The sequence below is a fragment of the Aureimonas sp. CAS genome, from assembly GCF_059838215.1.
In genome coordinates, this window is record NZ_CM187563.1 from 3021943 (window position 1) to 3074888 (window position 52946).

61 protein-coding genes and 1 pseudogene (2 of these 62 only partly in view) are annotated in these 52946 nt (G+C 69.9%); 23 read left to right on the plus strand and 39 right to left on the minus strand.

Annotation, left to right across the window (positions count from 1 at the left end):
- The 4 genes and pseudogenes from AC6R2M_RS14490 to AC6R2M_RS14505 form a co-directional block, all read left to right on the plus strand.
- A pseudogene (locus tag AC6R2M_RS14490) lies at positions 1-12 on the plus strand (SEC-C metal-binding domain-containing protein); its annotated part reaches 108 nt to the left of the window's first position; the annotation flags it as partial.
- A gap of 240 nt (positions 13-252) precedes the next feature.
- Positions 253-1128, plus strand: coding sequence for a putative selenate ABC transporter substrate-binding protein (locus AC6R2M_RS14495; RefSeq protein ID WP_500483314.1), 876 nt, complete (start codon positions 253-255; stop codon positions 1126-1128).
- Between the two features lie 8 nt (positions 1129-1136).
- Positions 1137-1835, plus strand: coding sequence for an ATP-binding cassette domain-containing protein (locus AC6R2M_RS14500; RefSeq protein WP_500483316.1), 699 nt, complete (start codon positions 1137-1139; stop codon positions 1833-1835).
- Complete coding sequence (locus AC6R2M_RS14505; protein WP_500483318.1) at positions 1828-3429, plus strand: PhnE/PtxC family ABC transporter permease; 1602 nt, start codon at positions 1828-1830, stop codon at positions 3427-3429. The genes AC6R2M_RS14500 and AC6R2M_RS14505 overlap by 8 nt, the downstream gene beginning before the upstream one ends.
- 13 nt (positions 3430-3442) lie before the next feature.
- Here AC6R2M_RS14505 and AC6R2M_RS14510 read toward each other — a convergent pair whose 3' ends face one another.
- The 4 genes from AC6R2M_RS14510 to AC6R2M_RS14525 form a co-directional block, all read right to left on the minus strand.
- Positions 3443-4444, minus strand: a complete 1002-nt coding sequence (locus tag AC6R2M_RS14510; RefSeq protein WP_500483320.1) for a L,D-transpeptidase family protein — start codon at positions 4442-4444, stop codon at positions 3443-3445.
- Positions 4445-4753: 309 nt separating this feature from the next.
- Positions 4754-5713, minus strand: a complete 960-nt coding sequence (locus tag AC6R2M_RS14515) for an acetyl-CoA carboxylase carboxyltransferase subunit alpha (protein ID WP_500483322.1) — start codon at positions 5711-5713, stop codon at positions 4754-4756.
- 95 nt (positions 5714-5808) lie between these two features.
- The gene (locus AC6R2M_RS14520; protein ID WP_500483324.1) at positions 5809-6741 is read right to left on the minus strand and encodes a site-specific tyrosine recombinase XerD; all 933 of its coding nucleotides are present in this window, start codon (positions 6739-6741) and stop codon (positions 5809-5811) included.
- Entirely contained in the window at positions 6738-6917 is a 180-nt protein-coding gene (locus AC6R2M_RS14525) for a histidine kinase (RefSeq protein WP_500483326.1), read from the minus strand. The genes AC6R2M_RS14520 and AC6R2M_RS14525 overlap by 4 nt, the downstream gene beginning before the upstream one ends.
- A 198-nt stretch (positions 6918-7115) precedes the next feature.
- On the opposite strand from AC6R2M_RS14525, the gene AC6R2M_RS14530 reads away from it, so the two are divergent.
- Positions 7116-7709, plus strand: coding sequence for a shikimate kinase (locus AC6R2M_RS14530; RefSeq protein WP_500483328.1), 594 nt, complete (start codon positions 7116-7118; stop codon positions 7707-7709).
- Complete coding sequence (gene aroB / locus AC6R2M_RS14535; protein WP_500483330.1) at positions 7706-8812, plus strand: 3-dehydroquinate synthase; 1107 nt, start codon at positions 7706-7708, stop codon at positions 8810-8812. The genes AC6R2M_RS14530 and aroB overlap by 4 nt, the downstream gene beginning before the upstream one ends.
- On the opposite strand, the gene AC6R2M_RS14540 is transcribed toward aroB, so the two are convergent.
- Positions 8809-9516: a YoaK family protein gene (locus AC6R2M_RS14540; protein ID WP_500483332.1), complete on the minus strand. Its 708-nt coding sequence runs from the start codon at positions 9514-9516 to the stop codon at positions 8809-8811. The genes aroB and AC6R2M_RS14540 overlap by 4 nt on opposite strands.
- Before the next feature lie 5 nt (positions 9517-9521).
- Positions 9522-9821, minus strand: a complete 300-nt coding sequence (locus AC6R2M_RS14545; protein ID WP_500483334.1) for a BolA family protein — start codon at positions 9819-9821, stop codon at positions 9522-9524.
- Between the two features lie 128 nt (positions 9822-9949).
- On the opposite strand from AC6R2M_RS14545, the gene AC6R2M_RS14550 reads away from it, so the two are divergent.
- From AC6R2M_RS14550 to AC6R2M_RS14565, 4 genes are all read left to right on the plus strand, one after another.
- A complete protein-coding gene (locus AC6R2M_RS14550) occupies positions 9950-10564 on the plus strand; it encodes a J domain-containing protein (RefSeq protein WP_500483336.1) in 615 nt (204 codons plus the stop codon).
- A 131-nt stretch (positions 10565-10695) separates the two neighbouring features.
- Positions 10696-11688 carry a cobaltochelatase subunit CobS gene (cobS, locus tag AC6R2M_RS14555; protein WP_500483338.1) on the plus strand — a complete coding sequence of 331 codons (993 nt, stop codon included), beginning with the start codon at positions 10696-10698 and terminating at the stop codon, positions 11686-11688.
- Positions 11689-11695: 7 nt separating this feature from the next.
- The gene (gene cobT / locus AC6R2M_RS14560) at positions 11696-13582 is read left to right on the plus strand and encodes a cobaltochelatase subunit CobT (RefSeq protein ID WP_500483340.1); all 1887 of its coding nucleotides are present in this window, start codon (positions 11696-11698) and stop codon (positions 13580-13582) included.
- The gene (locus AC6R2M_RS14565; protein WP_500483342.1) at positions 13579-14559 is read left to right on the plus strand and encodes an esterase-like activity of phytase family protein; all 981 of its coding nucleotides are present in this window, start codon (positions 13579-13581) and stop codon (positions 14557-14559) included. The genes cobT and AC6R2M_RS14565 overlap by 4 nt, the downstream gene beginning before the upstream one ends.
- 18 nt (positions 14560-14577) lie before the next feature.
- On the opposite strand, the gene AC6R2M_RS14570 is transcribed toward AC6R2M_RS14565, so the two are convergent.
- Both AC6R2M_RS14570 and rpmB read right to left on the minus strand, forming a co-directional pair.
- The gene (locus tag AC6R2M_RS14570; RefSeq protein WP_500483344.1) at positions 14578-15267 is read right to left on the minus strand and encodes a queuosine precursor transporter; all 690 of its coding nucleotides are present in this window, start codon (positions 15265-15267) and stop codon (positions 14578-14580) included.
- A 129-nt stretch (positions 15268-15396) separates the two neighbouring features.
- Positions 15397-15699, minus strand: a complete 303-nt coding sequence (gene rpmB, locus AC6R2M_RS14575; RefSeq protein WP_500487610.1) for a 50S ribosomal protein L28 — start codon at positions 15697-15699, stop codon at positions 15397-15399.
- 253 nt (positions 15700-15952) lie between these two features.
- Here rpmB and yddG point away from each other — a divergent pair, with 253 nt between their 5' ends.
- A complete protein-coding gene (yddG, locus tag AC6R2M_RS14580; RefSeq protein ID WP_500483346.1) occupies positions 15953-16825 on the plus strand; it encodes an aromatic amino acid exporter YddG in 873 nt (290 codons plus the stop codon).
- Here the strand turns inward: yddG and AC6R2M_RS14585 are convergent, their stop codons facing one another.
- Together AC6R2M_RS14585 and gloB are read right to left on the minus strand one after the other, a co-directional pair.
- Complete coding sequence (locus AC6R2M_RS14585) at positions 16826-17272, minus strand: cupin domain-containing protein (RefSeq protein WP_500483348.1); 447 nt, start codon at positions 17270-17272, stop codon at positions 16826-16828.
- A complete protein-coding gene (gene gloB / locus AC6R2M_RS14590; protein WP_500483350.1) occupies positions 17269-18039 on the minus strand; it encodes a hydroxyacylglutathione hydrolase in 771 nt (256 codons plus the stop codon). The genes AC6R2M_RS14585 and gloB overlap by 4 nt, the downstream gene beginning before the upstream one ends.
- Positions 18040-18150: 111 nt before the next feature.
- Between gloB and AC6R2M_RS14595 the strand changes: the two genes are divergently transcribed.
- Positions 18151-18915 carry a class I SAM-dependent methyltransferase gene (locus tag AC6R2M_RS14595; RefSeq protein WP_500483352.1) on the plus strand — a complete coding sequence of 255 codons (765 nt, stop codon included), beginning with the start codon at positions 18151-18153 and terminating at the stop codon, positions 18913-18915.
- Between the two features lie 78 nt (positions 18916-18993).
- Positions 18994-19974 (plus strand): Bug family tripartite tricarboxylate transporter substrate binding protein, encoded by a 981-nt coding sequence (locus tag AC6R2M_RS14600; protein ID WP_500483354.1) that lies wholly within the window; start codon positions 18994-18996, stop codon positions 19972-19974.
- A 1-nt stretch (position 19975) separates the two neighbouring features.
- On the opposite strand, the gene AC6R2M_RS14605 is transcribed toward AC6R2M_RS14600, so the two are convergent.
- The 3 genes from AC6R2M_RS14605 to metX are packed head-to-tail and all read right to left on the minus strand — an operon-like array spanning position 19976 to position 22142.
- Positions 19976-20239 (minus strand): BrnA antitoxin family protein, encoded by a 264-nt coding sequence (locus AC6R2M_RS14605; protein ID WP_500483356.1) that lies wholly within the window; start codon positions 20237-20239, stop codon positions 19976-19978.
- Positions 20240-20254: 15 nt separating this feature from the next.
- Positions 20255-20923 (minus strand): methionine biosynthesis protein MetW, encoded by a 669-nt coding sequence (metW, locus tag AC6R2M_RS14610; protein ID WP_500483358.1) that lies wholly within the window; start codon positions 20921-20923, stop codon positions 20255-20257.
- A gap of 34 nt (positions 20924-20957) precedes the next feature.
- Entirely contained in the window at positions 20958-22142 is a 1185-nt protein-coding gene (metX, locus tag AC6R2M_RS14615; protein ID WP_500483360.1) for a homoserine O-acetyltransferase MetX, read from the minus strand.
- Between the two features lie 160 nt (positions 22143-22302).
- Between metX and pheA the strand changes: the two genes are divergently transcribed.
- The 3 genes from pheA to AC6R2M_RS14630 are packed head-to-tail and all read left to right on the plus strand — an operon-like array spanning position 22303 to position 25221.
- On the plus strand, positions 22303-23079 hold the full coding sequence (gene pheA / locus AC6R2M_RS14620) for a chorismate mutase (RefSeq protein ID WP_500483362.1): 777 nt from the start codon (positions 22303-22305) through the stop codon (positions 23077-23079).
- Positions 23080-23113: 34 nt separating this feature from the next.
- Positions 23114-24217 carry a histidinol-phosphate transaminase gene (gene hisC / locus AC6R2M_RS14625; RefSeq protein ID WP_500483364.1) on the plus strand — a complete coding sequence of 368 codons (1104 nt, stop codon included), beginning with the start codon at positions 23114-23116 and terminating at the stop codon, positions 24215-24217.
- The gene (locus tag AC6R2M_RS14630; RefSeq protein ID WP_500483366.1) at positions 24214-25221 is read left to right on the plus strand and encodes a prephenate/arogenate dehydrogenase family protein; all 1008 of its coding nucleotides are present in this window, start codon (positions 24214-24216) and stop codon (positions 25219-25221) included. The genes hisC and AC6R2M_RS14630 overlap by 4 nt, the downstream gene beginning before the upstream one ends.
- A 25-nt stretch (positions 25222-25246) precedes the next feature.
- Here the strand turns inward: AC6R2M_RS14630 and AC6R2M_RS14635 are convergent, their stop codons facing one another.
- Entirely contained in the window at positions 25247-26260 is a 1014-nt protein-coding gene (locus AC6R2M_RS14635; RefSeq protein ID WP_500483368.1) for a DUF2125 domain-containing protein, read from the minus strand.
- A 76-nt stretch (positions 26261-26336) separates the two neighbouring features.
- On the opposite strand from AC6R2M_RS14635, the gene AC6R2M_RS14640 reads away from it, so the two are divergent.
- A complete protein-coding gene (locus tag AC6R2M_RS14640) occupies positions 26337-26849 on the plus strand; it encodes a gamma-glutamylcyclotransferase (RefSeq protein WP_500483370.1) in 513 nt (170 codons plus the stop codon).
- Here AC6R2M_RS14640 and AC6R2M_RS14645 read toward each other — a convergent pair.
- The 4 genes from AC6R2M_RS14645 to ftsE all read right to left on the minus strand — a co-directional run bounded on the left by AC6R2M_RS14645 (position 26844) and on the right by ftsE (position 30184).
- Positions 26844-27677 carry a lysophospholipid acyltransferase family protein gene (locus AC6R2M_RS14645; RefSeq protein ID WP_500483371.1) on the minus strand — a complete coding sequence of 278 codons (834 nt, stop codon included), beginning with the start codon at positions 27675-27677 and terminating at the stop codon, positions 26844-26846. The genes AC6R2M_RS14640 and AC6R2M_RS14645 overlap by 6 nt on opposite strands.
- A gap of 71 nt (positions 27678-27748) precedes the next feature.
- Positions 27749-28468, minus strand: a complete 720-nt coding sequence (locus AC6R2M_RS14650) for a YdcF family protein (RefSeq protein WP_500483373.1) — start codon at positions 28466-28468, stop codon at positions 27749-27751.
- Positions 28469-28521: 53 nt separating this feature from the next.
- On the minus strand, positions 28522-29532 hold the full coding sequence (locus tag AC6R2M_RS14655) for a cell division protein FtsX (protein ID WP_500483375.1): 1011 nt from the start codon (positions 29530-29532) through the stop codon (positions 28522-28524).
- Positions 29525-30184, minus strand: coding sequence for a cell division ATP-binding protein FtsE (gene ftsE, locus AC6R2M_RS14660; RefSeq protein WP_500483377.1), 660 nt, complete (start codon positions 30182-30184; stop codon positions 29525-29527). The genes AC6R2M_RS14655 and ftsE overlap by 8 nt, the downstream gene beginning before the upstream one ends.
- A gap of 163 nt (positions 30185-30347) precedes the next feature.
- Between ftsE and AC6R2M_RS14665 the strand changes: the two genes are divergently transcribed.
- From AC6R2M_RS14665 to AC6R2M_RS14675, 3 genes are all read left to right on the plus strand, one after another.
- On the plus strand, positions 30348-30602 hold the full coding sequence (locus tag AC6R2M_RS14665) for a hypothetical protein (RefSeq protein ID WP_500483379.1): 255 nt from the start codon (positions 30348-30350) through the stop codon (positions 30600-30602).
- A 52-nt stretch (positions 30603-30654) separates the two neighbouring features.
- Positions 30655-31191 carry a hypoxanthine phosphoribosyltransferase gene (gene hpt, locus AC6R2M_RS14670; RefSeq protein WP_500483381.1) on the plus strand — a complete coding sequence of 179 codons (537 nt, stop codon included), beginning with the start codon at positions 30655-30657 and terminating at the stop codon, positions 31189-31191.
- Between the two features lie 131 nt (positions 31192-31322).
- Positions 31323-31727, plus strand: a complete 405-nt coding sequence (locus AC6R2M_RS14675) for a response regulator (RefSeq protein ID WP_500483382.1) — start codon at positions 31323-31325, stop codon at positions 31725-31727.
- 10 nt (positions 31728-31737) lie between these two features.
- Here AC6R2M_RS14675 and tam read toward each other — a convergent pair whose 3' ends face one another.
- From tam to argH, 5 genes are all read right to left on the minus strand, one after another.
- The gene (gene tam, locus AC6R2M_RS14680) at positions 31738-32535 is read right to left on the minus strand and encodes a trans-aconitate 2-methyltransferase (protein WP_500483384.1); all 798 of its coding nucleotides are present in this window, start codon (positions 32533-32535) and stop codon (positions 31738-31740) included.
- Between the two features lie 151 nt (positions 32536-32686).
- A complete protein-coding gene (locus AC6R2M_RS14685) occupies positions 32687-35203 on the minus strand; it encodes a TIGR02302 family protein (protein WP_500483386.1) in 2517 nt (838 codons plus the stop codon).
- An 84-nt stretch (positions 35204-35287) separates the two neighbouring features.
- Positions 35288-36553: a diaminopimelate decarboxylase gene (gene lysA, locus AC6R2M_RS14690; protein WP_500483388.1), complete on the minus strand. Its 1266-nt coding sequence runs from the start codon at positions 36551-36553 to the stop codon at positions 35288-35290.
- Between the two features lie 16 nt (positions 36554-36569).
- Positions 36570-36830, minus strand: coding sequence for a hypothetical protein (locus tag AC6R2M_RS14695; RefSeq protein ID WP_500483390.1), 261 nt, complete (start codon positions 36828-36830; stop codon positions 36570-36572).
- Positions 36831-36891: 61 nt separating this feature from the next.
- A complete protein-coding gene (gene argH, locus AC6R2M_RS14700) occupies positions 36892-38292 on the minus strand; it encodes an argininosuccinate lyase (protein WP_500483392.1) in 1401 nt (466 codons plus the stop codon).
- 28 nt (positions 38293-38320) lie between these two features.
- On the opposite strand from argH, the gene tlpA reads away from it, so the two are divergent.
- Positions 38321-38986, plus strand: a complete 666-nt coding sequence (tlpA, locus tag AC6R2M_RS14705) for a thiol:disulfide interchange protein TlpA (RefSeq protein WP_500483394.1) — start codon at positions 38321-38323, stop codon at positions 38984-38986.
- Positions 38987-38990: 4 nt separating this feature from the next.
- On the opposite strand, the gene AC6R2M_RS14710 is transcribed toward tlpA, so the two are convergent.
- The 11 genes from AC6R2M_RS14710 to gluQRS all read right to left on the minus strand — a co-directional run bounded on the left by AC6R2M_RS14710 (position 38991) and on the right by gluQRS (position 48127).
- Positions 38991-40496, minus strand: coding sequence for a putative bifunctional diguanylate cyclase/phosphodiesterase (locus AC6R2M_RS14710; RefSeq protein ID WP_500483396.1), 1506 nt, complete (start codon positions 40494-40496; stop codon positions 38991-38993).
- A gap of 106 nt (positions 40497-40602) precedes the next feature.
- A complete protein-coding gene (locus AC6R2M_RS14715) occupies positions 40603-41307 on the minus strand; it encodes a L,D-transpeptidase (RefSeq protein WP_500487612.1) in 705 nt (234 codons plus the stop codon).
- A 155-nt stretch (positions 41308-41462) separates the two neighbouring features.
- Entirely contained in the window at positions 41463-41771 is a 309-nt protein-coding gene (locus AC6R2M_RS14720; RefSeq protein WP_500483398.1) for a hypothetical protein, read from the minus strand.
- A gap of 102 nt (positions 41772-41873) precedes the next feature.
- Positions 41874-42275 (minus strand): GNAT family N-acetyltransferase, encoded by a 402-nt coding sequence (locus AC6R2M_RS14725; protein WP_500487614.1) that lies wholly within the window; start codon positions 42273-42275, stop codon positions 41874-41876.
- 56 nt (positions 42276-42331) lie between these two features.
- Complete coding sequence (locus tag AC6R2M_RS14730; RefSeq protein WP_500483400.1) at positions 42332-43210, minus strand: 3-hydroxybutyryl-CoA dehydrogenase; 879 nt, start codon at positions 43208-43210, stop codon at positions 42332-42334.
- Positions 43211-43281: 71 nt separating this feature from the next.
- Positions 43282-44211: an electron transfer flavoprotein subunit alpha/FixB family protein gene (locus AC6R2M_RS14735; RefSeq protein WP_500483402.1), complete on the minus strand. Its 930-nt coding sequence runs from the start codon at positions 44209-44211 to the stop codon at positions 43282-43284.
- Between the two features lie 22 nt (positions 44212-44233).
- On the minus strand, positions 44234-44983 hold the full coding sequence (locus AC6R2M_RS14740) for an electron transfer flavoprotein subunit beta/FixA family protein (RefSeq protein WP_500483404.1): 750 nt from the start codon (positions 44981-44983) through the stop codon (positions 44234-44236).
- Positions 44984-45388: 405 nt separating this feature from the next.
- Positions 45389-45955 (minus strand): cob(I)yrinic acid a,c-diamide adenosyltransferase, encoded by a 567-nt coding sequence (locus tag AC6R2M_RS14745; RefSeq protein WP_500483406.1) that lies wholly within the window; start codon positions 45953-45955, stop codon positions 45389-45391.
- Positions 45956-45977: 22 nt separating this feature from the next.
- Positions 45978-46166 (minus strand): twin transmembrane helix small protein, encoded by a 189-nt coding sequence (locus AC6R2M_RS14750; protein ID WP_500483408.1) that lies wholly within the window; start codon positions 46164-46166, stop codon positions 45978-45980.
- A gap of 90 nt (positions 46167-46256) precedes the next feature.
- A complete protein-coding gene (locus tag AC6R2M_RS14755; RefSeq protein WP_500483410.1) occupies positions 46257-47150 on the minus strand; it encodes a DMT family transporter in 894 nt (297 codons plus the stop codon).
- An 80-nt stretch (positions 47151-47230) separates the two neighbouring features.
- Positions 47231-48127: a tRNA glutamyl-Q(34) synthetase GluQRS gene (gene gluQRS, locus AC6R2M_RS14760; protein ID WP_500483412.1), complete on the minus strand. Its 897-nt coding sequence runs from the start codon at positions 48125-48127 to the stop codon at positions 47231-47233.
- A gap of 77 nt (positions 48128-48204) precedes the next feature.
- On the opposite strand from gluQRS, the gene AC6R2M_RS14765 reads away from it, so the two are divergent.
- Positions 48205-48927, plus strand: coding sequence for a DNA-3-methyladenine glycosylase family protein (locus tag AC6R2M_RS14765; protein WP_500483414.1), 723 nt, complete (start codon positions 48205-48207; stop codon positions 48925-48927).
- Positions 48928-49019: 92 nt separating this feature from the next.
- The gene (locus AC6R2M_RS14770) at positions 49020-49580 is read left to right on the plus strand and encodes an HNH endonuclease (RefSeq protein ID WP_500483416.1); all 561 of its coding nucleotides are present in this window, start codon (positions 49020-49022) and stop codon (positions 49578-49580) included.
- A 60-nt stretch (positions 49581-49640) separates the two neighbouring features.
- Here AC6R2M_RS14770 and AC6R2M_RS14775 read toward each other — a convergent pair whose 3' ends face one another.
- From AC6R2M_RS14775 to AC6R2M_RS14795, 5 genes are all read right to left on the minus strand, one after another.
- Positions 49641-50177: a disulfide bond formation protein B gene (locus AC6R2M_RS14775; RefSeq protein ID WP_500483418.1), complete on the minus strand. Its 537-nt coding sequence runs from the start codon at positions 50175-50177 to the stop codon at positions 49641-49643.
- Between the two features lie 91 nt (positions 50178-50268).
- Positions 50269-50988, minus strand: coding sequence for a superoxide dismutase (locus AC6R2M_RS14780; protein ID WP_500483420.1), 720 nt, complete (start codon positions 50986-50988; stop codon positions 50269-50271).
- A 101-nt stretch (positions 50989-51089) separates the two neighbouring features.
- Positions 51090-51695: a recombination mediator RecR gene (gene recR / locus AC6R2M_RS14785; RefSeq protein WP_500483422.1), complete on the minus strand. Its 606-nt coding sequence runs from the start codon at positions 51693-51695 to the stop codon at positions 51090-51092.
- A 132-nt stretch (positions 51696-51827) separates the two neighbouring features.
- On the minus strand, positions 51828-52151 hold the full coding sequence (locus tag AC6R2M_RS14790; RefSeq protein WP_500483424.1) for a YbaB/EbfC family nucleoid-associated protein: 324 nt from the start codon (positions 52149-52151) through the stop codon (positions 51828-51830).
- A protein-coding gene (locus tag AC6R2M_RS14795; RefSeq protein ID WP_500487615.1) for a DNA polymerase III subunit gamma/tau crosses the window boundary here: on the minus strand, positions 52151-52946 show its 3' end. Its footprint extends 1199 nt past the window's final position; the window shows 796 of its 1995 coding nt (coding positions 1200-1995); the start codon falls outside the window, past its right edge; it ends in the stop codon at positions 52151-52153. Before AC6R2M_RS14795 ends, AC6R2M_RS14790 begins: the two co-directional genes overlap by 1 nt.

Consider the following 52946-nt stretch of genomic DNA (forward strand, 5'->3'; position numbering starts at 1 on the left):
GCCGAGGCCTGAGCCGGCCCTCCTCATCCCTTCGAAGACGGCCCGTCGGCATCGCCGGCGGGCCGTCTCTCGTTGGGCGAAGCCTCGGCCGCCCTTGAAGCCTGCGTCAGCCCCCTTTAGGATTCGCAGAGCTTCTCGAAGCCGCCGTCGATGCGCCGTGCGCGCTCACGCTCAAACGGCGATGGACCGCCGGCCTCTCGTGCCGCCGATCCACTTCAGGCGCAGCTCACCTGACTTCGTTGGAGGAACGCCATGCTTCGCCCGATCGGCGTCGCGGCCGCTGCTGTCTTCGCGACAGCCGGCAGCCTTGCGACCGCGCACGCCCAGACCCCGCCCACGCTCTATTTCTCGGCCATTCCGGACGACGACGAGACGCGGCTGATGGAGCGCTTCGGCGCCGTCGCCGACTATCTGTCGGAAGAGCTCGGCGTGCCCGTCGCCTACGTTCCGGTGAACAGCTACGCCGCCTCCGTCACCGCCTTCCGCAACGGGCAGATCCAGCTCGGCTGGTTCGGCGGCCTGTCCGGGGTTCAGGCCCGTCTCGCCGTTCCCGGCTCGCAGGCGATCGCGCAGGGCGACGAGGACATGGCCTTCGTCTCCTACTTCATCGCCCACAAGGACACAGGGCTGGAGCGCAGCGACGCCTTCCCCGAGGAAGCACGGGGGATGACCTTCACCTTCGGCGCGCAGACCTCGACCTCCGGCCGCCTCTTCCCGGACTTCTACATCCGCGAGGAGACGGGCGAGGCACCGGAGGACTTCTTCTCGCGCGTCGGTTTCTCGGGCGACCACGGGCAGACGCTCCGGCTGGTCTCGACCGGTGCGTTCCAGGTCGGCGCGCTGAACTACACCGTCTACGACACGGCCGTGGCCGAAGGCGCGCCCGAGGTCGAGAGCGCCAAGGTGATCTGGCAGACGCCGCCCTATCCCGACTACAACTGGACGATCCGGGGCGACGTGGACGCTCAGTTCGGCGAGGGCTTCGCCGAGCGCGTTCAGGCCGCGCTGATCGGCATGGACGACCCGGACCTTCTCGCCTCCTTTCCGCGCGCGGCCTTCGTCAAAGCCTCCAACGAGGACTACGCGCCGATCGAGGAGACGGCGCGGGCGCTCGGCATCCTGGACTGACACGTACGGTGCTTCGCTTCCGCGACGAGACGCTCGCCTATGGCGGGACGGCCGTTCTCTCCGGCCTCGACTTCCGGATCGAGGCCGGTGAGCGCGTCGTGCTGCTCGGGCGCAGCGGTGCGGGCAAGAGCACGCTGCTCGCCGCCGCCTATCGGCGCCTTGCGGAGACGCGCGACGACGTCGCGCTCGTTCCCCAGGAGCACGGGCTCGTTCCCCAGCTCTCGGTCTTTCACAACGTCTTCATGGGCCGGCTCGACGCGCATGGCGCGGCCTACAACCTCGCCAATCTCGTCTGGCCGTTTCCGTCCGAGCGCCGGCGGGTCGGCGCCGCCATCGAGGCCGTCGGCCTTTCGGGTCTCGACCGCCGGACGGTGGAAAGCCTCTCGGGCGGCCAGAAACAGCGGACCGCGCTCGCCCGCGCCTTCCATCGCGGCGGCGCGCTCCTGATCGCCGACGAGCCGGTCTCGGCGGTGGACGAGCGCCAGGCGGCGCAGCTCACCGAGGCGATCGCCACGCGCTTCGAGACGGCCCTCGTCGCCCTGCACGACGTGGCGCTCGCGCGGTCCTTCGCCACGCGGCTCGTCGGACTTCGCGCCGGGCGCATCCTGTTCGACCGCAAGGCGGACGAGGTCGGGCAGGAGGACATCCGCCGCCTCTACGGCGACGGCTCGATGGGCGGATCCTCGTTCGAAACATCCGATGCGTAGAACCGACGAGGCGGCGCGACCCCCGCAGGCCCGCAAAGACGCATCGCGCGCGTCCGAGCCGGTCCGGCTCGGACGGCTCGGCGCGGCCTGCCTCTTCGTGGCGGCGGCGCTCGCGGTGCTGCCCTTCGCCGATCTGCAGGTCACGGGCCACGACCCGTGGAGCCAGCTCGCCCGCATGGGCGTCGGCCTCCTCTCGCCGGACTTCTCGGCCGTCTCCGCCCTTGCGAGCGCGGCCCTGCTCACGATCGCCTTCGCCGTCTGCGGGGTGGCCGCCGGGGGGAGCGTCGGCTTCCTGCTCGCGCCCTTCTACCGGCTGCGGGCCGTGCGCCTCGTCTGCGTCGCGGCCCGCTCGATCCACGAGCTGTTCTGGGCGCTTCTGCTCCTCCAGATCACCGGTCTCTCGGCGACGACGGGCATCCTCGCCATCGCCATCCCCTATTCGGGGATCTTCGCGAAGGTCTTTTCGGAATATCTCGACGAGGCCGACCCGCGCCCTGCCGCCGCCATGCCGCCGCGCGCAGACCGGGTCTCGGTCCATCTCTTCGCGAGGCTTCCGCTCGCCCGCCCGCAATTCCTGACCTACAGCCTCTACCGGCTGGAATGCGGGCTGCGCTCCAGCGCGGTCCTCGGCTTCGTCGGGCTGCCGACGCTCGGCTACTCGCTCGACACCTTCTTCCGCCAGGGCCAGTACGGCGCCGTCGCCGCCGTCCTCGTCATCTACTACGTGCTCATCGCCACCATGCGCTGGTGGATGCGCCCGGCGCTCGCGCCGGTCTATCTGATCGCCGCCATCGCCATGATGGCCTCGCTCGCCGCGCCCCCGATGGCGGACGGCGCGCTCCTGCGCTTCCTGACGCAGGACATCGTGCCCGCGCCGCTGCGCAACGGCGATCTGGCGGAGATCGAGACCTGGACCGCCTTCTGGAACTGGCTGACGACGCTGCTCTTCCAGCAGGCCCTGCCCGGGCTGACCGCGACGCTGATCGTCGCGCAGCTCGCTCTCGTTACGGCCGGGATCGTCGCGCTCCTCGCCTTCCCGCTGATCGTGCGCGAGGTCTCGGGCCGCCTCGGCGCGGTCTTCGGCCATCTGGCTCTCGTGATCGGGCGCTCGACGCCCGAATACATGCTCGCCTACATCGCCCTGCAGATCCTCGGGCCGTCCATGCTGCCGGCCGTGATCGCTCTCGGGCTGCACAACGGCGCGATCATCGCCCATCTCCTCGGGCGGCAGTCCGGCCACCTCGTGCCGGAGCTTCGCGCCGACGCGCCGCGCGGGATCGTGCTCTACGCCTACGAACTCCTGCCGCGCATCTACGGCTCGTTCCTGGCGCTCTGCCTCTATCGCTGGGAGATCATCGTGCGCGAGTCCGCCATCATCGGGCTTCTCGGCATCGCCACGCTCGGCTTCTTCGTGGATCGCGCGATCCAGGAGATCCGGATCGACCGGGCCTTCGTCCTGCTTCTGGCGACGATGCTGCTGACGATCGCGATCGACGCGCTTTCGCGGCGGCTGCGAGGGGCGATCGGCCTGCGCAGGCTAAAGGCGCTGCCGCCCGAGCCGGTCGGCGCCGTGCTCGCGGGCCGCACAGGCTGAGCCGGCCCGGTCCTCAACGGCCGAGCAGCGAGCGGAAGACCGAGGTGTTCGCCTGGATGCGGTTGCCGTGGCGGTCGTAGCCGGGGCGGCGGTTCTGCTCGCGGGCATAGGCCTCGGCCGAAAGCGGCTGGCCCGTCGTGTAGGAATAGGTGACGGCCACGGCGAAGTCGCTCGGGTTCATCCGTGCGGCCAGGGCCTCCTCGGCGGCCTCGTCCGCCATGCGGCGCTGGGCGACGGCCATCGGCTCCTCGATGGGCGGGCACTGGCCCTGCGCGTCGAGCGTGCGGCCGTCGGACAGGACGGCGTCAAAGACGTAGCGGCGCTCGCAGACGCCGACCGCGACCGGCCGGCGCGTCAGCTCGAAGCGGTCGTAGCCCTGCTTGAGCACGCGCCAGAAGGGCATGTGCTCGTTGTTGCGATGGCGCGCCATGTTCTGCGGCGTCATGCGGAAGGGGAAGGCCTGGACCTGGAAGGCGCCCTGCCCGCCCTGGAAGGCGTGACGGGCGAGCGCGTAGATCTCGGTGATCTGGTTGTTGTCCATGGCGTAGCAGCCCATGGACGAGCAGGAGCCGTGGACCATCAGATGCGAGCCGGTGCGCTCGTTGGCCCGGTCGAAGGCGTTCGGATAGCCGAGATCGAAGGATAGATGGTAGGAGGAGTTCGGGTTCATCTGCCCGGACGAGACGGCGTAGAAGCCCTCGGGCGCCTGACGGTCGCCCTCCTTCTTCTTCGGGCCCAGAACGCCCGACCAGGCGCACATCGGGTAGGTCTTGAGCAGCTGGAAGCTGCCGTTCGAGGTCTGCTTCCAGACCTCCAGCTCGGACTCTTCCTTGAAGATGCGAAGCAGGATCGGCGAGTTCACGCCCATGTCGTTGGCGGCGATGGTGCGCACGAGACCGGGCGGCAGGGGTGCCTCCGCGCCCAGAAGGTCCTCCAGCCCGGCGCCCTGGCAACCGGCCAGAACGGTCATGCCGACGGCGACGAAGGCGGCGGTGGCGAGACGGCGCACGGACATGGACTGCGTTCCCCTACCCCGTCCGGCCTGCCGGGCATCCTGCGGCATCGCCGCGGAACGCCTCCGGCACGGCGCGAGCCGGGCCCTTCCCCGACCGGGCTCGCATCGGGACTGCGCCCCGAGGATCGTCCGGCCACTTCCCCTCTTTCTGCGCCATCAGCCTTACCCGCAGGTTAAGGCGCAGTCACAAAATGCACCGTCCGGCGAGGCTCGCACCTCGCGCCATCGTGAAGAAAGCAAAAAGCGCGGGCAAAGAGAAGTGAAATTCGCATGTCGGGTGGACGACAGAGGAAGAGGCGAGGCGCGCGGTCAGACCTTCAGGTCGCGCCCGATCGCCAGGAACTTCTGCCGGCGCTCGCGCCGCAGCGCATCGCCGTCGAGCTGCGACAGCTCCGAAAGAGCGTCCGCGATCGCCGCGCGGGCGGCCTCGAAGACCGCCTCGCGCCCCCGATGCGCGCCGCCGATCGGCTCCTCCACGATCGTGTCCACGATCGAGAAGCCCTTGAGGTCCTGCGCGGTCATCTTCATGGCCTGCGCCACGTCCTTGGCGCGCCCGGCGTCGCGGTAGAGGATCGAGGCGCCCGCCTCCGGCGCGATGACGTTGTAGATCGCATGCTCCAGCATCAGCACGCGGTTGGCCGTCGCGATCGCGATGGCGCCGCCCGAGCCGCCCTCGCCGATGACGAGCGAGACCAGCGGCACGCGAAGGTCGAGGCAGGTCTGGATCGAGCGGGCGATGGCCTCGGCCTGTCCGCGCTCCTCGGCCCCGATGCCCGGATAGGCGCCGGCCGTGTCGACCAGCGTGAGCACCGGCAGCTTGAAGCGGTCGGCCAGCCGCATGATGCGGACCGCCTTGCGGTAGCCCTCGGGGCGCGCCATGCCGAAATTGTGTTTCAGCCGGCCCTGCGTGTCCGCGCCCTTCTCCTGGCCGATCACGGCCACCGCCTCGCCCTGGAAGCGGCCGAAGCCGGCGAGGACGGCATGGTCCTCGGCGAAGTAGCGGTCGCCGGCCAGCGGCGTGAAGTCCGTGATCAGCGCCTTCAGATAGTCCACGCAGTGCGGGCGGTCAGGATGGCGGGCGACCTGCGTCTTCTGCCAGGGCGTCAGCTTGCGGTAGAGCTCTTCGAGCGCGTCGCGCGAACGCTTCTCCAGCCGCGCGATGTCCTCCGACACGTCGAGCGAATCGGCGTCGCCGCCGATGCGCTTGAGTTCGATGATCTGCGAGTCGAGGTCGGCGACCGGCTTTTCGAAGTCGAGATAATTGTGCATTCGTCAGCGGCCCGAGGCCGTCCTTTCGGCGGTGAGAACCCCGCCCGATCCGGGGCGCAAACTGGCTATCGACCGCTGTCCTGTCAAGGAAACGCTCACGCGCGCGACAGCTCCGAGAGCGGGTGATGATCGGTGACGAGGCGCATCAGGCGCTCCTCGAGCACATGGGTGTAGATCTGCGTGGTCGAGATGTCGGCGTGGCCGAGCAGCTCCTGCACGGCGCGAAGGTCGGCGCCGTTCTGCAGGAGATGGCTGGCGAAGGCATGACGCAGGACATGCGGGGACACCTTGGCGGGCGACAGTCCGGCGCGCGCGGCGAGCCCCTTCAGATCGCGCGCGAAGGCCTGGCGCGTCAGATGCCCGCTTTCCGACAGCGCCGGGAAGAGCCAGGCTTCGCCGGGCGCCGTGCCGGCCGCGCGCGCCGCCTGCGCGAAGGCCTCCAGCGCGTCGCGGGCGCGCTCGCCGATCGGCACCATGCGCTCGCGTCCGCCCTTTCCCTTCACGACGATCGCCCGTCCCCTGGAGGCGAGGACGGAGCGCGGCAGCGCGACGAGCTCCGACACGCGAAGGCCCGTCGCATAGAGAAGCTCGACCAGCGCATGCATGCGCCGCGCCCGGGCGAGCGCGCCGGGCGAGAGGCCCGTTTCCCCCGCCTCCGCCTCCGCCTGATCGAGCAGCCGTCCCGCCTCGCTCTCGCTCATCAGCTTGGGCAGGGCCCGCGCGCGGCGCGCGCCCTCGATCGGGCCGGTCGGATCGTCGCCGCGCTTGCCTTCGGCATAGAGGAACTTGTGGAACTGGCGCAGCGAGGAGAGACGCCGCTGGCGGCTGGAGACGGCAAAGCCGCGCGCTTCCAGATCGGCCATGTAGGCGCGAAGCTCGCTCGTCCCGGCCTGATCGAGGCCGGTGCCCAGACCCGCCAGGAACTCGGCGGCGTCGGCGAGATCGCGGCCATAGGCGGCGATCGTGTTCTGCGACGCGCCGCGCTCCACCGCCATCATCTCCAGGAAGAGATCGACCTCGCGGCTCAATCGGGCACGCCCGTGTCGAGCCGGCGCGGTCCCTCGTCGGGCGTCAGGCCGAGCGGCACGTCCACCGACATCGTCGTGCGGCGCGGCTCGACGAAATGGATCAGCGCCGCCATCGCCGCGAAGGTCACGCCGGCAATGACGGCAAGCGCCAACAGGAGGCGGAAGAGGGTCGGCATCGGCGCTTTCGGCTCTCCGGGATCGGACGGGCGGGCGGGTGACGTTCCATAAACAATCGGCAGCGCCCGCGACAAGCTTTGCCTGCCCGAGGGCCCGCGCGCGCCGGTCCCGCGCTTGACGCTTCGGCGTCTTTCCTGTTTGCGCATGGGGCACGCCCGGCCTCCCTTCAACCGCCGCGGCAGGAGGATCGGACAGGTTTGCCCGCACATCAGGACGACACCCGGACGAACGGCCCGAAAGAGGCGCTCGCGCGCCTCGGCGGACGCTCGCTGGCGCTCGTCGGTCTCATGGGAGCGGGCAAGTCGACCGTCGGGCGGCGGCTCGCCGGCGTCCTGAACCTTCCCTTCCACGACAGCGACGACGAGATCGAGACCGCCTCGCGCATGAGCGTGCCCGAACTGTTCGCCGCCTATGGCGAACCGGAGTTCCGGGCGCTGGAGGCGCGCATCCTGTCGCGTCTGGCGAACGGGCCGCAGGCCGTCATCTCCACCGGCGGCGGGGCCTATATGCGCGAGGACACCCGCCGGGTGCTGCGCGAGCGCGCCGTCACCGTCTGGCTTCGCGCCGATCTCGACATTCTGATGGAGCGCGTGTCCAAGCGGCCGGGACGCCCGCTCCTTGCCGCGCCCGATCCGCGCGCCGTGATGAAGGACCTCATGGACAAGCGCTATCCCGTCTACGCTCTCGCGGACGTCGCCATCGAAACACGCGACGTCAAACGCGAGGTGATCGTGCAGGAGATCATCGAGGCCGTCGCCCGGCAGCCCGACCGCGCCGAGGCCGTCCGTTGAGCGCGCGCACCGTCCGCGTCGAGCTCGGCGCGCGCAGCTACGACATCCTGATCGGCCCGAGCCTCATCGCGCAGGCGGGCCGCGAGATCGCCGAGCGCCTGCCCGGCGCGCGCCTCGCCGTCGTCACCGACGAGACGGTGGCCGCGCTTCATCTGCCCGCGCTCCGGGCCGCTCTCGCCCAGGCCGGCATCGAAGCCGAGGCGATCGTCCTGCCGCCGGGCGAGCGGACGAAGAGCTTCGAGCAGCTCGTCCCCCTCGTCGAACGCCTGCTCGCCTACAAGCTGGAGCGGGGAGACGCGGTTCTGGCGCTTGGCGGCGGCGTGATCGGCGATCTCGCGGGCTTCGCCGCCGGCATCGTCAAGCGCGGCACACGCTTCGTGCAGGTGCCGACCACGCTCCTGGCGCAGGTCGATTCCTCGGTCGGCGGCAAGACCGGCATCAACACGTCCGCCGGCAAGAACCTCGTCGGCGTCTTCCACCAGCCCGACCTCGTCCTCGCCGACACCACCCTTCTCGACACGCTGAGCCCGCGCGAATTCGCCGCCGGCTATGCCGAGGTGGTCAAATACGGCCTGATCGACCGGCCGGACTTCTTCCAGTGGCTGGAGGCCAACCGCGAAGGGGTCTTCGCGGGCGGCGAGGCGCGCGACGAGGCCATCGCCGAGTGCTGCCGGGCGAAGGCCGAGACGGTCGCGGCCGACGAGCGCGAGGAGGGCCGCCGCGCGCTTCTCAATCTCGGACACACCTTCGGCCACGCGCTGGAGGGGGCCTGCGCCTACGACGCGGCGCGCCTCGTCCACGGCGAGGCCGTCTCCATCGGCATGGCGCTCGCGCACCGCTTCTGCGTCGCGCAGGGCCTGTGCCCGGGGCAGGACGCGGAGCGGGCCGTGGCGCACCTGCGCGCGGCGGGTCTGCCGACGACGATCGGCGAGATTCCCGGCGGCGGCTTCTCGGCCGACCGGCTGATGGAGCTGATCGCGCAGGACAAGAAGGTGGCGCGCGGCCGCCTGACCTTCATCCTGACGCGCGGCATCGGACAGGCCTTCGTGGAGAGACACGTCGATCCGCAGGCGGTGCGCGCGTTCCTCGAAGGCGAACTCTAACGCCGCCGGGCGGTCGCGCTGGTGAAGTCGGATCGCCACGAACGCGGCATGAGCAGGCAGGCCAAGGCGACGGCGAGCGTCGTCAGCGCCGTGGCGTAGAGCGCCTCGACGCCGAAGCCGCGGTGCAGGAGCGCGCCCGCGAAGACGCCCGCGAACATGCCGAGCCAGGGCACGGCCTGCAGCGTCCAGCCCGCCTTGCGCTCGCCGGTCACCAGACGGCCGAGGCCGCGCCCGAAGCGGGACAGGGCGCCGGTGACGAAGGTGATGCCGAAGGGGTTCTCGCCCACGCGGTCGATCGCAGCGTTCAGAGCGCCCATCGCGGCCACGGCCGGCAGGATCGACCAGGGCAGTGCGTCCATCGGAACGACCACGGCGATCAGCCCTGCGACGATCAGAAGCAGCGCCCACTGACGCCGCCCCGTCAGCGCCATGACGATCTCGCCCAGCGCGTTGCCGAGCACGAAGGAGCCGACGACGGCGGCGAGGAACAGCGCCGGCCCCAGCTCGCCGTCGACGACGGTCAGCGCGAATTCGGTGGTGTTGCCGCTCATGAAGGAGACGTAGCGGCCGACGAGGATCAGCCCGATGGCGTCGGCCATGCCCGCGACGAAGGCGAGCGACAGGGTCAGCGCGAGCCCGGCGGCGAAGCGCCGGCGGCGCAGGACGACGAGACGTCTCAGCCGAGCCCTCCGCAGAGGCCGCATGGCGCCTAGCGCCGCGCGGGTTCGCCGGGGGCGCGCGCCTCGATGGCGAGCGCATGGACGCCCGCCTTCAGCTCCTCGGAAAGCGCGGCGTTGACGGCGCGGTGCCGGTCCACCCTCCCCTTCCCCGCGAAGGCATCGGACACGAGCTTCACGCGGAAATGCGTCTCGCCCGTTCCGTCGAAGGGCGCATGATGGCTGGTGTCGTGGTGGTGCCCGGCGTGAAGATGGCTCTCGTTGAGCACTTCGAGCGAGACCGGCGCGAAGGCGGCCTGGAGCTTGGAGCGGATCGCGGCTTCGACGGACATCGGCCATTCCCTCGTGGACCTGGGTGCGCAGCCCATCCGGCTACGGATCTGCCCCGCGTCTTCGGACGACATTTCGCGCCTGTCAATTCTTGTTCGCTTGGGCGCGCAGCCCCATAATCACCGGCGACATGAAGCTCGACAGCAAATATTTCGACCGCATCCGCGTGCGGCCCGATCCGCAGGCGGAGGCGAAGGCCAAGGCGCCCGTCTGCGCCTGGGTCGGGTGCGAAGAGCCGGGCACGCACAAGGCGCCGATGGGGCGGGACCGCGAAGGCAGCTACTACCATTTCTGCGTCGATCACGTGCGCCAGTACAACAAGAGCTACAACTACTTCTCCGGGCTCGGGGACCAGGACATCCAGGCCTATCTGAAGGCCTCCATGACCGGCCATCGCCCGACCTGGAAGATGGGCTCGAACTCGTCGGGCGCGATGCCCTCCGACAAGCCGAGCGGGGCGCCGCGCCGCTGGAGCAAGCACAACCGCCCGACCTTCGACCTGTTCGGGGAGGACGGTGCCAAGCGGCCGCAGACCCAGCCGCGAAAGCCGCGCACCCTGGAGGTGAAGGCGCTCGAAACCTTGTCGCTGCCGCAGAATGCGGCTGGTGAGACCATTCGGGTGCGCTATAAGGCTTTGGTGAAGCAATACCATCCCGACGCCAACGGTGGGGACCGGGGCACGGAGGACCGCCTGCGGGAGGTCATCCAGGCCTACAAGCTCCTGAAGCAGTCGGGGTTCTGTTAAACCGCCGCACGTCGGAGCCCTTTCCAAAGGGATCCCCGTTCGGCCGGCCGGGTGCCGACTTTCCCGCGCCGCATGAGACGAGACGGCCGCAGCGACCGCGTCGAGACGCCCGCCCGGCCCGTGGAGGTATGATGAGCGCAGCGGAAGTGATCGTGGAGACGGCGGACCTGCCGGACACCACCATATCCGTCCGCGAAACCTTCGGTTTCGAATCCAGTCTCAAGGTCCCGGCCTTCTCGGCCGGCGGCCAGCACGTGCCCGAGATCGACCCGGACTATCTGTTCGACAAGCCGACGACGCTGGCGATCCTGGCGGGCTTCGCCAAGAACCGCCGCGTGATGGTGTCCGGCTTCCACGGCACCGGCAAGTCGACCCATATCGAGCAGGTCGCCGCCCGCCTCAACTGGCCCTGCGTGCGCGTCAATCTCGACAGCCATGTCAGCCGCATCGATCTCGTCGGCAAGGACGCGATCACGGTGCGCGACGGCAAGCAGGTGACGGAGTTCCGCGACGGAATCCTGCCCTGGGCCTATCAGCACAACGTGGCGCTGGTCTTCGACGAGTACGACGCCGGCCGCCCGGACGTCATGTTCGTCATCCAGCGCGTCCTGGAATCCTCCGGCCGCCTGACGCTGCTCGACCAGAGCCGCGTCGTGCGCCCGCACCCCGCCTTCCGCCTCTTCGCCACCGCCAACACGGTCGGCCTCGGCGACACGACGGGCCTCTATCACGGCACGCAGCAGATCAATCAGGCGCAGATGGACCGCTGGTCCATCGTCACCGTCCTGAACTATCTGCCGCACGACAACGAGGTCGGGATCGTCCTCGCCAAGGCCAAGCATTTCGACACCAAGGAAGGCCGCACCACCGTCTCCAAGATGGTGCGCGTCGCCGATCTCACGCGCGCCGCCTTCGTCAATGGCGACCTCTCCACGGTCATGAGCCCGCGCACGGTCATCACCTGGGCGGAGAACGCGGAGATCTTCGGCGATGTCGGCTTCGCCTTCCGTCTAACCTTCCTGAACAAGTGCGACGATCTGGAACGCGCGCTCGTCGCCGAGTTCTACCAGCGCGCCTTCGGCGAGGAACTGCCGGAGAGCGCGGCCAACTTCGTCCTGGACTGAGCGCAGCGTGGCAGGCGTCGGCGACAATCAGAAACCGGGCCGCAAGGGCCAGGGTTCGGACCGCGAGCCGTTCCGGCGCGCCGTCGCCTCGGCGATGCGTGCCATCGCGGGCGAGTCCGAGCTGGAGATCGTCTTCGGCAACGAGCGGCCGGGCCTTTCCGGCAACCGTGCCCGCCTGCCCGAGCCGCCCAAGCGTGCCAGCGCCTCCGACGTCGCGATCACGCGCGGCCTCGGCGACGCCATGGCGCTGCGCCGCGCACGACACGACAGCCGCATCCACGCCACCCTCTCGCCCGACGGGCGCGGGGCCAAGGCCGTCTTCGACGCGGTGGAGCAGGCCCGCTGCGAGGCGATCGGCGCCAAGGCCATGGTCGGCGTCGCCGACAATCTGGCGGTGATGCTGGAGGACAAGTACTTCCGCTCCAACCTCTCCGAGGTCACCGACCGGGCCGAGGCGCCGCTCGAGGACGCCGTCGCCCTGATGGTGCGCGAGAAGCTGACCGGGCGCGCGGTGCCAAAGAGCGCCGAGGCGCTGGTCGATGTCTGGCGCGACTGGATCGAGGAAAAGACCGACGGCCGGCTCGACCGGCTCTCCTCGTCGCTGGAGGACCAGAACGCGTTCGCGCGCGCCGTTCGCGACGTCCTCGTCTCGATGGACATGGCGGAGGAGCTGGCCGACGAATCCTCGTCCGAGGAGGACGAGGACGAGGAGGCCGGCGACAGCCAGGATCGCGGCGACGAGGAATCGGGCGCCGAGAAGGAAGCCGGGCAGGACTCGGCGGAGACCGACAGCCGCGAGAGCCAGGCCGAGGCCGAGGAGACCGCCGAGGCAGAGGGCACAGAGACCTCCGACGAAGGCGAGGACGACGAGGATTCGCCGGAAGCCGAGGCGCCGGCCGAGCAGCGCCGGCCCGACCGGCCCCATCCGAACCAGCTCGTGGAGGCCGACTATCAGGTCTACACGCGCCAGTTCGACGAGGAGACCGGGGCCGAGGAGCTGTGCGAGGAGGCCGAGCTCGACCGGTTGCGCGCCTTCCTCGACAAGCAGCTGTCCTCGCTCCAGGGCGCCGTCGGCCGGCTCGCGAACCGCCTGCAGCGCCGCCTGATGGCGCAGCAGAACCGCTCCTGGGACTTCGATCTCGAAGAGGGCTATCTCGACACGGCCCGGCTCACCCGCATCGTCATCGACCCGATGCAGCCGCTCTCCTTCAAGATGGAGCGCGACACCGAGTTCCGCGACACGATCGTCACTCTCCTCATCGACAATTCGGGCTCCATGCGCGGCCGTCCGATCACGGTGGCGGCGACCTGCGCGGACATCCTCGCCCGCACGCTGGAGCGCTGCGGCGTGAAGGTCGAAGTGCTCGGCTTCACCACCAAGGCCTGGAAGGGCGGGCAGTCGCGCGAGGCCTGGCTGAAGGCGGGCAAGCCGCCGCGTCCCGGCCGGCTGAACGACCTGCGCCACATCGTCTACAAGGGCGCCGACGCGCCCTGGCGCCGCGCCCGGCGCAATCTCGGCCTGATGATGCGCGAGGGCCTCCTGAAGGAGAACATCGACGGCGAGGCGCTGCTCTGGGCGCATTCGCGGCTGATCGCGCGGCCCGAACAGCGGCGCATCCTCATGATGATCTCCGACGGCGCGCCGGTGGACGATTCCTCGCTTTCCGTGAACCCGGGCAATTACCTGGAGCGGCACCTGCGCGCGGTCATCGACCATATCGAGACGCGCTCGCCGGTCGAGCTGCTCGCCATCGGCATCGGCCACGACGTGACGCGCTACTATCGCCGCGCCGTGACGCTGACCGACGCCGAGGAGCTGGCGGGCGCGATGACCGAGCAGCTCGCCGCCCTCTTCGAGGAGGAGCCATCGGGGCGCGGAGCGAGCCGCCGTTGAGGCACATCGCCGCCGGTCTCGCGGCCCTTCTGGCGCTTGCCCTGCCGGCGGCGGGCGACGTGGTCCCCGTCGAGATCACGCCCCGCGCCATCGAGCGCTTCGAGGCCCGTTCGGACGAGACCCGGTTCGGCCAGCTCGACTATGTCGGCGGCTTCTCCTTCCGGGGCTCGGATCGCAGGCTCGCCGGCATCTCCGGCTTCCGGTTCCGCGACGGGGAAGGGAGCGCGTTTCTCGCCGTCACCGACACCGGCCTCTGGTTAGAGGGGCGGATCGAGCGCGACGGCGAGGGTCGCCCCGTCGGAATAAGCGAGGCGGCCATCGCCCCGATCCTCGGCCCGAACGGCGAAGCGCGCATGCGAAAGGGCGACGCGGACGCCGAAGGCATCGCGGTCGACGGGGACCGCGTGCTCGTCGCCTTCGAGCAGCGGGCGCGGGTGGAGGAATTCGACGCGCGCGATCCGTTGCGCTCGCCCGCACGCGAGGTCGCCCAGCCGATCCCGGTCCACGAGCTTCGCCGCAACCAGGGGCTGGAGACGATCGCGCGGGCGCCGGACGGGCGGATCGTCGTCGTGTCCGAGAACTCGATCGATTCGGCCGGCAATCTCTTCGCCGGGATTCTGGGGCAAGGCGTCTTCACCGTGCGCCGACAGGAGCCCTGGATGGCGACCGACGGGGCCTTTCTCGAAGGCGGCGACCTCCTGCTTCTGGAGCGCCGCTACGAAGGCTTCGGGCGCGTCGGCATGCGCATCCGCCGGATCGAGGGCCGGACGATCGAAGTCGGGGCGCTGGTGGACGGCCCGGTCGTCATGGAGGCCAGTCTCGCCCAGGAGATCGACAACATGGAGGGGCTGGACGTCTTCGTGAACGCGGCGGGCGAAACGATCGTCGCTCTCGTCTCGGACGACAACGCCTCCTTCTTCCAGCGCAATCTCTATCTGGAGTTCAGGCTGGTCGAAGACGCCCCGCCCCCGAGCTGAGGCCCTCGGCCCCTGCCGTCACGCGGCCTGCGGCTCGCGGAACGGCAGGACGGCGCCGATGACGAGCCGGTAGGGGACGAGACCGACGAGCGCGATGGTGAGCTTCACCGCGAAGTCGCCGAGCGCCCAGGACACCCAGCGCGGCGCCTCCGTGCCCTGCAGCGCCCCGAAGAGCGGAGCCGTCTCCAGCGCGAAGGGCTCGTTGGGGCCGAGGAAGACGAAGACCGCGGCGAAGGCGACCGAGAAGAAGACCAGCGTATCGACCACGGAGCCGACGACGCCCGAGGCGAGCGGCGCCTTCCACCAGGAAAGCCGACGCAGCCGGTTGAAGACCACGATGTCCATCAGTTGCGCGACGAGGAAGGCGCAGCCGCTGGCCATCGCCACGCGCGCCAGACGCGCGCCCGTCGTCTCGTATTCCAGCCAGCCGAAGGAATGCAGCACCGGCGGGAAGACGATCGAGGAGACGACCGCCAGGACGAAGCCGAGATACACGACGCGGCGCGCGAAAGCCGGCCCGAACAGACGGTTGTTGATGTCCGTCACGACGAAGGCGAAGGGATAGACGAAGGCGCCCCAGGTGAGGATGTCGGCCAGCATCAGCGGCCCGATCTCTCCCGACAGAGGAAACTGGACCGCGATGTTCGCCGCCATGACGATCGTCGTCATGGCGAGGACGGGGAGCGCGTGCGCGCGGAGCGATGTCATGACCGTTCGTTCCATTTTTTTAGGCTGGGGTATGGCACCAGCGTCGGCGACGGGCAAAATGGCCTCGTCTCAAACCAAAGGCCCCGCCGCGAGGCGAGGCCTTCGTCATCTCTTGAAATCCGGCGCGCGTCAGGCCGCGGCGGCGGTCTCGCCCGTCGTCTTCTTGGCGATCTGGCGCTTCAGGAGGCGAGCGCGCTGCGACAGCTCCTTCTCGTTCGCCTTCGTCAGGAAGGCGTCGAGACCGCCGCGATGCTCGACCGAGCGCAGGGCGTGCGCCGAGATGCGCAGGCGGAAACGCTGACCGAGCGCATCGGAGATCAGCGTGACGTTGCAAAGGTTCGGCAGGAAGCGGCGACGCGTCTTGTTGTTCGCGTGGCTCACATTGTTGCCGGTCTGGACCGCCTTGCCGGTCAGCTCGCACACGCGCGACATGGAGTTCACCTTCTCAAGTTTCGAGTCTGCCATGGCGTCCGGCAGCGGCGCTCGACACGCACGCATCCTCGATCGGCCATGACCGGAAATTCAGAAGCGTCCTTAGAGAGACGGTCCGTTCCTGTCAAGTCGAAGCGGCGGATGCGGGCCCATCACGGTGGTTGTCCCGCGCGGCGCAAGGATGGTAGCGCGGTTGCCGCCGCCTGTCCGCACCCTTCGCGGATGCTCCGTCCCGTCCCATACCGGCTCGATCATGGCAACGCTCGTCGGCTTCACCGCCATCCTGATGTGGGCGCTTCTCGCCCTCCTCACCGCGCGCACCGGCACGGTGCCGCCGCTTCAGCTGAACGCGATGACCTTCGCCGTGGGCACGCTGGTGGGGCTCGTCGCCTTCAAGGCCCGCGGCGCGCGTCTTTCCGTCTTCCGCCAGCCCGTCCGGGTCTGGGCGCTCGGCGTCGTCGGCCTCGCCGGCTATCACGCGCTCTACTTCGCGGCGCTGCGCAACGCGCCGGCGGCGGAGGCGAGCCTCATCGCCTATCTCTGGCCGCTTCTGATCGTCCTCGGCTCGGCCATGCTGCCGGGCGAGCGCCTTCGCTGGTTCCACGTGGCGGGGGCGATTCTCGGCCTTCTGGGCGCGGGGCTCGTCATCACCGGGCGCGCGGGGGGCCTCGACTTCTCCAACGACGCGGCCTTCGGCTACGCGCTGGCCGGGCTCTGCGCCCTGTTCTGGACCGGCTACTCGCTGCTGTCGCGCCGATTCGCGGACGTGCCGACCGACGTCGTCACCGGCTTCTGCGCGGCGACGGCGATTCTCTCCGCGCTCGCCCATCTCGCCTTCGAGACGACGGTCTGGCCCGCCGATGCCTCGCAGTGGATCGCGGTGCTGCTGCTCGGCCTCCTGCCGGTCGGCGCGGCCTTCTACACGTGGGACCACGGCGTCAAGCACGGCGACATCCAGCTGCTCGGCGCCTCCAGCTACGCCGCGCCGCTGCTCTCCACCTTCGTTCTCATCCTCTTCGGGGAGGCGCAGGCGACATCGACGCTCCTGCTTTCGGCCGCTCTGATCACGACCGGCGCCGCCCTCGCCGCCCTGCCGCTGTTCAAGCGCCTGACGCGGCGGGGCTGACTACCGGCCGGGCGCCCGCGGCGTCGGCCGCCATCCGGGCGGCGCCATCTCGAAGCTCTCGAACCGGAAACCGGGCGCGACCGTGCAGCCGACGAGGGTGAAGGCCCCGAGACTGGTCGCGGTCTGCCACCAGCCGGCCGGGACAGTGAACTGCGGCGCCTCCCCCTCCATCACGTTCGGGCCGAGCCTGTGGCTCATCGCGTCGTGGCCGTTCGGCGAGACGGTGAGCGCCAGCGGGGCTCCGGCGTAAAAGTGCCATGTCTCGCTCGCATCGGTCACGCGGTGCCATTCCGACGTCTCGCCGACGTCGAGGAGGAAGTAGATCGCGGTCGAGCGCGAGCGCCCCTCCCCGTCCACCGCCTCGTCGCGGAATGTCTCGCGGTACCAGCCGCCTTCGGGATGGGGCTGCAGCTTCAGCCGCGCGATGAGGTCGCGGGCGCTGGTCAAAACGTGTCGCGCCGCTTGCGGAGCGCCGCGAAGATCTCGTCCGGCGCGGCGCCCGTCATCCCCAGCGCCTCGGCCAGCTCCGGGTCGTCCGCGCGCAGGAACGGATTGGTGCGCAGCTCCTTCTTCAGGCTCACCGGCAGCGTCGGCTTGTGGGCGACGCGAAGATCCTCCACCTGGCGCACGCGCTCGCGCAGCTTGGTGTTGCCCGGATCGACCTCGACCGCGAAGGCCGCGTTCTTCGCCGTGTATTCGTGCCCGCAATAGACCATCGTCGTCTCGGGCAGGCCGCGCAGGCGCTTCAGGCTCTCCCAGAGCATCTCGGGCGTGCCCTCCAGGAGCCGCCCGCAGCCCATCGAGAAGAGCGCGTCGCCGGCAAACAGAGCCTCGGCGCGCGGCATGTAGTAGGAGACCGAGCCGAGCGTGTGGCCCGGCGTGTCGATCACCTCGATCGCGATCGAGCCGATCTCGAACCGGTCGCCGCCCTTCACGCTGCGGTCGAGGCCGGGAATCGAGCCGGCTTCGCCCTCGGGGCCGACGATCTCGACGCCGAACTTCGCCTTCAGCCCCTCGTTCGCCTCCACGTGGTCGCCGTGCTTGTGGGTGGTGAGGATGTGCGTCAGGCTCCAGCCCTCGCGCTCCAGGGCGGCCAGGATCGGGCCTTCCTCCGGCGCGTCGATCGCGATCGTCGCGCCGCCCGCCGCGTCGTGGACGAGCACGCCGAAATTGTCGCTCCGGCACATGAATTGTCGGATCTCGATGGCACCCATGGTGGCTCTCCCCCTTCGTCTGGCTGGAGAAGTGAGATAGTGCGCTCGCCGGCGCCGGCATCGCCGCTCCGCTCTTCCGCCCGCGAACCGCCTTCTGTAGGTTGCCCGGCGATGGTCACGCCCTCCACGAACGCCGACATCGTCGACCTTCGCGCCTTCTACGCGACCCGCCTCGGGCAGGCCGCGGCGCGCTCGATCGGACTCGCGCTGACGCCGCTCTGGCGACCGATCCAGGACGAGCGGCTGGTGGGGATCGGCTATGCGCTGCCGCTCCTCGACCGGCTGACCGGCGACACCGAACGGGCGCTGGCCTTCATGCCCGCCGCGCAAGGCGCGGTGCGCTGGCCGCCCATCGGGCGCTCGCGCACGGTGCTGGTGGAGACCGACGAGCTGCCGCTGGGCGACGCCTGCGTCGACCGGGTCCTGATGGTGCACGGGCTGGAGTTCGCCGAGGACCCCGAGCGCGTTCTGCGGGAGATCTGGCGCGTGCTCGCGCCGAACGGGCGGCTGGTCCTCGTCGTGCCGAACCGGCGCGGGCTCTGGGCGCAGTTCGACCACACGCCCTTCGGCTCGGGCCGGCCCTGGTCCCGGCGGCAGCTGGCGCGGCTCCTGCGAGAGGCGATGTTCACGCCCTCCGGATTCTCCGAGGCGCTGCTCTTCCCGCCCTTCGAGCGCGAGAGCCTCCTGTCGCTCGCCTTTCCCCTCGAGCGCGCCGGGCGGCGCTTCTGGCCGCTCATCTCGGGCGTCATCGCCATCGAGGCGACCAAGCTCGTCTATCGCGGGCTGACGGTGACGAAGGACGAGAAGGTCCGCATCCGGCGAGCCCGCCCGGTGCTGGTGCCGCAGGGTGCGGCGGTGAACCGCGGCGAGCGCTGAGGGGCCGTAAGCCCGCCTTGCCAATTCGACCGGCAAGCGCCAGAACCTGCCCCATCCCATCGGGCCGGAGGACCTGCCATGCCGTTCAAGTTCCGCACTCTTGCCGCCCTCGCGGGCACGGTTCTTGCGCTTTCGGTCCTCCCCTCCATGGCGCAGGAATCCTATCCCGACCGCCCGGTCACGCTGGTCGTCCCCTTCCCGCCGGGCGGGACGCTGGACACGGCCGCGCGCATCATCGCCAACGAACTGGAAGGCACGCTCGGCCAGCCCGTGATCATCGACAACCGCTCGGGCGCGGGCGGCAATATCGGCGCGGACTTCGTCGCCAAGTCAGAGCCCGACGGCTACACGCTCCTCATGGGCGCGCTCTCGACCCACGGCATCAATGTCAGCCTCTACCAGGACATGCCCTTCGACCCGGTCGCCGACTTCGCGCCGATCAGCCTCGTGGCGACCACGCCGAACGTCCTCGTCGTCGGGGAGCGCATCGAGGCGTCGAGCCCAATGGCTCTGGCGGAGCTAGCGCGCGCGACGGAAGGCGGGCTGACCTACGCCTCTGGCTCCTCGGGCAGCGCCGGCCATCTGGCGGGCGAGCTTCTGGCCGACCGGACGGGCGCCCCCCTGACCCACGTGCCCTATCGCGGCTCGGCCGCTGCGCTGCAGGCGGTGCTGGCCGACGAAGTGGACTTCATCTTCGACAACCTCGCCTCGGCTTCGAGCCACATCGAGGCCGGCACCGTGACCCCGCTCGCGGTCACGACAGCGGAGCGCTCGGACTTCGCGCCCGACCTTCCGACGATGCAGGAGGAAGGCTTCGAGGACTTCGACATCACGACCTGGTTCGGCATTCTGGCGCCCGCCGGCACGCCCGAGCTCATCGTCGAGCGCCTCAACGCCGACATCCGCGACGCTCTCGCCTCGGACCGGTTCCAGGAGGCCATGGCCGCCCAGGGCTCGGACGCCGCGCCGTCCTCTCCGCGCGAGTTCGCCGACTTCGTCGAAAGCGAGATCGCGAAATACGGCGAGATCGTCCGCGCCGCGGACATCCGGCTGGAGTAGTTCAGCGCTTGATCGACCGCCGCAGGACGGCGTCGATCTCGGCCTCCCAGTCATCCGAGCGCGACCGGTAGTAGGACAGGACATCCTGTCCGAGTTTCAGCGTCACTTCGACCCGCTGATGGGCCAAGGCTTCGGCCGTCTTCGGGAACGCTCGAAGAAAATGAGGGGGAAGCTCGCTCGCGGGCTGGGCACGAGCGAATTCCTCTTCCGTCCACTCCGGGTTCTCGTCGTCAAAGAGGGGTTCGAAGTCCGGGATGCGGGACATGACGTCTCCTTTCCATCACCTCTTCAGCACGAACACCCCTTGCATGCCGAACAGGTTCCACAGCGCCCAGGGCAGGCGCATGCCCACGCGCTGCCCCTGCGCGTCGAGCGCGACGGCGCTCTCCACCTTCGCGCCGAGCGTCTGGCTGAGCTCAACGAAGTCCTCGATGGTGCAGAAGTGGATGTTGGGCGTGTCGTACCAGGAATAGGCGAGGTTCTTGGTCACCGGCATGCGGCCGCGCAGGAGCAGCGAGAGCCGCACCGACCAGTGGCCGAAATTGGGGAAGGAGACGATCGCCCGGCCGCCGATCCGCAGGAGTTCGGACAGGACGAGCGCCGGATTCTGCGTCGCCTGCAGCGTCTGCGAGAGGATCACGTAGTCGAAGGCCGCGTCCGGATAGTGGACGAGGTCGCGGTCGGCGTCGCCCTGCACGACCGAGAGCCCGCGCGCCACGCATTCGTTGACGCCGGCCTGGCTGATCTCGATGCCCCGCGCGTCCACGCCGCGACGCCGCTGCAGGAGTTCGAGCAAAGCGCCGTCGCCGCAGCCGACGTCGAGGACGCGGCTGCCGGGCTCCACCAGCGAGGCGACGAGTTCCAGATCGACGCGGCCCGACGCGTCGTCCGCAACGGTTGCCGTCGTCGGCTGGGGCGCGGCGAAGATGGCCTTCCCGTCCGCCTTCATGCGGTCTCTCCAGTCGCGGTTGTGCCCCAGCCGGTCATGCGAGCCCCCTCGCCCGGGCCGCGGAGGCGATGAAGCCCTCGATGGCGGCGAAGAAGACCGGCTCGTGGAGCAGGAAGGCGTCGTGCCCCTTGTCGGTGTCGATCTCGACGAAGGAGACCGAGGCCGCGGCCGCGTTCAACGCATGGACGACGGCGCGGCTCTCGGTCGTCGGGAACAGCCAGTCGGACGAGAAGGAGACGAGGCAGAAGCGGGTGCGGGTGCCCTTGAACGCGTCGGCCAGACGCCCGCCATGCTCGGCCGCGATGTCGAAATAGTCCATCGCGCGCGTGAGATAGAGATATGCGTTGGCGTCGAAGCGATCGACGAAGCTCGTGCCCTGATGGCGCAGATAGCTCTCGATCTGGAAATCGGCCTCGAAGCCGAAGCCGAAGCGCTCGCGGTCCTGCAGATTGCGCCCGAACTTGCGGTGCAGCGCGGCCTCCGAGAGATAGGTCACGTGCGCGGCCATGCGCGCCACCGCCAGCCCCTTGTGGGGCCGCACGCCCGCTTCGATGTAGCGCCCGCCGCGCCAGTCGGGATCGGCCATCACGGCCTGACGTCCGACCTCGTGGAAGGCGATGTTCTGCGAGGAATGGCGCGCGCCCGTCGCGACCGGAAGGGCGGCGAAGACGCGGTCCCCGTGCGCGGCCGCCCATTGCAGCACCTGCATGCCGCCCATCGACCCGCCGATGACCGCGAAGAGCGTGTCGATGCCGAGCCGGTCGATCAGCATGGCCTGCGCCCGCACCATGTCGGGGATCGTGAGGATGGGCAGGTCGGTCGCATAGGGGCGGTTCGTCGACGGGTTCAGCGAGGCCGGCCCGGTCGAGCCCATGCAGGAGCCGACCACGTTGGAGCAGACGACGAAGAAGCGGTCGGTGTCGACCGGCTTGCCGGGGCCGACGATGGAGGACCACCAGCCCGGCTTGCCCGTCACCGGATGGGTGCTCGCAACGTACTGATCGCCCGTCAGCGCATGGCAGACATAGATGGCGTTCGACTTGTCCGCGTTCAGCTCGCCATAGGTCTCGTAGGCGATCTCGAAGGGCGAGAGCGTGCCGCCGGAATCGAGGCGCAGCGGCTCGTCCGGGCCGAACCGCGCGACCTTCGAGGACGGCCTCGTCGCCTCCTTGAGGCCGAGGACGCTCTCCTCTTCCGGGGTATGGGCGTTCAGGGACATGAGCGGCGGGTCATCCAAGCGAAGGCCGTTGCTACCGCCCGCGTCCCGTCAGATCAACGCCTCTTTGCGACGGTCGCCGTCCGGCCGGCATTCGGGCGATTTACGCTCCGGCGCGAAATGCTCTAGACCCGTCCCGTCAAGTGAACGGGAGGGACGAGCCGTGGACCAGCGACCCCAGGACCCCGCGCGGCTGTCGGAGCTGCGCGCGCAGATCGACGCGATCGACGAGAGCGTCCACCGCCTCCTGATGCAGCGCGCCAGCGTCATCGACGAGCTGATCCGCGTGAAGGGCACGGCGCGCAACGGCGCGGCCTTCCGCCCCGGTCGCGAGGCCGACATGATGCGCCGCCTCGCCGCCCGCCACTCCGGGCCGCTGCCGCTGACCTCGGTCGAGCATCTGTGGCGCGAGATCATCTCCACCTTCACCGCCCTGCAGGCGCCCTACGACGTGGCGGTCTCCCTCGGGACCGATCCCGTCGCGGCCATGGATGCGGCACGCTTCTCCTTCGGCTTCTCCGTGCCCGTCCACGCGCTCGCCTCCGCGAACGAGGTGGTCGCCCGCATCGAGGAGGGCGGCGACCGGCTCGGCCTCGTCCTGTGCAAGGAGGAGGCCGGCGCGTGGTGGGAGGGCCTGCGCTCGGGCCAGATCGTCGCCCGGCTGCCCTTCGTGGAGGCGGAGGGCCGGCAGGCGGGCGAACCCGCCCTCGTCCTCTCGCCGCCTCTCGCCGACCCCGTGCCCTTCGAGATCGGCTGCTTCGTCGTCTGGGGCAACGGCGACCTGTCCTTCCCCGAGGGAACGATCACTTTGGCGCGGGCTCCGACGAGCCGCCTCGTCGCCGTGCCCGGCGGCGCCGACCGCCTGTCCTGCACGCTCGGCGAAGGCCTCGACATCCGACCGGTCGGGGGCTATGCGGCACCGCTGATCGCACCGCGCTAGACGCCAACCCCCGAGCGCCTGAAGGATCGACGCCATGACCCTGGACACCGGTCGCCCGACCCCCAAGCCCGGCGTGCTCGACATCGAGCCCTATGTGCCCGGAAAGAGCCACGCGCCCGAGGGCGTGGAGCTGGTCAAGCTGTCCTCCAACGAGACGCCGCTCGGCCCCTCGCCGCAGGCGCGCGAGGCGATAGCGGCGGCCGCCGCCCATCTGGAGCTCTACCCCGACGGACAGGCGACGGCGCTTCGCGAGGCGATCGCCGAGGTGCACGGCCTGCCGGCGCGCAACATCCTGTGCGGCAACGGCTCCGACGAGCTTCTGGGGCTTCTGGCGCAGGCCTATCTGGCGCCGGGTCTCGAGGCGATCCACACCGAGCACGGCTTCCTCGTCTACGACATCTACATCCGTGCGGCGGGCGCGACGCCCGTGGTCGCGAAGGAGACGGACGAGCGCGCCGACGTCGACGCCATCCTGGCGCTGGTGAACGAAAAGACCCGCATCGTCTTCCTCGCCAACCCGAACAACCCGACCGGCACCTACCTTCCCTTCGACGAGGTGAAGCGCCTGCATGCCGGCCTGCCCGGCCATGTCCTGCTCGTCCTCGACGCGGCCTATGCCGAATACGTCTCGCGCAACGACTACGAGGCCGGCGCCAGCCTCGTCGCCGCCAACGAGAACGTCGTGATGACCCGCACCTTCTCTAAGATCCACGGCCTGGCGGCGCTGCGGATCGGCTGGATGTACGGGCCGGAGGCGGTGGTCGACGCGCTGAACCGCATCCGCGGGCCGTTCAACCTGAATGCCGCGGCGATCGCGGCGGGGGCCGCCGCGGTCCGCGACCGGGGCCATGCCGACCGCGCGGCGCGCCACAATCTGGAATGGCTCGGCCGGCTCACCGAGGGGCTGGAGGCGCTCGGCCTTCGCGTCACCCCCTCGGTCGGCAACTTCCTCCTCGTCCACTTCCCGGAGGAGGACGGCCGGACGGCCGCCGACGCGGACGCCTTCCTGACCGCGCGCGGGCTGATCCTTCGCCGCGTCGCCGGATACGGCTTCCCGAACGCGCTGCGGATGACGGTCGGCTCGGAGAAGGCCAATCTCGCCGTGCTCGACGCGCTGGCCGACTTCCTCAAGCGATGAGCCGGCCCCACTTCGACAAGGTCGCGCTCATCGGCATCGGCCTCATCGGCTCGTCCATCGCGATCAATCTGCGCGAGAAGCGGCTGGCCGGCGAGGTCGCGGTCTCGACGCGCTCGCCGCAGACGCTGGCGCGTGCCGAGGAGCTGAAGCTCGGCACGAGCTTCCATGCCGATGCGGCGGAGGCCGTGAAGGACGCGGACCTCGTGATCCTCTCCGTCCCCGTCGGCGCCTCCGGCGCGATCGCCCAGGCGATCGGGCCGGCGCTGAAGAGCGGCGCCATCGTCACCGATGTCGGCTCGGTGAAGGGCTCGGTGGTCGCCGACATGGCGCCGCACCTGCCCGGCCACGTCCATTTCGTGCCCGGCCACCCGATCGCCGGCACCGAGCAGTCCGGCCCCGACGCGGGCTTCCTCGAACTCTTCCGCAACCGCTGGACCATCCTGACGCCGGTGGCCGGGACGGACGAGGCGGCGACCGAGCGCCTCGCGGGCCTGTGGCGCGCCATGGGCGCCAATGTCGAGACGATGACGCCCGAGCACCACGATCTGGTGCTCGCCATCGTCTCCCACGTGCCGCATCTGATCGCCTACAACATCGTCGGCACGGCGGCGGATCTGGAGACCGTGACCCAGTCCGAGGTCATCAAGTTCTCGGCCTCGGGCTTCCGCGATTTCACGCGCATCGCCGCCTCCGACCCGACCATGTGGCGCGACATCTTCCTGACCAACCGCGAGGCGGTGCTGGAGATGCTGGCGCGCTTCTCCGAGGATCTCGCCTCGCTGCAGCGGGCCATCCGCTGGGGCGACGGGGATGCGCTGCACGACCTCTTTTCGCGCACCCGCTCCATCCGGCGCTCCATCGTCGAGGCCGGGCAGGACACGCCGGACGCCAATTTCGGCCGCCAGCCCGAGCGCAAGGACCCGTGGAACGAGCCGAAGGACGAGGCGGCGAAGGCCGCGCCCGCCCCGGTCGACGAGCCGCAGGACCCGCCCTCGCTCGCCTGAAACGCCCCCGCTTTCCGCCCTTCGATCAGATCGGCGGGATGCGTCCGAGCGGGATGAAGCCGAGCTGGGCGCGTCCGTCGCGGACCTGCACGTCGACCACTGTGCGGCCGTTCTCCTGGCGGCCGACGAGCCCGAGCCCGCCCGCCAGCGTGTTGGCGATCGCGGCGCCGCCCGGCACGAGCTGGCCGACGAGCGAGGCGATCGCGTTCGGATTCTCCAGGGCGATGCGGAAGTCGCCCGTGACCTCGCCGCTCGGGGCGAAGAAGAACGGCCCGGAGACCTCCATCGCGCCGCCTTCGGCCAGCGCCACTCGAAGCTGGCGGAAGGTACCCTGGCGCCCTCGCAGCGCCTCCTCGACCCGCCCGCCCGGAAGTCCGTCGGTCAGCCAGTCGGCCGCGCCGGCCACGCTCATGTCGGCCGCGACGTCGAAGGTCGGCAGCGTCCCGAGGTCCGGATGGGTGACGGTCAGCGCGCGGTCGCTGAGCGCGAGGTCGAGATCGGCCCCGTTGCGGCGCGAATGGACCTCGAAGTGCTCGGCCCGCGCCAGTTCGACGCCCGCCTCGCGCAGCGCGATCGTCGGCGCGTCGATGGCGATCGACATCCGCTCCAGCCCGTCATTGGCAAAGCGGGCCGAGGCCTGCCCGAGATTCCAGCCGAGTTCCAGCGGCGGCAGGTCCGGCGCGTCCACCGCGACGGGCGCGCCGAGCTCCATGACGATGCGGCGCGGCTCGTAGATCTGGGCGGCCGTGCGAAGCTGGCCGCCGGTCGCGCGCACGCCCGATTCCGGCGCGTCGATGGCAACGGAATCGCAGGCGAGTCCCAGGCGGAAGGGGTAGCCGAAGACGTCCCGCTCGGCGCAGGCGACGGTGACTCCCCGGCCCGCGGCCGCCTCGATGGCCTGTTGCACCCGCGTGTCGAGCTCGCGCGCCAGATAGAACCAGCCGGCGGTCAGCGCGGCGAAGAGGAGCACCGCGACGAGGATCACCCCGGTGAAGACACGGCTGGCGGCGGACCGCCTCTTTACGCTTGACCCGGCCATGCCGCCTGCCTTTCTGTCGCCTGACGTGCGAGGGAAGCGCTGTTGACCAGCGCCAGATGGGAATTTCAAGGCAGCGATGGACGATCTCTGGGTCTTCGGCTACGGCTCGCTGATCTGGCGGCCCGGTTTTGCGTTCGAGGAACGGCACAAGGCACGGCTCGGCGGATATCACCGCTCGCTCTGCGTGCGCTCCCACGTCCATCGCGGCACGCCGGAAAAGCCCGGCCTCGTCCTCGGCCTCGACCGGGGCGGCTCCTGCATCGGCATGGCCTTCCGCGTCGCGGGCGGACGAGCCGAGGAGACGCTGGCCTATCTGCGCGGCCGCGAGCTCGTCACCCATGTCTATCGCGAACTGACGCTGCCGGTGCGCCTCGACGACGGGCGCATGGTGCGTGCGGTCACCTACGTCGTCGACCGGGGCCATGCGCAATATGCGGGCCGGCTCGATGCGGGCGAGGCGGCGACCATCGTGAAGCGCTCGCACGGCCAGTCCGGCCCGAACGACGAATACGTCACCTCGACGCTGCACGAGATCCGGGGGCTCGGCCTGACGGACCGCTGGCTGGAGGACGTCGTCGCGCGCCTATGACGGCGCGATGACGGGCGCCGGCGAACCGGGTTCGGCGCAGCTCTTCGGATCGACCGGCGGCTCGGCGAGCCGCGCGGCGACGAGTTCGCTCATCGGCAGTTCGGGGCGCTCTTCGTAGGCGCGCCGCATCAGGGCCGTCGAACCGGCCTCGATCTCGCAGCGCAGCCGCTCAAGGAACGGCTCGCGCGACAGGCCCGGACCGATCACCGGCAGGAACTCGGCCCGGATCGTGCCCGGTTCGCGCCTGAAGGCCTGACGGGGCCAGAAGAGGCCGGAGTTCACCGCCACCGGCACGATGGTGAGGTCGAGCTCCGAGTAGAGATAATGGACGCCCGGCCGGTAGTTGGGCGCCGCGCCCGGCGTCACCCGCGTGCCTTCGGGGAAGATGACGATGTGGCGCCCTTCGTCCACCGCCGCGCGCACCGAGCCGAGCAGCGAGGCGAGCACGGCGCCGCGCCGGGCGCGGTCCACCGGGATCATCCGCATGCGCTTGGCGTACCAGCCGAAGACCGGGATCGCCATCAGCTCCTTCTTGAGGATGAAGGCCGGCTTCGTCAGATGCGGGATGAGGGCGAAGGTCTCCCAGAAGGACTGATGCTTGGAGGCGATGATCGCGCCGGTCTCGGGCACGTGCTCCAAGCCGGAGATGACGGTCCGCGTGCCGGCGACGCGGTGCAGGATCCAGAGGCTGGAGCGCGCCCAGTTCTTCACGATCCACCAGCAGCGCTCCTCCTTCAGGAAGAAGAAGACGGGCAGGTAGAACAGCATCTGGCCGATCAGATTGCCGTAGAAGGCGATGTGGAAGGCGAGCGATCGTAGGTGAATCATGCGGTCCGACAGGGTTCCCCGGCGCGCCGTTCTACCCCCTGCCCGGCGCCTTGGGAACCTGCCGGCCGCGATCAGTCGGGCCGCACATGCGCCGTGCGCCGCAGTCCGGCCCGATCGTAGTCGAGGTCGAAGGCGAGGCGCGCGCGGGCCGCGAGCACCTTGGCGTATTCGGAGAGGAGGAGCCGAAGGCCGAGCCGGCTCGGCGCCCCGTCCGCACGCCAGAGCTTCTCCAAAGAGACGGGATAGGGCACGATCTCGGGCGCATCCGGCACGCCGCCGAGTTCGATCAGCGAGCGCGGGATGTGATAGTCGCTGGTGACGAGGGCGATGCGCGAGATGTCGTGCTCGCGCGCCCAGCGCGCCGTCATCTCGGCGTTGCCGATCGTGTCGAGCGCCGCATAGTCCAGATCGACGCAGCACTCGAACAGCGAGCGGTCCGCCCCCGTGACGCGCGCGAGGCTGGCGATGCCGGTGCCGGGGTTCACGCCGCTGATGAGCAGGCGCTCGCCCTCCCCGCGCTCCAGAAGGTCGAGCGCCCGGTCGATCCGCTCCGCTCCGCCGGTGAGGACGACGATGCCGTCGACGCCGTCGAGCGAGGTCGGGACGGTCAGCCCCGCCACCTCGTTGGCGAAACGCCAGAAGCCGCCGGCCAGATAGGCGCCGCCCGCCAGACCGAGAAGCACGAGCGCGAGCGCGAGCCGGCGCGCCGCCCGGCGCAGCCGACCGCCTCTCCGCCTGCCCTCGCCTCGTGTCGCCATGCCCTTGCCCGAACGCTCCGCCACGCCGCGCATCGACGGCTCGCCAAGCGGCTTGTCAAAGGCAAACGGGGGGTTCGGGGATTCGTTCATCGCTCCACCGGCGAGAGCATGTCGATGGCGGCGAGCTGGCGCGTGACCGTGAGGCGCGAGGTGAGCGCGGTGACGAGGCCGACGATGACGACGAGGCCGAGGACCCCGAGATAGCCGCTCCAGCCGATGGCGAAGGAGCCGAAGAGGGCCGAGATCTGGTCGGCCTCGGGCGTGGCGCGCGCGCTCGCGGTCCACCAGCCGAAGAGGAAGAAGACGAGGATCGCGCCGGCCCCGCCCGACAGCGCGCCGAGAAGCCCGAGCCGCAGGAAGTGGCGCTGGAACTCCCCCGCGATGAAGCCGGACTGCGCGCCGACGAAGTGCAGGACCTCGATGATCTGCCGGTTGCCCGACATGGCCCCGCGCGTGGCGAAGACCACGGTCAGGACGGTCGCGGCGAGGACGAGGGCGAGGATGGCGAGACCTGCGACGACGGTCGCGCGCGCCATGGAGACGAGACGCGAGACCCAGGCCCGGTGGTCGTCGAGGCTCGCCTGGGGCACCGCCGCCTCGATCTCGCGGCGTAACGCCGCGAAGTCCGGCGGCGAGGCCTCGTCGATGCGAAGGATCAGGAGACGCGGGACGGGAAGTTCGGTGAGATCGACGCCCGAGCCGAGCCAGGGCTCCAGGAGCCGGGTCGTGGCCACGTCGTCGAGCCGTTCGACGGAGAGGATGCCGGCGCGGCCGGCCAGGCGGCCTTCCAGCTGCGCCAGCGCCGCGTCCATGTCGAAGCCCTCGGCCGGGTTCACCTGGACCGTCACCTCGCGCGAAATCTCGCTTTCCCAGTCGGATGCGGCTTCCGAGACGAGCAGCACCGCGCCGAGCGTGAGCCCGGCGAGGAAGGTCATGATGCCGATCACCGTCATCAGCGCCCGGCCCGCGACGTTGCCCGGCGGCACGATCGGGGTCAGGCGGCGGGCGCTGGCGCGCGCGGCGACGAGCCGCAGGATCTCGTGGCCGAGATCGCGCGGCAGGGTGGTCGCGAAGCGGCGGAGGCCGGGCTCAATCATAGATCTGCAGCCGACCGTCGGCGAGGATGAGGCGGCGTGCCTCGACCTGGTCCATCAGGGCCAGATCGTGGGTGGCGATGACGACCGCGGTGCCCGTCCGGTTCAGCTCCATGAAGAGGCGCAGGAGGCGCCGGGCGAGCGGCGGGTCCACGTTGCCCGTCGGCTCGTCGGCGAGAAGGATGTCCGGCTGGTCGATGAGGGCGCGCGCGATCGCGGCGCGCTGCTTCTCGCCGCCCGAGAGGACGGCCGGCGGCGCGTTCAGCCGCTCCCCGAGCCCGACCCAGCGGACGAGGTCGATCACGTCCTGGCGATAGGAGGATTCCTCGCGCCCCCGCACGCGCAGGGGAAGCGCGACGTTCTCGTAGGTCGTCATGTGGTCGAGAAGGCGGAAGTCCTGGAAGACCACGCCGATGCGGCGGCGGATCGCCGGCAGGTCGGTGCGCGAGAGCGAGGAGGCGTCCCGCCCGAGCACGGTGATCAGCCCGCGCGTCGGCTTCAGCGCCAGGAAGAGCATGCGCAGCAGCGACGTCTTGCCGGCGCCCGAAGGCCCGGTCAGGAACTGGAAAGACTGCCGCCCGATCTCGAAGGTCAGATCGCGCAGGATCTCCGGCCCCATGTCGTAGCGCAGTCCGACGTTCTCGAAGCGTATCACGTCCGCTCCGCCTCTTTCCTGTTTCGGCCTGTGGATGAGCGTGCGATCATGTCGTTTTCACGCCGTCCCCCGGGGCTTCGAAGGGGACTTCGAAGGGCAAGGTCTGGTTAACCCTGCGAGCTTACGCCTTCCTGAACTTGGCGCGAAACGAAAGGGACCGTCGATGACAGACCGCTTCGAGACGTCCGGGGCCCGGCGCAGAGCGCCGCGCGGCCTCGTGATCGAGGGCGAGATCGTCGCGCGCTCGCATCCGGCGCGCGCAGAGCTGCGCGGCGACGAGGCGCTCGCCTGCCTCGACCTCTCCGCCCGAGCCGACGGCCGCCCGTATCAATCGCTGCTCGACGATGCTATTCGCCTCGCCCGGTGCTGCGGCTCGCTCTCGCGGGCCCGCTGGGGGACGGTTCCGACCTCCTCCTGAAGGGCGCCCGCAACGGCTTCGCCTTCGCAAGCCAGCGCCGAAGGAGAAGCCGATGATCACCGTTCGCGGCCGCAAGATCGAAACGCTCTATTCGCCCGAGGAGATCGCCGAGGTCGTCCGGCGGCTGGCTGGAGAGATCGCCGAGACGGCGCGCGACGACCTCCTCGTCGTCTCGGTCCTCAAGGGCTCCTTCGTCTTCGCCGCCGATCTGATCCGCGCGCTTCATGCCGCCGGCATCGCGCCGGAGGTCGAGTTCATCTCCCTGTCGAGCTACGGGGCGGGCACGGAAGGCGGGACGGTGCGCATTCTCCGCGATCTGGAGAGCGACGTCTCCGGGCGGCAGGTGCTGCTGGTGGACGACATCCTGGAATCGGGCCGCACCCTGAAATTCGCGCGCGACCTGATGCTGGAGCGCGGCGCGGACCGTGCCGAGATCGCCGTGCTGCTCGACAAGGCGATGCGCCGCAAGGCCCCCATCGAGGCGACCCATGTGGGCTTCTCCTGCCCGGACCATTTCGTCGTCGGCTACGGCATGGATGTCGGCCACGCCTTCCGCGAACTGCCCTTCGTCGGCCGCGTGATCGAGTAGCTTCACCTTCGATTCATCCTGTTCGCCCGTTTTCGCACCGGACGCGCCTTCCGCGAATTTGGAAAGGCTCGGATAAGGATTGGGCTGCATCATGCGGGATGGACGCGCGCTCCCGCGCGAAAAGGTGACCAATGGCGAAGATTCTCGTCGCGGAGGACGATGACGGCGTGCGGCTTCTGACCGCGCGCGCGCTTCGCCTGGACGGGCACGAAGTCGACGTCGCCGAAGACGGCGTCGAGGCGCTGGAGATGCTGGTCGAGGCGAACGGGGACTACGACCTCGTCCTGTCCGACATCCGCATGCCGGCGATGACGGGCATCGAGCTCGCCCATGCCGTCAACGCCGCCTTTCCGAACCTCACCGTCCTCCTGATGACCGGCTATGCCGAGCAGCGCGAGGCGGCCGACGACCTCGTCGCGATCATCGCGGGCGTCGTCGACAAGCCCTTCACCATCGCGCAGATGCGCGCGCGGGTCGCCGAACTCGTGCCCGCCGCCTCGATGGCCTCGCCCGAGCCGCTGCGCCGCTACGGCTGAGGCCGTCGCCTCAGCCCGCCTTGCGCGCGACGAAGAACAGACGCGGGAAGCCGAGCAGGCGCCCGCCGTCGGCGCGCTTCGGATAGCCGATCTCCATCGCCGCCGTGTAGCGTTCGAGGAAGGCCGGCTTCAGATCGTCCGGCAGCGGATCGACGAAGGGCTTCAGGCCCGTCGAGCGGAACCAGTCGGTGATCGCCTGCGGGCTCTCCATCGGATGCTGGTAATGCGTCAGCCAGATGTCGACGCTCGCCCCCGCCCCGGCCAGCCAGTCGTAATAGGTGGCGAGCGGCGCGATCGGCTCGCGCGCCTCGCCGGCCCCCGACAGATGCGGCGCGAAGAGCGGATCGGCCGCGATCTCGGCCATGGAGGTCTGGCTCGGATCGGCGAGATTGTCCGGGATCTGCGCCGCGAGGAGCCCGCCGGGCGCGACCTTCTCCAACAGCGCCGGGATCAGCCGTTCATGGTCGCGAACCCATTGCAGCGCCGCGTTCGAATAGACGAGGTCGAAGGCCCGGCCGGGACGCCAGTTCCCGATGTCCGCCGGCTCGAACGTAGCGCCGGGCACGCGCGAGCGCGCCGTCTCCAGCATGGCCGGCGAAAGGTCGTAGCCGACGATCTCGGCCTCGGGAAAGCGCTGGACCAGAAGCTCGGTCGAGTTGCCCGGCCCGCAGCCGAGATCGGCGATGGTCAGGCCCCGCCCGGTCTCGTTGCCGGCAAAGGCGCAGCGCGCCAGAAGGTCGCGCGCGGGGCGCGTGCGCTCGTCCTCGAAACGCGTGTAGAGGGCCGGATTCCAGTCTGTCGCACTCATCGGATCTCTCCCGTTCCAGCCCGGTCATAGGCTACGGCATCGGCCCGAAAATCGGAATCGATTTTCGGAAAGCCCGATGCGTAGGTTCAAAGAGTTGGAGCGACCTTTGTCCGTCCGATTGGACGCACGGCGCTCCAGGACGCGCGGTCCGTCACGGGGTGCGCAGAAGGCGCTCCAGATACTCGCGCTCCATCTGCGGCGAGAGCCGGTCGCCGAGACGCCTGCGGATCTGGTCGAGGATCTGCCGGGCGCGCTGGACGTCGATCTCGTCGGGCACGTCCACGTCGCGGCCGAAATCCTGGCCCTGCCGCTGGCGCTCGCGGCCGAGCGGGTCGCGGCCCGAGCTCTGCTGGCCGGGGCCGTAGCCCATGCCCTGCTGGCCCTGCGGCTGGTTGCCCTGCCCCTGCGCCTGCATCTGGCTCATCATCTCCTGGGCGCCGCGGCGCAGGGCCGCCAGGGCCTCGCCCTGCCGGCCGACCGCCAGCCCGTCGTCGCCCTGCCCGAGCGCGCCCTCGGCCTGCCCCATCGCCTCGTCGGCCTGCGAGAGCCCCTCGCCCGGCGCCATGCCCTGCGCCTCCATCTGCTCCTGCAGCGCCTGAAGCTGCTCCTGAAGCTCGCCCTGCTCCGCCTGCAGCCGGCGCATCGCCTCCTCGATCTCCTCCGCGCCCATGGTCGGCGCCTCGCCCGGGTCGCCGGGCATGCCGCCCTCCTGCATCTGGCGGCGAACCTGTTCGCGCCCGAGTTCGAAGGTGCGGTCCATCAGCTCCTGCTGGCGCTGCAGCATCTCGCCGAGCGCGTTCATCTGCTGCTGGGCGGGGCTCTGCTCGCCGCCCTGCTGGCCCTGCTGCTGAGCCTGCATGGAGGGCAGATTGTCCATCATCTCCTGCAGCTCGGCGAGAAGCTGGCGGGCGGCCTCCGGCGAACCCGCGCGCGCCAGATCCTCGATCCGGTCGAGCATGCGCTCCAGATCCTGCGGCCGGATCTCCTGCACCTCGCCCATCTGCATCTGGCTCTGCGGCGGGCTGTTCTGCATCGCCTCCGCCATGGCCTGCAGATAGTCCTGCATGGCCTCGCGCAGCTCCTGCATCAGCTGGGCCACCTCCTCCTCGGACGCGCCCTCCTCCAGAGCCTCCGACAAGGCCTCCTGCGCGTCGCGCAGCCGGCGTTCGGCGACGGAGAGATTTCCGTCCTCGATGCCGAGCGCGATCTCCCAGAGGAAATCGACCGCCCAGAGAAGCTCGTCGTCCGAGCGCGCCGAAGCGATAGAGGAGCGCGCGACGCGCAGCGCCAGAAGATCGCCGGTCGATTCGATGAAGTCGTCGCCGCGCAGCGTCACGGCGTCGAGCATGCGCACGACGCGACGCGCCTGGTTGGCGTCGAGCGCCAGGATGCGCCGCTGCTCGACGACGGCGCGGGCGAGCGGATTGTTGAAGGTCCGCTCGGGCAGGATCAGCGTCTTCGGCTCCGAGCGCCCGGTCTGGCCGCGATCGTCCGTCGCGGTCAGTGTCATGGTGACTTCGGCGCCCGCATAGGGGCTGTCGACGAGATTGACGCTGGTGCGCGCGCTCGCCTGTCCGCGCGCCCGGCGCGGCATGGAGAGGCGAATTTCGGGCGCGGCGACCAGCGGCCGCGCGTCCGGGGCGGCGTCCGGCACCGCGATCTCCGCGATGCCGGAAACGGCGCCGTAATCGTCGCTGATGCGGTAGGCGATGTTGAGCGCGCCGTTGCGCGCCTCCTGCGGCTCGCCCTCGAACTCGATAAGGGGCGCCAGGTCGGGCACCACCGCCACGGCCCATTCCCCGAGCGTGCGAAGCCGCGTCTCGAGCAGGATCGCGCCGCTGGTGCCGAGCTCCACCTCGTAGGCGGCCGCACCCGAAGCCTCGTCCCGCTCCGTCGGCTGGATGCCCAGCTTCTCGCCCCCGCCGCGCGGCGAGAAGGACAGGCCCGCGCCCCGCGCGTCGGACAGGCGCACCGACAGGATGCTGCCTTCCGGCACCTGATGGACCGCCTCGGCCTGTGCCGTCTTGTTCAGAAGGACGGGCGCGCGCCCCGTATAGGCCGGCGGCGTGATCCACGCGTCGACGCGCGGCGCCGCCAGGATCGTGCCCTCCACGGGGGCGAAGGCGTCGGCCACCCGTCCGCCGCCCGGCCCGTGCGAATAGGCGAAGGACGTCACGAGACCGAGCACGAGGACGGCGCGCAGGCCGTGGGGATCGAGCGCCTCCGTGCGCGCGTTGGGCGCCCCGCCCTTGAGGCCGCGCAGCCGTTCGGCCATGCGACGCTGATGCGAGCGCCAGAGCGCCAGCGCCAGCGGGTCGTCGCCCAGCGGCCGTTCGGCCTGCACGGCCAGCGGCTGGTGGGACAGCCGGCTCGCCGCCTCGATCCGGCCGACGATCTCCGCCCGCGTCGGAAGCCGCAGCCGGCGGTAGCGCCACAGGATCGCCGGAACGCAAAGCGCGAGAAGGGTCAGGACGGCGATGCAGCCGTAGCCGGGCAGAGCGGCGAAGACGCCCGCCCAGGCGAGGATCAGGAACAGCGCGCCGAGGCCGAGAAGGAGCAGGATCGGCGGCCAGATCCGCTCGGCCGTCAGCGAGAGGGCGGCCGATGTGTAAGCCGCGCGCAGGCGCAGGGCTCGGCCCAGCGGTCCGGGCGTGCTCGTCGATGCCATCTCGCCCCGGTCTCCCGCTCGTCAGGGCCTTGGAACTTAGCGGTTTTTACGGCGAAGGCGAGGCGCGGCGCCCGCCTCCGAGGTTCAGAGCCAGGGCGGAAGCCGGTCGAGGGCGATCAGGTCCTCGACACGAACGCGCGGACGCACCACGGCATAGGCGTCGTCCTTCACCAGCACCTCCGGCACCAGCGCGCGCGTGTTGTAGGTGCCGGCCTGCACGGCCCCGTAGGCGCCGGCCGAGTCCACGGCCAGAAGGTCGCCCGCGACGGCTGGCGGCAGCGAACGGTCCTTGGCGAGGAAGTCGCCGCTCTCGCAGACCGGGCCGACGACGTCGGCGGTCACGAAATCGGCATCGCCGGAGGCTTCCACGACGGGGCGGACCTCGTGCCACGCATCGTAGAGCGTCGGGCGGATCAGATCGTTCATCGCGGCATCGACGATCAGGAAGGTGCGGCCCGCCTCCTCCTTCCTGTAGATCACGCTCGTGACGAGGATTCCGGCATTGGCCGCGATCAGCCGGCCGGGCTCGAAGATGACCTTGGCGCCGAGATCGCGCACGTGGCGCTTGACGATCTCGGCATAGGCGGGCGGGCCGGGCGGCAGTTCGTTGGAGCTGCGGTAGGGCACGCCGAGGCCGCCGCCGAGGTCGATATGACTGATGTCGTGACCCTTGGCCCGCAGGCGGCGGACCAGTTCGGCCAGCTTGGCGAAGGCGAGGTCGAAGGGCTCGAGCTCGACGATCTGCGAGCCGATATGCATGTCGATGCCGGAGACCGCGATGCCCGGAAGCCGGGCGGCGAGGTCGTAGATTTCCTCCGCCCTCTCGAAGGCGATGCCGAACTTGTCGGCCTTCTTGCCGGTCGAGATCTTGGCGTGGGTGCGCGCGTCGACATCCGGGTTGATGCGGAACGAGACATGCGCGGTGCGCCCCGACGCGCTGGCGCGAGCCGAGATGGCGTGGAGCTCCGGCTCGGACTCGACGTTGAAGCAGAAGATGCCGGCGTCGAGCCCGGCGTCGATCTCGGCCGCCGTCTTGCCGACGCCGGAAAACATGATCTTCTGCGCCGGGATGCCCGCAGCGAGCGCGCGGGCGAGCTCGCCCCCCGAGACGACGTCGGCGCCCGCGCCGAGGCCGGCCAGCGTCTTCAGCACCGCCTGGTTCGAGTTCGCCTTCATCGCGTAGCAGACCAGCGCGTCGATGTCGGCGAAGGCCTCGGCGAAGACGCGGTAGTGCCGCGTCAGGGTCGCCGTGGAATAGCAGTAGAAGGGCGTTCCGACCTCCGCGGCGATCTCGCGCAGATCGACGCCCTCGGCGTGGAGGACGCCGTCCCGGTACTCGAAATGGTTCATGGTCGTGTGCGGGCGATCAGTTCAGGAGGCCGTCGAGGACGAAGGGGCGCGCGGGCGCGTTGGGATTGCGCCGCACCTCGGTCGGGGCCGCGCTGGTGTTCGAGGTCGGAACGATGCGCGGCGCGCTCGCCAGGCCCGGCGAGCCGGGCGCGATGGCCGCGGGGCGGGCTGGCTGCCCTTCCGCCACCGGCGGAACGGGATTGCTGCGCCGGCCGCAGGCCGAGAGGGTCATCGCGGCCACGGCGAGAACCAGAACCGTCGTGCGCACTACAGTCATCGATCGCAAGTCCCGTGGCTCGAAGCGTCGGTACGGGATGTACCGCGCTTTGCCCGCGAAATCATCCCTCGGCGGCCAGACGGTCGCGCCAGGCGGCGACCTCGCGGCGCACATTGTCCGGCGCCGTTCCGCCGAAGCTGCGGCGGCTCGCGACGGAGGCGTCGACCGACAGCACGGAGAAGACCTTCTCGGTGATCCGCTCGTCCACCGCCCGCAGATCCTCCAGCGGCAGCGCCTCCAGCGCGACCTTGCGCGATTCGGCGAGCGCCACGACGCGGCCCGTCACGTGATGCGCCTCGCGGAAGGGCAGGCCCGCCTCGCGCACGAGGAAGTCCGCGAGATCGGTCGCGGTGGAGAAGCCCGCGCCGGCGGCCGCGCGCATCTTCTCTTCGTTGACCGAGAGGTCGCGGACCATTCCGGTCATGGCGGCGAGAGCGAGGGCGAGGCTGTCGATCGCGTCGAAGACCTGCTCCTTGTCCTCCTGCATGTCCTTCGAATAGCTGAGCGGCAGCCCCTTCATCACGGTCAGCAGCGCGACGAGCGCGCCGTTCACCCGGCCGGTCTTGGCCCGCACGAGCTCGGCCGCGTCCGGATTCTTCTTCTGCGGCATGATCGAGGAGCCGGTGGAGAAGGAATCGGACAGGCGCACGAAGTCGAACTGCGGCGTCGACCAGATCACGATCTCCTCGGCCAGACGCGACATATGCGTCGCCACGATCGAGGCGGTGGCGAGGAAGTCGAGCGCGAAGTCGCGGTCGGACACCGTGTCGAGCGAGTTGCGCGTCGGCCCCGAGAAGCCGAGCGACTCAGCCACGCGATGCCGGTCGATCGGGAAGGGCGTGCCGGCCAGCGCCGCCGCGCCGAGCGGGCATTCGTCGAGACGCTTCAGGGCGTCGGCGACGCGCGAGCGGTCGCGCGCGGCCATCTCCACATAGGCGAGGCAATGATGCCCGAAGGTGACCGGCTGAGCCGCCTGGAGGTGGGTGAAGCCCGGCATCACGGTCGCCGCATGCTCCTCGGCCCGGTCCACCAGCGCCTGCTGGAAGGCCTTCAGCGCCCGGTCGAGGTCGCGGAAGGCGCCGCGCACGTGAAGACGGAAGTCGAGCGCCACCTGGTCGTTGCGCGAGCGCGCCGTGTGCAGGCGCCCGGCGGCCGGGCCGATCAGCTCGGCGAGGCGCGCCTCCACGTTCATGTGGATGTCCTCGCGGTCGCGCCGGAAGTCGAACCGACCGGCCTCGATGTCGTCGAGAATCGTCCGGAGGCCCTGCCTTATCTTGGCCGCGTCCTCCGCAGAGAGTATGCCCGTCTCGGCGAGCATCGCCGCGTGGGCGAGCGAGCCTTCGATGTCTTCGCGATAGAGGCGCTTGTCGAAGTCGATGGAGGCGTTGATGGCCTCCATGATCGCGTCGGGACCGCTCGCGAAGCGCCCGCCCCACATCTCGTTGCCCGTCGTCTCGTTCATCGAAATTCCCTCGGAAAGGTCGTCTGCCTTGAAGCCGGACCCGGATCGCAAAGCTCCCCGCCTCCGCACCTCCCGCATGGCGGGCCTTGCGCTGTTCCTCGGCGTGGCGGCCGGTGCGCTCGGCGTATACGTGATGGAAACGCGCTCTGGCAACGAAGCGGCGGCCGGAAGCGCCTGCCCGGCCGACGCGGCCTTCGCGCAGGCGCTCGATGCGACCGCGCGCGGCGAGGTGGCGGCGATGAGCGTCCTCGACCGGCCCTTCGACCTCTCCTCGCTCGCCTTCCGGAACGCCGAGGGAGCGCCGGCGACGCTCGGCGACTATGCCGGCCGGACGGTTCTGGTGAATCTCTGGGCGACATGGTGCGCGCCGTGCCGTGCCGAGATGCCGGCCCTCGACGAACTGGAGCGGGTGGCCGGCGGCGAGGATTTCGCGGTGGTTCCGATCTCGGTCGACATGGGCGAGGACGAGAAGCCCAAGGCCTTCTACGAGGAGATCGGCCTCACCGACCTGCCCTTCTACCACGAGGGCTCGATGACGCTCTTCAACGATCTCAAGCGCGAGGGCGTCGCCTTCGGCCTGCCCGTGACGATCCTCGTGGACGATGCAGGCTGCGCGCGCGGCGTCATGAACGGGCCGGCCGAATGGGCCAGCCCCGACGCCTTGCGGATGATCGAGGCCGCGACCGGGGCCTGACGGCTCAGGAGGCGAGCGATCGGGGCTCGATTGCGCACGGCGGCCGGGCGACGAAGTCGCGCAGCGGCACGGGCCGGCTGTAGCGATACCCCTGGAAGAGCGAGCAGCCGACCGAACGGGCGGCCGCGGCCTCCTCCTTCGTCTCGACGCCCTCGGCGACGACGGGAAGGCCGAGCGTGCGCGCCGTCTCGCACACCGCCACGGCGAAAATCCGCGAGACGCGGTCCTCCAGCATCGACGACACGTAGCTGCGGTCGAGCTTGATCACATCCACCGGCAGGGCCTGGAGCGTCTTGAAGCTGCAATGGCCCGTGCCGAAATCGTCGAGCGCGATGCGAATGCCCATCCCCCGCATCGCCTCCAGCGTGCCGATCACCGGCCGGGTGCCGGAAAGCGCGACGTTCTCCGTGATCTCCGCGATCAGGCGCCGCGGGTCCGTGCCCGTCTCCTCCAGGATGGAACGCACCATCTCCAGAAAGCCGGGGCGCTGAAGCTGCGCGCCCGAGACGTTGAAGGCGACGTATTCGACGGGCATCCGCGGAAGGTCGCGGCAGACCCTTCTGAGCACCCACTCGCCCACCCGGTCGATGAGCGTGGAGCGTTCCGCCACCGCGATGAAGTCCGCCGGCGAGACGGAGCCGAGGCTCGGATGGCTCCAGCGCAGAAGCGCCTCCGCCCCGACGCACCGGCCGCTCGAATCGATGATCGGCTGATAGGCCATGTCGAGATGGTCGAGCAGGACGGCCGCCCGCAGTTCCCGCTCGATGAAGCGGAGGTGCCTCTCCTCCTTCAGGAGTTCCTCGTCGAAAAGCGTCGCCCGGCCGCGCCCGGCCCGCTTGCTCTCGTAGAGTGCCAGATCGGCCAACGCCAGGAGATCGGCGGCGAAGGAGGCGTGGCGCGGCGCGACGGCGATGCCGACCGAGCAGCCGAGGCGGACCTGCTGCCCGTTCAGGATCACCGGCTCGACGAGGCTCGCCAGCAGCGCTTCGGCGAGCGCGAGCACCTCGTCCGGCTCCTCGACATCAACGCTGACGGCAAACTCGTCTCCGCCGATCCGCCCGAGGCAGGAACGGGGAAAGATCTGGCGCAGCCGCTCGCTGAGCGCGGCGAGGGCCTCGTCGCCGGCCTTGTGCCCGAAGCCGTCGTTCAGGGCCTTGAAGTTGTCGAGGTCGATCAGGAGGAGGCTCAGCCCACGCCCGATCGTCGGGCCGTCGACGCGGACCCGGCGGATCCTCGCGCCGAGCTCCTCCATGAAGAAGCGCCGGGCGAGAAGTCCCGTCGTCTGGTCGCGGCGCAGATCGGCCGAAAGCTCGGCCGCGCGGCGGCGCTCCTCCTCCCGGCCGGACTGCGCCCGCAACCGGCCGAAAAGAACGAGCGCGGCACAGATCGAGGCCACGGCGACGGCCATGAGGCCGAGCCCGCCGAGCAGCGCCTCGGTCAGCCAGACGCCGACCGCCGCAAGCACGAGGGCCGGGAAGACGGCTTCGGGCAGGCCTCTCCAGATCGTCACTTATATCGTTCCGCCATCGACGACTCGGCGGCTTGATAGCCGGCGAAACCTTAACGGTCGCCGACGCCGGAACGACAGTTTGACGACAAGTCGAACGTCCTGGAGATCAGGCCTCCAGAATGCGGTCCGAACCGTCGTGGATGACCACGAGCTGGCTGCCGTCGCGCACCCGGTCGTAGAGGTGGATGACGTCGTGGTTCAGGAGCCGGATGCAGCCCGACGACACGGCCCGCCCGATCGACCAGGGCTGGTGCGTTCCGTGGATGCGGTAGATCGTGTCCACCCCGTTCTGGTGGATATAGAGGCCGCGCGCGCCCATCGGATTGGTCGGACCGGGGTCCATCCCGCCGTTGGCGATCGAATAGGGCTCCAGCTCGGGCTGGCGCGCCACCATGGAGTCCGGCGGCGTCCAGCGCGGCCATTTGCGCTTGTAGGCGATGGTGGCGCGGCCTTCCCAGGCGAATCCCTGCCGGCCGACGCCGATGCCGTAGCGGTCGGCCCGGTTCTCGCCCCGCACGTGGTAGAGGTACTTGGCGCCCGTATCGACGACGACGGTGCCTCGCGGCTCGTTCGTCGGATAGTGGACGTCCTCCTCCCGCCACCAGCGCTCCTCGAGCCGCGAGACGTCGACGGCCGGGATCGGGAACGGCTCGTCGGTGATCGCCTGATACATCAAAGGCGTGACGCGGGGCGGGGCGGGCGGGGCCGGGGGCGTCGGCGGAGCCACGACCGGGGCAGGCGCCTGCGGCGTCGATACGCAGCCGGAGAGCGCCAGCGCGCCGAAGCCTGCGAGAAGCCCGCGCCGGGTCATGAAGGAGGATCGGTTCGGCCCGGCATGGCTGCCGAGGCGACCGGAGGTCGAATGGGACATGGAAAACGATCCGTCTGGATCCGACCGCCGCTTCGCGCATCTCGCGCTCGAAGCGGGTCGGACCTGAGAGAAACTGTGGGCGAAGATGGCTGGGATCAGCCGATCTTGGGCGGTTTCTCCGGGCCTCGCGGCCAGATGGACGCCACGGCCGCCTCCTCGGCGGGCGGGCGCAAGGACTGCATGGACCGAAGGTCCGCACGCGGCTGGCCCGCGCCGGAGGCGCCGATCACCTTGCAGGAGGGGGACGGCTTGTCCGGCACCATCTGTCCCGGCTCGCCGTCCTTGTCGGACGCCGAGATCGAAACGCACTGGCTGGCGTTCGCGGACGTCACCGCGCCGACGAATCCATGAATCTGGAAACCGAGCGTGACGAGAAGGATCGCGAGGATGCGAGCGTAGACCATGGTCGGCGCCTAACGCGCGAACGTGGTGAAAGTGGCGGTTGAACGGGCGCCGAGGGGCGATCGCGCGGAGTGTGTTGCGAGTATGCAACAAGCCTTACGACGCTACAGCTTGAGCTTCATGCCTTCGTGCGAGGCCTCGAAGCCGAGGCGGGCGTAGAAGCGATGCGCATCCGAGCGCCGCTTGTCCGTCGTGAGCTGGACGACGGCGCAGCCTCGCCGGCGGCACTCGGCGACGGCCCAGTCCATCATGAAGGCGCCGATCCCGCGCGAGCGGGCGTGGGACGCCACCCGCACGCTTTCGACTTGGCCGCGCCAGACGGCGCCGCGCGACAGGCCGGGAATGAAGGTGAGCTGGAAGCAGCCGACGATCCCGTCGCCTTCCACGGCCAGCGCCAGAAACTGGTTCGGATCGGCCTCGATGGCGGCGAAGGCCGCGCGATGGGCCTCGTTCACCTCGGCGTCCGCCTCGCCGCGCGCACGGGTCACGTCGTCATCGGCCAGCATGGCGAGGATCGCCGGCAGATCGTCGATCTTCGCGCGACGAATGGCGAGGGACTCGCTCAACGCGTGGGAACCGGCTTCTCGCCGCGATAATCGTAGAAGCCGCGGCCGGTCTTTCGACCGAGCCAGCCGGCCTCGACATATTTCACGAGGAGGGGGCACGGGCGGTACTTGGAATCGGCCAGTCCGTCATGCAGCACCCGCATGATCGAGAGGCAGGTGTCGAGCCCGATGAAGTCGGCGAGCTGGAACGGGCCCATCGGATGGTTGGCGCCGAGCTTCATGGAGCTGTCGATCGATTCGACCGAGCCGACGCCCTCGTAGAGCGTGTAGATCGCCTCGTTGATCATCGGCATCAGCACGCGATTGACGATGAAGCCCGGAAAGTCCTCCGAGACCGACATGGTCTTGCCGAGCCGCGCCACATAGGCGGCGGCCGTCTCGAAGGTCTCGTCCGACGTGGCGATGCCGCGCACCAGCTCGATCAGCTTCATGACCGGAACGGGGTTCATGAAGTGGATGCCGAGGAAGCGCTCGGGCCGGTCCGTCGCCGCGGCCAGGCGCGTGATCGAGATGGAGGAGGTGTTGGTGGCCAGAAGCGCGTCCTCGCGAAGGATCGGGCAGACCTGAGCGAAGATGCGGCGCTTGACCGTCTCGTCCTCGTTGGCCGCCTCGATCACGAGGTCGCTGTCGGCCAGATCGCCGACGCCGTCGGCCGCCTTCAGGCGGGCGAGCGCGCCGGATCGGTCCGCCTCGCTCACCTTTCCGCCCGAGACCTGACGGGTGAGATTGGCGTCGATCCCCTCGATGCCCTTGAGCGCGCGTTCGTGGCTGACGTCGAAGAGGACGACGTCGTAGCCCGCGAGCGCCGAGACATGCGCGATGCCGCTGCCCATCTGACCGGCGCCGACGACGCCGATCCGCCTGATGTCCGCCATGTCCCTCATCCTCGAATTCATGTCAGAACGCCTGCGGGCGCGACCCTTCGGCCGGGCCCGCAGGCATCGTTCTAGAGCTTCGACTGGATCTCGGGAAGGATCTGGAAGAGGTCTCCGACGAGGCTGTAGTCGGCGATCTGGAAGATCGGCGCGTCCTCGTCCTTGTTGATGGCGACGATGACGCGGCTGTCCTTCATGCCGGCCAGATGCTGGATCGCGCCGGAAATGCCGACCGCGATGTAGAGGTCGGGCGCCACGACCTTGCCGGTCTGGCCCACCTGCCAGTCGTTCGGGGCGTAGCCCGCGTCGACCGCGGCGCGCGACGCGCCGACCGCCGCGCCGAGCTTGTCGGCGAAGGGCAGCATGACCTCCTCGAACTTCTCCTTCGAGCCGAGCGCCCGGCCGCCGGAGACGATGATGCGCGCCGAGGAGAGCTCGGGACGCTCGGAGGCCGCGACCTCCTCGCCGACGAAGGTGGAGACGCCCGGATCGCCCGCGGCCTCGACCGTCTCGACGCTGGCCGAGCCGCCGCTGCCGGCCGCCTGGAAGGAGGCGGTGCGCACCGTCACGACCTTCACCTTGTCGGAGGACTTCACCGTCTGGATGGCGTTGCCGGCATAGATCGGACGCTGGAACGTGTCGGCGCCCTCGACGGCCACGACGTCAGAGATCTGCATGACGTCGAGAAGGGCCGCGACGCGCGGCAGCACGTTCTTGCCGGTCGTCGTCGCGGCGGCGACCACCGCCTCGTAGGAGCCGGCGAGCTTGACGATCAGATCGGCGAGCGGCTCGGCGAGATGGTGCGCGTAGGGCGCGCCCTCGGCCAGCAGCACCTTGGCGACGCCGTCGAGCTTGGCCGCCTCGTCGGCGACGGCGCGCGCGTTCTCGCCCGCCACCAGCACATGGACGTCGCCGCCCATCTTGGACGCGGCGGACAGCGCCTTGGCGGTCTGCTCGGAGAGAGCGGAATTGTCGTGTTCGGCCAGAAGAAGAATGGTCATGGGGTCTCTCCCTGTCTCGCCCTTAAAGGACGCCCGCCTCGTTCTTGAGCTTGCCGATCAGATCGTCGACGCTCGCCACCTTGATGCCCGCCTCGCGCTTGGCCGGCTCGGCCGTCTTGACGACCTGCAGGCGCGGCGTGGTGTCGACGCCGTAATCGGCGGCGGACTTCTCCTCCAGCGGCTTCTTCTTGGCCTTCATGATGTTCGGCAGTGACGCGTAGCGCGGCTCGTTCAGGCGAAGGTCGGTGGTCACGATCGCCGGCAGCTTGAGGTCGACCGTCTGCAGGCCGCCGTCGACCTCGCGCGTCACCTTGGCGCGCCCGTCGGACAGCTCGACCTTGGAGGCGAAGGTGCCCTGCGCCCAGCCGAGCAGCGCGGCCAGCATCTGGCCGGTCTGATTGGCGTCGTCGTCGATCGCCTGCTTGCCGAGGATGACGAGGTCGGGGCTCTCGGCCTCGACGACGCCCTTGAGGATCTTGGCGACCGCGAGCGGCTCCACGACGCCGTCGGCCGTGACGAGGATGCCGCGGTCGGCGCCCATGGCGAGCGCGGTGCGGATGGTCTCCTGGCTCTGCTGCGGCCCGACGGAGACGACGACGATCTCGGTGGCGGCACCCTTCTCCTTCAGGCGAAGGGCCTCCTCGACGGCGATCTCGTCGAAGGGGTTCATCGACATCTTCACGTTGGCGAGGTCGACGCCCGTGCCGTCCGGCTTCACCCGGATCTTCACGTTGTAGTCGACGACCCGCTTCACTCCGACGAGAATCTTCATGCCTCTCCGCCCATTGCTCGACGCCGGCCCTGCCGGCCCATTCGTCTGCCGCCCGCTCATGCCGCCCGGCCCTTGGCCGCGACCCGAAGCCGATCCGGATACAGGATCCGCGCCGGCAGACGCACTCGTCCCGACCGGGACTTTCGCGCGAAAGGTCTAGACGACGCTTACGTAAGCGTCAAACCCGCTCTTACTGTCAGCGTGTTTTGCGCCTTCGGGGGGACGTTGCAAGGGCGGGTGCGACATCAATTTGAGCGGGCGCCCATCGTGGGACGCAATCGCCCGCCGGCTGCGATCGCGTGAGCGGTCGCTTGCGGGGCCCCACGCGGGGCGTGCCCGGAAACGGCGCAACGGGCCGTCCCGGAACCGCGCCCGCCTTGCGGGCCGGCGCTCCCGCCGCCGCCGTCAGCGGTTCTGGCCCGGCACCCAGAGAATTTCGGCCTCGCCCCTGCCGTTCTCGTGACGGGCGGCGACGAAGAGCAGGTCGGACAGGCGATTGACGTAGCGCATGGCCGGGTCCGACACGGTTTCGACCTCCGCCAGACCCACCATGACCCGCTCGGCGCGCCGGGCCACGGTGCGCGCGTGGTGCAGCCGCGCCGCCGTCGGACTTCCGGCCGGAAGGATGAAGGATTTCAGCGGCGCGAGATCGGCGTTCAGCCGGTCGATCTCCTCTTCCAGCCACTCGACCTGGGACGGCACGATCGCCAGCTTCTCGTAGGGGAGAGGCTCGTCGGTCTCGGGCGTCGCGAGGTCCGCGCCGAGGTCGAAGAGGTCGTTCTGGATGCGCGAAAGGGTTGCGTCGAGAGCCGCCGAAGCGTCGAGCCGCACGAGCCCGAGCAGCGCGTTCAGCTCGTCCACCGTGCCGATCGCCTCGACCCTCCGGTCGCTCTTGGAGCGGCGCGGTCCGCTCGCCAGTCCCGTCGTGCCGTCGTCGCCGGTGCGCGTGTAGATCTTGTTCAGCCGGACCATCGTCGCCCTCTCGCCTCCCTCGTCAGCGGGCGAGATAGACCACGACGACGATGACGAGAACAGCCATCGCCTGCAGCATCACGCGTAGGCGCATCAGCTTCTGGGACGTGTTGCCGGGCCCGCCGACCATCATGTTGCGAAGGCCGGCGAGAAGCGCTCCCGCCGTCGCGATCATCAGGACGAAGGCGAGGATGGTGAAGAGCGTGGACATCGTCGGCATCACGGGAAAGGGCGGCCGGAACGGGCCGTCGACCTCGTCGATATAGGCGTTTCGGGCCGCATCCGCGAGAGGGCTGCGGCGTCAGGTCCCGGCCCCCGCCCTTCCCCTCGAGGGCGTCCGCATGGCCGCGGCAACGCCGATCCCGGCGATGGCGAGGCCGAGAAGCTGCAGCGCCGTCAGCGTCTCGCCGAAGAGGAGATAGGCCAACACGGCGGTGACGCCCGGCGTCAGATACATCAGCGAGGCGACCTTCGAGACCGCCCCCTCCCGGATCATGAAGAGGAGAAGGAAGATCGCGCCGATCGACAGGACCAGCGTCAGCCAGACGAGGGCGAAGACGAGTTCGCCCGTCCATTCGATGCGCATCTCCTCGAACAGGAACGCGACGGCCAAGCTCGGCACGAGCGCCCCGACATATTGCAGGAACGTGCCCGTCTTCAGATCGACGCCCCCAACGAAGCGCTTCTGCCAGACGGTGCCGACCGAGATGGCGGCCATGGCGAGGAAGGCGGGTGTGAGCGTGGCCCAGGAGAAGGCCGGATCGCCGTCGAGCCTGGGCACGACGACGAGGCAGACGCCGAGAAGGCCGAGCCCGAGGCCGAGCCAGTGGCGCGGCGTCACGCGCTCGGACAGGAAGCGCGCCGCCAGGACTGCCGTCGCGACCGGCTGGAGCCCGACGACGAGGGCGGTGATGCCCGCCGGCAGGCCGTGGCGCACGGCGAGGAAGACGCCGCCGAGATAGGCGCCGTGGATGAGGCTGCCGGCGATCATCGCGTGGACGGCGGCCCGGCGTCCCGGCCATCTCGCCCCGAAGAGGCGGAGGATCGGCAGGAGAATCACGAGCGCCAGCGCGTAGCGCAGCGACAGGAAGGTGAAGGGCTCGGCATGCGGCATCGAATAGCGCGCGCCGATGAAACCCGTGGACCACAGGAGAACGAAGACGACCGGAAAGAACGGGACGAGCCGGGACAGCATGGCGGGAGAAGGCCTTCCACGAAGAGCGGCGCGGCGCTCGAATCTCGGCCTTCGTCAGAGCCCGACGGGGATGCGGCCTATCAGCTTCCCCCTGGCCGGGAAAGGCTCTCGCCGAGGCCGACCATGCGGCGGATGTCCAACGGCGTCAGGCCGGCCGCACGCAGGCGCGACAGCCCCATCGCACCCTCGCTCTTGGACAGCTTGCGCTCGTCCGGGCCGAGCACGAGACGATGGTGGCGGTAGAGCGGCGCCGGCAGGCCGAGCAGCGCCTGCAGCACGCGGTGCACCGAGGTCGAGGCCATGAGGTCGCGCCCGCGCACGATCTTCGTCACGCCCTGCAGCGCGTCGTCCACGACGACGGCGAGATGATAGCTCGTCGGCACGTCGCGGCGCGCCAGGACGACGTCGCCCCAGGCGGCCGGATCGGCGGCGACCTCGACCTCGCCGCCCTCCCCCGTCTCGACGAAGGACAGCGCGCCGACCCGCTCGACGGCGGCCGCCATGTCGAGCCGGAAGGCGTGGGGCTCGCCGGCCGCCATGCGCGCCGCCGCTTCATCTTCGGGCAGGCGGCGATCGAGCGCCGGGTAGAGCAGCGCTCCGTCCGGATCGCGTGGCCAGGGACGCCCCTCGTCCTCCTCCTGCCGTGCGGCGAAGGCGCGCACCTCGCCGCGCGTCATGAAGGCCGGATAGACGAGCCCTTCCGCCCGAAGCGCGTCGAGCGCCTCGCGATAGGTGTCGAAATGCTCCGACTGGCGGCGCGGGGGCTCGTCCGGCACGATGCCGAGCCAGGCGAGATCGGCTTCGACGGCGGCCTCGAGCGCGGGCGGGCATCGATCCAGATCGATGTTCTCGTGGCGAAGCAGGAACCGCCCGCCGGCGGCGCGGGCGAGATCGTGGTTCAGAAGCGCCGAGTAGGCATGGCCGAGATGAAGCTCGCCATTGGGGCTCGGCGCGAAGCGGAAGGTTTCGTCCTGCATTCGCCTCCACGGCCTCGTTCCGTCTTGCGGAAGGCTTTAGATGATCGGGGCGGCAAGTGCACGGGGACGACCGGGGGATGATCGAGAGCGAAGCCGATATCGAGCGGGGCCTTGCGGCGCTGAGCCTTCTCGACGAGCGCCTGATCCCGGTCATCACGGCCGCGGGCCCCGTGCCGCTCAGGCGCTCGGAGCCGGGGCTCCCCGGCCTCGTCGGAACGATCCTCGCCCAGCAGGTTTCGACGGCGAGCGCACGCGCGATCTTCGGCCGCCTCGAACGGCTCGTCGATCTGAACGACGCGCGGGCGCTCGCGGACGCCTCCGACGAGACCTTGCGGGAGGCCGGACTCTCGCGGCCCAAGCAGCGGACGCTGCGCGCGATCGCGGCGGCGATCGTGGAGGGCCGGCTGGACTTCGACCGACTGGAGCGGATGAACGCCGAGGAGGCGATCGCGCAGATGGTCGCGATCCACGGCATCGGCCCCTGGACGGCCGAATGCCACCTGCTCTTCGCGCTCGGACACGAGGATGTCTTTCCCGCCGGCGATCTCGCCCTCCAGATCGCCGCGGCCGAGGCTCTCGCACTACCCGAGCGCCCCTCCGAGAAGGCGCTGCGACAGATCGCGGACGGATGGAGGCCGCATCGCGCCGTCGCGGCCCGGCTCCTGTGGGCCTATTATCACGCGCTCACCAGCAGGACCGCCGAGCCCGTCGCGCCCCTTCCCGCCGGTGGGAAACCCGGCCGGGACGACGACGCCGCATCGCACAAGGCTTCACAAAGGCGACATGATGAGCGACGATAACCGGGACAGACTAGGCTAGCATTGAGAAGCATCGGTTCGCAGGACCGGCATTCGATTCTTGCGGCACGGCGCTTCGGGAGAGGAGACACTCCTTGACGATGGCCGTGCATCCGGGCTTGTCGCCCGCTCTGGTGCTCAACGCCGACTTCCGGCCGCTCAGCTACTACCCCTTGTCGCTCTGGTCCTGGCAGGACGCGATCAAGGCGGTCTTCCTCGACCGCGTCACCATCCTCGCCGAATACGATCAGGCCGTGCGCTCGCCGACCTTCTCGATGCGCCTGCCCTCGGTGGTCTGCCTGAAGGCCTACGTCAAGCCGGCGAAGTACCCCGCCTTCACCCGCTTCAACGTCTTCCTGCGCGACCGCTTCCAGTGCCAGTATTGCGGCTCGCCGCACGAGCTGACCTTCGATCACGTCATCCCGCGCTCGCGCGGCGGACTGACGACCTGGGACAACGTCGTCGCGGCCTGCTCGCCCTGCAATCTGAAGAAGGGCGGACTGATGCCGAAGGCCGCGGGCATGATCCCGCAGCAGACGCCGTTCCAGCCGACCGTGCACGATCTGCACAACAACGGCCGGATGTTCCCGCCGAACTATCTTCACGAGAGCTGGCTCGACTATCTCTACTGGGACACCGAGCTCGACCCGGAATAGGATCGGCGTCTTCTCAGCCGCATTGTCCGACGCCGATGCTTCGCATCGGCTGGAAATGCTTTAGGCGTCGGCCGAGAAGCGATCTCCGCCCGACAGCGCCGCGCGGATCGAGATGGCCGCCAGGATCAGCGCCGCGACCGCGTTCCAGACCGCCAGCGACAGGCCGAAGATCAGGAGAGCCGGCTCGTCGCAGGAGGGACCGCGCACCGTATCGAGCTGCGAGAGGAGATTGCCGCCGCGAAGGTCGAAGCCGCCGACGACGCCGCAATCGGCCGGCCCCGCCCACCAGCCGTATTCGACGCCCGCATGATGGATGCCGAGCGCGGCCGCCCAGAGCATGGCCGCGCCCACGATGAGAAGCAGCGTGCGGGTGACGACGGGCGGAGCGACGCGCGAGACCAGGAAGGCCACGGCGGCGACGGGAATCGCGACGTAATAGGGCGTGCGCTGCGCCAGACACAGCGGGCACGGAATGTAGCCGCCGATATGCTGGAAGGCGAGCGCCCCGCCGACGACGGCCGCCATGCCGAGCGCGGCGACGCCCGCCCCGAAGGTCTGCCTGGGGCCCGAGGGGCGCAGAAGTGCGAAACGAGACATCGCGAACGGTCCGGCAAGTTGGTCCGAGATGCCGTTAGCACGGGAAGCGTGGCGGCAGGAGGGCCACCACGCTTCGATCGGGCTGGAAAGCCTACTGGGCCGCCGCGACGGCGTCGGCGTAGTTCTCCGACACCTGCTCCCAGTTCACCACGTCCCACCAAGAGGACAGATACTCGGCCCGGCGGTTGTTGTAGGTCAGGTAGTAGGCGTGCTCCCAGACGTCGTTGCCGAGAACCGGCGTGCCCTGCGTCTCGGCGACATCCATCAGCGGATTGTCCTGGTTCGGCGTGGAGGTGATCTCCAGCTCGCCCGCCTCGTTGACGATCAGCCACGCCCAGCCCGAGCCGAAGCGCGACGCGCCGGCCGCCTGGAAATCCTCCTTGAACTCGTCCATCGAGCCGAAGCTCGCCTCGATCGCCTGGCTGAGCTCCTCGGAAGGCTCGCCGCCCTCGCCCTCGGGTGCCATCAGCTGCCAGAAGAATGTGTGGTTCCAGTGACCGCCCGCATTGTTGCGGATCGCGGTCGGACGCTCGCTGACATTGGCGAGAATGTCCTCCAGATCGGTCTCGCCGAGCGTCGCGTCGTCCTCGGCGGCCGCGTTCAGATTGTCGACGAAGCTGCGATGGTGCTTGTCGTGGTGCAGCTCCATCGTCTGCGCGTCGATCACCGGCTCCAGCGCGTCGTAGGCGTAGGGCAGTTCGGGCAGGGAGAAGGGCTCGCTCTCCTGTGCGCCGGCCGGGACAGCGAGAAGCGCGCCGGCCATCAGCGTGGCGGCGAAGGGGTTGGACGTCGTCAGGGCTTGAAGGTTCATGCGGATCGACCTCTCGGGGCTCGTCTTGCGTTCGAGAGGTCAATGCGGGCGGAGCTGCGAGGTTCACCCCGCCCCGGTCACGATCTCTTTGGCCCCGATGGTCAGAGCTTCGTGCGCGAGCGCATGGCGGCCGAAAGCGTGCCTTCGTCGAGATAATCGAGCTCGCCGCCCACCGGCACGCCATGGGCGAGACGCGTGACGGCGATCTCGAAGCCTTCGAGCTGGTCCATGAGGTAGTGCGCGGTCGTCTGCCCCTCGACGGTGGCGTTCACCGCGACGACGACCTCCTTCACGCCGCCCTCCGCGACGCGCTCGACCAGCCGGCCGATCGTCAGATCCTCCGGGCCGATCCCCTCCAGCGGCGACAGGACGCCGCCGAGCACGTGATAGGACGCGTTCAGCGCCTTGGCGCGCTCCAGCGCCCAGAGGTCGGACACGTCCTCCACGACGATCACGGTCGCCCGGTCGCGCGCCGGATCGCAGCAGATCGTGCAGGGATCGCGGCTGTCGATATTGCCGCAGACGGAGCAGATGCGGACCGTGTCGCGCGCCTCCGCCATCGCCGCCGACAGCGGCTCCAGCAGCTGGGCCTTGCGCTTGACGAGATGCAGCGCGGCGCGGCGCGCCGAACGGGGGCCGAGGCCCGGAAGCTTGGCGAGCAGCTGGATCAGCCGCTCGATCTCCGGGCCGGCGATGGATTTTGCCATGGGATGCCGAGCCTTGCGGCTCCTCGAACCTGGAGCGTCGTGCGCCCGATCGGACGCATGAGGGTCGCTCAATCTGTTTGAATCAACGCATCAGGCTTTCCGAAGATCGATTCCGATTTTCGGGCCGATGCGTCAGAAGGGCAGCTTCATGCCGCCGGGAAGCTGGAGGCCCGCGGTCAGCGCCTGCGTCTTCTCCTGGATCTCGGCGTCGAGCTTGCGCTTGGCGTCGGCATGCGCGGCGACGATCAGGTCCTCCACGATGTCCTTCTCGTCCGCCTTCAGAAGCGAAGGATCGACGGAGAGCAACACCATCTCGCCCGCGCCCTTGAGCGTGACCGTGACGAGGCCGCCGCCGGACTGGCCCTCGGCCGTCACCTCGGCGATCTCGGTCTGAAGGCTCTGCATCTTCTCCTGCATGGCCTTCGCCTGCTTCATCATTCCCATCAGGTCCTTCATCAGGCCTCGTCCTCGTCTTCGTCTTCGCTCTCTTCGAAAATCTCGTCGGGGACCTCGTCCCCGCCCGCGCCGTCCCACGGATCGGAATCAATCTGCTCGGGCAGATCCGAATCGTCCACCAGCGCCGCCTCGGCGCTCTCGGGCAGGTCGGCCGCCTCGGGCGCCTCCGGCTCGCCGCGCAGCCGAACCTCCTTCACCTTCGCCCCCGGCATGGCCGCGAGAATGGCGGCGACGTCCGGGTCGGCCTCCGCCGCCTCGATCAGCGCGCGGCGCCGGGCCGCATCGCGCTCCTCCAGCGTCTCGCCGCCGCCGTCCGGCGACAGCGACACCACGTAGCGCCGACCGGTCCATTCGAACAGGCGGCGCGACAGATCGTTGGCAAGGCTGGCAGGCGCGCCCTCGGCGAGCGAGGCCTCCAGATGGCCGGGCTCGATGGATTTCAGCCGCAGATAGCGCCGGATCGAGGTCCGCATGCGAATCTCGCTCTTGGCGAGTTCGGCGAGATCGTCGAGCGAGCGGGGCAGCGCCTCGCTCGGAACGCTGGCCGAGGCGACGACGGGCACTGGCTCGGGTGCGGTCGCGCGCATCATCGCGGCGAGATTGGGTCCGCGCGATGCGCTCGCGACCGGCGCGTTCGTCGACTGCGGCAGCGACGGATAGCCGCCGGACGGTCCGGCGGCTCCGCGCTCCGTCGAGGACGCGGAGGGCTGGGGCGCAGCGGGCGCCGGACGCGGAGCGGAGGCCGGCCGGGGAGCTTCGGCGGCAGGCGGCGACGGTGGCGCCGAAGGGGACGCG

Excerpts from the sequence above, each read along its gene's own strand:
- AC6R2M_RS14695 (WP_500483390.1), bottom strand. The coding sequence starts at position 36,830 with ATGACTGTAGTGCGCACGACGGTTCTGGTTCTCGCCGTGGCCGCGATG.
- recR (WP_500483422.1), bottom strand. The coding sequence starts at position 51,695 with ATGGCAAAATCCATCGCCGGCCCGGAGATCGAGCGGCTGATCCAGCTG.
- yddG (WP_500483346.1), top strand. The coding sequence starts at position 15,953 with ATGGCAACGCTCGTCGGCTTCACCGCCATCCTGATGTGGGCGCTTCTC.
- cobS (WP_500483338.1), top strand. The coding sequence starts at position 10,696 with ATGAGCGCAGCGGAAGTGATCGTGGAGACGGCGGACCTGCCGGACACC.
- AC6R2M_RS14635 (WP_500483368.1), bottom strand. The coding sequence starts at position 26,260 with ATGGCCGGGTCAAGCGTAAAGAGGCGGTCCGCCGCCAGCCGTGTCTTC.
- AC6R2M_RS14790 (WP_500483424.1), bottom strand. The coding sequence starts at position 52,151 with ATGAAGGACCTGATGGGAATGATGAAGCAGGCGAAGGCCATGCAGGAG.
- AC6R2M_RS14595 (WP_500483352.1), top strand. The coding sequence starts at position 18,151 with ATGGTCACGCCCTCCACGAACGCCGACATCGTCGACCTTCGCGCCTTC.
- AC6R2M_RS14605 (WP_500483356.1), bottom strand. The coding sequence starts at position 20,239 with ATGTCCCGCATCCCGGACTTCGAACCCCTCTTTGACGACGAGAACCCG.
- gluQRS (WP_500483412.1), bottom strand. The coding sequence starts at position 48,127 with ATGCAGGACGAAACCTTCCGCTTCGCGCCGAGCCCCAATGGCGAGCTT.
- tam (WP_500483384.1), bottom strand. The coding sequence starts at position 32,535 with ATGAGTGCGACAGACTGGAATCCGGCCCTCTACACGCGTTTCGAGGAC.
- AC6R2M_RS14745 (WP_500483406.1), bottom strand. The coding sequence starts at position 45,955 with ATGGTCCGGCTGAACAAGATCTACACGCGCACCGGCGACGACGGCACG.
- AC6R2M_RS14765 (WP_500483414.1), top strand. The coding sequence starts at position 48,205 with ATGATCGAGAGCGAAGCCGATATCGAGCGGGGCCTTGCGGCGCTGAGC.
- metW (WP_500483358.1), bottom strand. The coding sequence starts at position 20,923 with ATGAAGGCGGACGGGAAGGCCATCTTCGCCGCGCCCCAGCCGACGACG.
- AC6R2M_RS14495 (WP_500483314.1), top strand. The coding sequence starts at position 253 with ATGCTTCGCCCGATCGGCGTCGCGGCCGCTGCTGTCTTCGCGACAGCC.
- AC6R2M_RS14645 (WP_500483371.1), bottom strand. The coding sequence starts at position 27,677 with ATGATTCACCTACGATCGCTCGCCTTCCACATCGCCTTCTACGGCAAT.
- lysA (WP_500483388.1), bottom strand. The coding sequence starts at position 36,553 with ATGAACCATTTCGAGTACCGGGACGGCGTCCTCCACGCCGAGGGCGTC.
- AC6R2M_RS14545 (WP_500483334.1), bottom strand. The coding sequence starts at position 9,821 with ATGTCCGTCGAAGCCGCGATCCGCTCCAAGCTCCAGGCCGCCTTCGCG.
- AC6R2M_RS14715 (WP_500487612.1), bottom strand. The coding sequence starts at position 41,307 with ATGACCCGGCGCGGGCTTCTCGCAGGCTTCGGCGCGCTGGCGCTCTCC.
- AC6R2M_RS14505 (WP_500483318.1), top strand. The coding sequence starts at position 1,828 with ATGCGTAGAACCGACGAGGCGGCGCGACCCCCGCAGGCCCGCAAAGAC.
- AC6R2M_RS14675 (WP_500483382.1), top strand. The coding sequence starts at position 31,323 with ATGGCGAAGATTCTCGTCGCGGAGGACGATGACGGCGTGCGGCTTCTG.
- AC6R2M_RS14775 (WP_500483418.1), bottom strand. The coding sequence starts at position 50,177 with ATGTCTCGTTTCGCACTTCTGCGCCCCTCGGGCCCCAGGCAGACCTTC.
- argH (WP_500483392.1), bottom strand. The coding sequence starts at position 38,292 with ATGAACGAGACGACGGGCAACGAGATGTGGGGCGGGCGCTTCGCGAGC.
- AC6R2M_RS14550 (WP_500483336.1), top strand. The coding sequence starts at position 9,950 with ATGAAGCTCGACAGCAAATATTTCGACCGCATCCGCGTGCGGCCCGAT.
- AC6R2M_RS14720 (WP_500483398.1), bottom strand. The coding sequence starts at position 41,771 with ATGGTCTACGCTCGCATCCTCGCGATCCTTCTCGTCACGCTCGGTTTC.
- AC6R2M_RS14510 (WP_500483320.1), bottom strand. The coding sequence starts at position 4,444 with ATGTCCGTGCGCCGTCTCGCCACCGCCGCCTTCGTCGCCGTCGGCATG.
- rpmB (WP_500487610.1), bottom strand. The coding sequence starts at position 15,699 with ATGTCGCGCGTGTGCGAGCTGACCGGCAAGGCGGTCCAGACCGGCAAC.
- AC6R2M_RS14650 (WP_500483373.1), bottom strand. The coding sequence starts at position 28,468 with ATGCGCGGCGTGGCGGAGCGTTCGGGCAAGGGCATGGCGACACGAGGC.
- AC6R2M_RS14640 (WP_500483370.1), top strand. The coding sequence starts at position 26,337 with ATGGACGATCTCTGGGTCTTCGGCTACGGCTCGCTGATCTGGCGGCCC.
- AC6R2M_RS14755 (WP_500483410.1), bottom strand. The coding sequence starts at position 47,150 with ATGCTGTCCCGGCTCGTCCCGTTCTTTCCGGTCGTCTTCGTTCTCCTG.
- AC6R2M_RS14780 (WP_500483420.1), bottom strand. The coding sequence starts at position 50,988 with ATGAACCTTCAAGCCCTGACGACGTCCAACCCCTTCGCCGCCACGCTG.
- hpt (WP_500483381.1), top strand. The coding sequence starts at position 30,655 with ATGATCACCGTTCGCGGCCGCAAGATCGAAACGCTCTATTCGCCCGAG.
- AC6R2M_RS14630 (WP_500483366.1), top strand. The coding sequence starts at position 24,214 with ATGAGCCGGCCCCACTTCGACAAGGTCGCGCTCATCGGCATCGGCCTC.
- hisC (WP_500483364.1), top strand. The coding sequence starts at position 23,114 with ATGACCCTGGACACCGGTCGCCCGACCCCCAAGCCCGGCGTGCTCGAC.
- AC6R2M_RS14725 (WP_500487614.1), bottom strand. The coding sequence starts at position 42,275 with ATGCTGGCCGATGACGACGTGACCCGTGCGCGCGGCGAGGCGGACGCC.
- AC6R2M_RS14600 (WP_500483354.1), top strand. The coding sequence starts at position 18,994 with ATGCCGTTCAAGTTCCGCACTCTTGCCGCCCTCGCGGGCACGGTTCTT.
- AC6R2M_RS14525 (WP_500483326.1), bottom strand. The coding sequence starts at position 6,917 with ATGCCGACCCTCTTCCGCCTCCTGTTGGCGCTTGCCGTCATTGCCGGC.
- AC6R2M_RS14665 (WP_500483379.1), top strand. The coding sequence starts at position 30,348 with ATGACAGACCGCTTCGAGACGTCCGGGGCCCGGCGCAGAGCGCCGCGC.
- AC6R2M_RS14570 (WP_500483344.1), bottom strand. The coding sequence starts at position 15,267 with ATGACATCGCTCCGCGCGCACGCGCTCCCCGTCCTCGCCATGACGACG.
- AC6R2M_RS14740 (WP_500483404.1), bottom strand. The coding sequence starts at position 44,983 with ATGAAGATTCTCGTCGGAGTGAAGCGGGTCGTCGACTACAACGTGAAG.
- metX (WP_500483360.1), bottom strand. The coding sequence starts at position 22,142 with ATGTCCCTGAACGCCCATACCCCGGAAGAGGAGAGCGTCCTCGGCCTC.
- AC6R2M_RS14515 (WP_500483322.1), bottom strand. The coding sequence starts at position 5,713 with ATGCACAATTATCTCGACTTCGAAAAGCCGGTCGCCGACCTCGACTCG.
- AC6R2M_RS14735 (WP_500483402.1), bottom strand. The coding sequence starts at position 44,211 with ATGACCATTCTTCTTCTGGCCGAACACGACAATTCCGCTCTCTCCGAG.
- gloB (WP_500483350.1), bottom strand. The coding sequence starts at position 18,039 with ATGGGTGCCATCGAGATCCGACAATTCATGTGCCGGAGCGACAATTTC.
- AC6R2M_RS14685 (WP_500483386.1), bottom strand. The coding sequence starts at position 35,203 with ATGGCATCGACGAGCACGCCCGGACCGCTGGGCCGAGCCCTGCGCCTG.
- AC6R2M_RS14540 (WP_500483332.1), bottom strand. The coding sequence starts at position 9,516 with ATGCGGCCTCTGCGGAGGGCTCGGCTGAGACGTCTCGTCGTCCTGCGC.
- AC6R2M_RS14750 (WP_500483408.1), bottom strand. The coding sequence starts at position 46,166 with ATGTCCACGCTCTTCACCATCCTCGCCTTCGTCCTGATGATCGCGACG.
- AC6R2M_RS14655 (WP_500483375.1), bottom strand. The coding sequence starts at position 29,532 with ATGATTGAGCCCGGCCTCCGCCGCTTCGCGACCACCCTGCCGCGCGAT.
- AC6R2M_RS14730 (WP_500483400.1), bottom strand. The coding sequence starts at position 43,210 with ATGGCGGACATCAGGCGGATCGGCGTCGTCGGCGCCGGTCAGATGGGC.